Origin of the sequence: Streptomyces sp. NPDC002870 (assembly GCF_042888505.1) — a bacterium.
Lineage (GTDB): Bacteria > Actinomycetota > Actinomycetes > Streptomycetales > Streptomycetaceae > Streptomyces.
Genome location: NZ_JBIAPW010000007.1, coordinates 202,495 through 258,497 on the forward strand (window position 1 = coordinate 202,495; position 56,003 = coordinate 258,497).

The 56,003-nt window shown below is 71.0% G+C and carries 55 protein-coding genes and 1 pseudogene (2 of these 56 only partly in view); 26 read left to right on the top strand and 30 right to left on the bottom strand.

Annotated elements, in window-relative coordinates:
* A protein-coding gene (locus ACFYWY_RS11910) for an aromatic amino acid ammonia-lyase (protein ID WP_389183791.1) crosses the window boundary here: on the top strand, positions 1-1,126 show its 3' portion. The gene continues 389 nt to the left of window position 1, outside the view; the window shows 1,126 of its 1,515 coding nt (coding positions 390-1,515); the start codon falls outside the window, past its left edge; the stop codon is at positions 1,124-1,126.
* The gene (locus tag ACFYWY_RS11915) at positions 1,123-1,959 is read left to right on the top strand and encodes a MurR/RpiR family transcriptional regulator (RefSeq protein ID WP_389183564.1); all 837 of its coding nucleotides are present in this window, start codon (positions 1,123-1,125) and stop codon (positions 1,957-1,959) included. The genes ACFYWY_RS11910 and ACFYWY_RS11915 overlap by 4 nt, the downstream gene beginning before the upstream one ends.
* Positions 1,960-2,008: 49 nt before the next feature.
* On the opposite strand, the gene ACFYWY_RS11920 is transcribed toward ACFYWY_RS11915, so the two are convergent.
* From ACFYWY_RS11920 to ACFYWY_RS11945, 6 genes are all read right to left on the bottom strand, one after another.
* Entirely contained in the window at positions 2,009-2,383 is a 375-nt protein-coding gene (locus tag ACFYWY_RS11920) for a hypothetical protein (RefSeq protein WP_389183567.1), read from the bottom strand.
* A 57-nt stretch (positions 2,384-2,440) separates the two neighbouring features.
* Positions 2,441-2,869, bottom strand: coding sequence for a roadblock/LC7 domain-containing protein (locus ACFYWY_RS11925; RefSeq protein ID WP_389183570.1), 429 nt, complete (start codon positions 2,867-2,869; stop codon positions 2,441-2,443).
* A gap of 37 nt (positions 2,870-2,906) precedes the next feature.
* Positions 2,907-3,695: a transcriptional regulator gene (locus tag ACFYWY_RS11930; RefSeq protein ID WP_389183573.1), complete on the bottom strand. Its 789-nt coding sequence runs from the start codon at positions 3,693-3,695 to the stop codon at positions 2,907-2,909.
* Positions 3,696-3,712: 17 nt separating this feature from the next.
* A complete protein-coding gene (locus ACFYWY_RS11935) occupies positions 3,713-4,099 on the bottom strand; it encodes a hypothetical protein (protein WP_389183576.1) in 387 nt (128 codons plus the stop codon).
* A 308-nt stretch (positions 4,100-4,407) separates the two neighbouring features.
* The gene (locus ACFYWY_RS11940) at positions 4,408-5,763 is read right to left on the bottom strand and encodes an APC family permease (protein ID WP_389183579.1); all 1,356 of its coding nucleotides are present in this window, start codon (positions 5,761-5,763) and stop codon (positions 4,408-4,410) included.
* Between the two features lie 64 nt (positions 5,764-5,827).
* Positions 5,828-7,150, bottom strand: a complete 1,323-nt coding sequence (locus tag ACFYWY_RS11945; RefSeq protein WP_389183582.1) for a diaminopimelate decarboxylase — start codon at positions 7,148-7,150, stop codon at positions 5,828-5,830.
* Between the two features lie 118 nt (positions 7,151-7,268).
* Here ACFYWY_RS11945 and hutU point away from each other — a divergent pair, with 118 nt between their 5' ends.
* From hutU to hutI, 4 genes are all read left to right on the top strand, one after another.
* On the top strand, positions 7,269-8,933 hold the full coding sequence (gene hutU, locus ACFYWY_RS11950; protein WP_389183585.1) for a urocanate hydratase: 1,665 nt from the start codon (positions 7,269-7,271) through the stop codon (positions 8,931-8,933).
* A gap of 281 nt (positions 8,934-9,214) precedes the next feature.
* Positions 9,215-10,405, top strand: coding sequence for an allantoate amidohydrolase (locus tag ACFYWY_RS11955; protein ID WP_389183794.1), 1,191 nt, complete (start codon positions 9,215-9,217; stop codon positions 10,403-10,405).
* Positions 10,396-11,796, top strand: a complete 1,401-nt coding sequence (locus tag ACFYWY_RS11960) for a formimidoylglutamate deiminase (RefSeq protein ID WP_389183588.1) — start codon at positions 10,396-10,398, stop codon at positions 11,794-11,796. The genes ACFYWY_RS11955 and ACFYWY_RS11960 overlap by 10 nt, the downstream gene beginning before the upstream one ends.
* Before the next feature lie 10 nt (positions 11,797-11,806).
* Complete coding sequence (hutI, locus tag ACFYWY_RS11965) at positions 11,807-12,979, top strand: imidazolonepropionase (protein WP_389183591.1); 1,173 nt, start codon at positions 11,807-11,809, stop codon at positions 12,977-12,979.
* On the opposite strand, the gene ACFYWY_RS11970 is transcribed toward hutI, so the two are convergent.
* From ACFYWY_RS11970 to ACFYWY_RS12000, 7 genes are all read right to left on the bottom strand, one after another.
* Positions 12,958-13,824 carry an NAD(P)H-binding protein gene (locus ACFYWY_RS11970; RefSeq protein WP_389183594.1) on the bottom strand — a complete coding sequence of 289 codons (867 nt, stop codon included), beginning with the start codon at positions 13,822-13,824 and terminating at the stop codon, positions 12,958-12,960. The genes hutI and ACFYWY_RS11970 overlap by 22 nt on opposite strands.
* Before the next feature lie 34 nt (positions 13,825-13,858).
* On the bottom strand, positions 13,859-14,035 hold the full coding sequence (locus ACFYWY_RS11975) for a hypothetical protein (protein ID WP_389183597.1): 177 nt from the start codon (positions 14,033-14,035) through the stop codon (positions 13,859-13,861).
* A gap of 49 nt (positions 14,036-14,084) precedes the next feature.
* Entirely contained in the window at positions 14,085-14,264 is a 180-nt protein-coding gene (locus ACFYWY_RS11980; RefSeq protein WP_389183600.1) for a hypothetical protein, read from the bottom strand.
* 137 nt (positions 14,265-14,401) lie between these two features.
* Positions 14,402-15,199: a helix-turn-helix domain-containing protein gene (locus ACFYWY_RS11985; RefSeq protein WP_389183603.1), complete on the bottom strand. Its 798-nt coding sequence runs from the start codon at positions 15,197-15,199 to the stop codon at positions 14,402-14,404.
* A 249-nt stretch (positions 15,200-15,448) separates the two neighbouring features.
* Positions 15,449-15,892: a DUF6196 family protein gene (locus ACFYWY_RS11990; RefSeq protein WP_389183606.1), complete on the bottom strand. Its 444-nt coding sequence runs from the start codon at positions 15,890-15,892 to the stop codon at positions 15,449-15,451.
* 91 nt (positions 15,893-15,983) lie between these two features.
* Positions 15,984-16,445, bottom strand: a complete 462-nt coding sequence (locus tag ACFYWY_RS11995; protein ID WP_389183607.1) for a GNAT family N-acetyltransferase — start codon at positions 16,443-16,445, stop codon at positions 15,984-15,986.
* Between the two features lie 145 nt (positions 16,446-16,590).
* Positions 16,591-17,301: a hypothetical protein gene (locus tag ACFYWY_RS12000; protein WP_389183610.1), complete on the bottom strand. Its 711-nt coding sequence runs from the start codon at positions 17,299-17,301 to the stop codon at positions 16,591-16,593.
* A gap of 106 nt (positions 17,302-17,407) precedes the next feature.
* Here ACFYWY_RS12000 and ACFYWY_RS12005 point away from each other — a divergent pair, with 106 nt between their 5' ends.
* Positions 17,408-18,097, top strand: a complete 690-nt coding sequence (locus ACFYWY_RS12005; protein WP_389183612.1) for an aspartate/glutamate racemase family protein — start codon at positions 17,408-17,410, stop codon at positions 18,095-18,097.
* Positions 18,098-18,284: 187 nt separating this feature from the next.
* On the opposite strand, the gene ACFYWY_RS12010 is transcribed toward ACFYWY_RS12005, so the two are convergent.
* Genes ACFYWY_RS12010 through ACFYWY_RS12035 form a run of 6 tightly spaced genes read right to left on the bottom strand, consistent with a single transcriptional unit; the run spans position 18,285 to position 23,707 of the window.
* On the bottom strand, positions 18,285-19,490 hold the full coding sequence (locus ACFYWY_RS12010; protein WP_389183796.1) for a cytochrome P450: 1,206 nt from the start codon (positions 19,488-19,490) through the stop codon (positions 18,285-18,287).
* A gap of 26 nt (positions 19,491-19,516) precedes the next feature.
* On the bottom strand, positions 19,517-20,830 hold the full coding sequence (locus ACFYWY_RS12015; protein WP_389183615.1) for a cytochrome P450: 1,314 nt from the start codon (positions 20,828-20,830) through the stop codon (positions 19,517-19,519).
* On the bottom strand, positions 20,827-21,438 hold the full coding sequence (locus ACFYWY_RS12020; protein WP_389183618.1) for an ATP/GTP-binding protein: 612 nt from the start codon (positions 21,436-21,438) through the stop codon (positions 20,827-20,829). Before ACFYWY_RS12020 ends, ACFYWY_RS12015 begins: the two co-directional genes overlap by 4 nt.
* On the bottom strand, positions 21,416-21,775 hold the full coding sequence (locus ACFYWY_RS12025; protein WP_389183621.1) for a DUF742 domain-containing protein: 360 nt from the start codon (positions 21,773-21,775) through the stop codon (positions 21,416-21,418). Before ACFYWY_RS12025 ends, ACFYWY_RS12020 begins: the two co-directional genes overlap by 23 nt.
* A gap of 10 nt (positions 21,776-21,785) precedes the next feature.
* Entirely contained in the window at positions 21,786-22,232 is a 447-nt protein-coding gene (locus ACFYWY_RS12030) for a roadblock/LC7 domain-containing protein (RefSeq protein WP_389183624.1), read from the bottom strand.
* A complete protein-coding gene (locus ACFYWY_RS12035) occupies positions 22,229-23,707 on the bottom strand; it encodes an ATP-binding protein (RefSeq protein ID WP_389183627.1) in 1,479 nt (492 codons plus the stop codon). Before ACFYWY_RS12035 ends, ACFYWY_RS12030 begins: the two co-directional genes overlap by 4 nt.
* Before the next feature lie 304 nt (positions 23,708-24,011).
* Here ACFYWY_RS12035 and ACFYWY_RS12040 point away from each other — a divergent pair, with 304 nt between their 5' ends.
* The 4 genes from ACFYWY_RS12040 to ACFYWY_RS12055 all read left to right on the top strand — a co-directional run bounded on the left by ACFYWY_RS12040 (position 24,012) and on the right by ACFYWY_RS12055 (position 27,920).
* Positions 24,012-25,097, top strand: coding sequence for a GNAT family N-acetyltransferase (locus ACFYWY_RS12040; RefSeq protein WP_389183630.1), 1,086 nt, complete (start codon positions 24,012-24,014; stop codon positions 25,095-25,097).
* Between the two features lie 211 nt (positions 25,098-25,308).
* Positions 25,309-26,565: a glycosyltransferase gene (locus ACFYWY_RS12045; RefSeq protein ID WP_389183799.1), complete on the top strand. Its 1,257-nt coding sequence runs from the start codon at positions 25,309-25,311 to the stop codon at positions 26,563-26,565.
* 107 nt (positions 26,566-26,672) lie between these two features.
* A complete protein-coding gene (locus ACFYWY_RS12050; RefSeq protein WP_389183633.1) occupies positions 26,673-27,464 on the top strand; it encodes a polysaccharide deacetylase family protein in 792 nt (263 codons plus the stop codon).
* An 81-nt stretch (positions 27,465-27,545) separates the two neighbouring features.
* Positions 27,546-27,920 (top strand): DUF6479 family protein, encoded by a 375-nt coding sequence (locus ACFYWY_RS12055; protein WP_389183636.1) that lies wholly within the window; start codon positions 27,546-27,548, stop codon positions 27,918-27,920.
* Positions 27,921-27,972: 52 nt separating this feature from the next.
* Here ACFYWY_RS12055 and ACFYWY_RS12060 read toward each other — a convergent pair whose 3' ends face one another.
* From ACFYWY_RS12060 to ACFYWY_RS12085, 6 genes are all read right to left on the bottom strand, one after another.
* Positions 27,973-28,980, bottom strand: a complete 1,008-nt coding sequence (locus ACFYWY_RS12060; RefSeq protein WP_389183639.1) for a glycoside hydrolase family 26 protein — start codon at positions 28,978-28,980, stop codon at positions 27,973-27,975.
* A 74-nt stretch (positions 28,981-29,054) separates the two neighbouring features.
* On the bottom strand, positions 29,055-29,498 hold the full coding sequence (locus tag ACFYWY_RS12065) for a hypothetical protein (protein WP_389183642.1): 444 nt from the start codon (positions 29,496-29,498) through the stop codon (positions 29,055-29,057).
* A complete protein-coding gene (locus ACFYWY_RS12070) occupies positions 29,495-31,366 on the bottom strand; it encodes a glycosyltransferase (protein ID WP_389183645.1) in 1,872 nt (623 codons plus the stop codon). Before ACFYWY_RS12070 ends, ACFYWY_RS12065 begins: the two co-directional genes overlap by 4 nt.
* Before the next feature lie 18 nt (positions 31,367-31,384).
* Complete coding sequence (locus ACFYWY_RS12075) at positions 31,385-33,622, bottom strand: lipopolysaccharide biosynthesis protein (RefSeq protein WP_389183647.1); 2,238 nt, start codon at positions 33,620-33,622, stop codon at positions 31,385-31,387.
* Positions 33,615-34,892, bottom strand: coding sequence for a DegT/DnrJ/EryC1/StrS family aminotransferase (locus ACFYWY_RS12080; RefSeq protein ID WP_389183802.1), 1,278 nt, complete (start codon positions 34,890-34,892; stop codon positions 33,615-33,617). Before ACFYWY_RS12080 ends, ACFYWY_RS12075 begins: the two co-directional genes overlap by 8 nt.
* A 183-nt stretch (positions 34,893-35,075) precedes the next feature.
* On the bottom strand, positions 35,076-35,981 hold the full coding sequence (locus tag ACFYWY_RS12085) for an RNA polymerase sigma factor SigF (RefSeq protein WP_389183650.1): 906 nt from the start codon (positions 35,979-35,981) through the stop codon (positions 35,076-35,078).
* Between the two features lie 317 nt (positions 35,982-36,298).
* Here ACFYWY_RS12085 and ACFYWY_RS12090 point away from each other — a divergent pair, with 317 nt between their 5' ends.
* The 6 genes from ACFYWY_RS12090 to ACFYWY_RS12115 all read left to right on the top strand — a co-directional run bounded on the left by ACFYWY_RS12090 (position 36,299) and on the right by ACFYWY_RS12115 (position 41,579).
* Complete coding sequence (locus tag ACFYWY_RS12090; RefSeq protein ID WP_389183653.1) at positions 36,299-36,667, top strand: STAS domain-containing protein; 369 nt, start codon at positions 36,299-36,301, stop codon at positions 36,665-36,667.
* A 156-nt stretch (positions 36,668-36,823) separates the two neighbouring features.
* A complete protein-coding gene (locus ACFYWY_RS12095) occupies positions 36,824-37,318 on the top strand; it encodes an ATP-binding protein (RefSeq protein ID WP_389183656.1) in 495 nt (164 codons plus the stop codon).
* Positions 37,319-37,501: 183 nt separating this feature from the next.
* Positions 37,502-38,173, top strand: coding sequence for a peptidase (locus ACFYWY_RS12100; protein ID WP_389183659.1), 672 nt, complete (start codon positions 37,502-37,504; stop codon positions 38,171-38,173).
* 9 nt (positions 38,174-38,182) lie between these two features.
* The gene (locus tag ACFYWY_RS12105; protein ID WP_389183662.1) at positions 38,183-39,172 is read left to right on the top strand and encodes a hypothetical protein; all 990 of its coding nucleotides are present in this window, start codon (positions 38,183-38,185) and stop codon (positions 39,170-39,172) included.
* Entirely contained in the window at positions 39,169-40,209 is a 1,041-nt protein-coding gene (locus tag ACFYWY_RS12110) for a neocarzinostatin apoprotein domain-containing protein (protein ID WP_389183665.1), read from the top strand. The genes ACFYWY_RS12105 and ACFYWY_RS12110 overlap by 4 nt, the downstream gene beginning before the upstream one ends.
* A gap of 14 nt (positions 40,210-40,223) precedes the next feature.
* Positions 40,224-41,579, top strand: a complete 1,356-nt coding sequence (locus tag ACFYWY_RS12115) for a hypothetical protein (RefSeq protein ID WP_389183805.1) — start codon at positions 40,224-40,226, stop codon at positions 41,577-41,579.
* A 98-nt stretch (positions 41,580-41,677) separates the two neighbouring features.
* On the opposite strand, the gene ACFYWY_RS12120 is transcribed toward ACFYWY_RS12115, so the two are convergent.
* Positions 41,678-43,198: a peptide MFS transporter gene (locus ACFYWY_RS12120; RefSeq protein WP_389183668.1), complete on the bottom strand. Its 1,521-nt coding sequence runs from the start codon at positions 43,196-43,198 to the stop codon at positions 41,678-41,680.
* Positions 43,199-43,665: 467 nt separating this feature from the next.
* Between ACFYWY_RS12120 and ACFYWY_RS12125 the strand changes: the two genes are divergently transcribed.
* Together ACFYWY_RS12125 and ACFYWY_RS12130 are read left to right on the top strand one after the other, a co-directional pair.
* Positions 43,666-44,343, top strand: coding sequence for a response regulator transcription factor (locus ACFYWY_RS12125; RefSeq protein ID WP_307663030.1), 678 nt, complete (start codon positions 43,666-43,668; stop codon positions 44,341-44,343).
* A gap of 58 nt (positions 44,344-44,401) precedes the next feature.
* Positions 44,402-45,655, top strand: a pseudogene (locus ACFYWY_RS12130) (ATP-binding protein); the annotation flags it as partial.
* A 111-nt stretch (positions 45,656-45,766) separates the two neighbouring features.
* Here the strand turns inward: ACFYWY_RS12130 and ACFYWY_RS12135 are convergent.
* On the bottom strand, positions 45,767-46,273 hold the full coding sequence (locus tag ACFYWY_RS12135; protein WP_389183672.1) for a GtrA family protein: 507 nt from the start codon (positions 46,271-46,273) through the stop codon (positions 45,767-45,769).
* Positions 46,274-46,471: 198 nt separating this feature from the next.
* On the opposite strand from ACFYWY_RS12135, the gene ACFYWY_RS12140 reads away from it, so the two are divergent.
* From ACFYWY_RS12140 to ACFYWY_RS12155, 4 genes are all read left to right on the top strand, one after another.
* Positions 46,472-47,590, top strand: coding sequence for a 5-(carboxyamino)imidazole ribonucleotide synthase (locus ACFYWY_RS12140; protein WP_389183808.1), 1,119 nt, complete (start codon positions 46,472-46,474; stop codon positions 47,588-47,590).
* 19 nt (positions 47,591-47,609) lie between these two features.
* Positions 47,610-48,107: a 5-(carboxyamino)imidazole ribonucleotide mutase gene (purE, locus tag ACFYWY_RS12145; RefSeq protein WP_389183811.1), complete on the top strand. Its 498-nt coding sequence runs from the start codon at positions 47,610-47,612 to the stop codon at positions 48,105-48,107.
* A 7-nt stretch (positions 48,108-48,114) separates the two neighbouring features.
* Positions 48,115-49,299, top strand: coding sequence for a dipeptidase (locus tag ACFYWY_RS12150; RefSeq protein ID WP_389183674.1), 1,185 nt, complete (start codon positions 48,115-48,117; stop codon positions 49,297-49,299).
* Positions 49,300-49,467: 168 nt separating this feature from the next.
* Positions 49,468-50,604: a membrane dipeptidase gene (locus ACFYWY_RS12155; RefSeq protein WP_389183677.1), complete on the top strand. Its 1,137-nt coding sequence runs from the start codon at positions 49,468-49,470 to the stop codon at positions 50,602-50,604.
* Between the two features lie 67 nt (positions 50,605-50,671).
* On the opposite strand, the gene ACFYWY_RS12160 is transcribed toward ACFYWY_RS12155, so the two are convergent.
* Positions 50,672-51,034, bottom strand: a complete 363-nt coding sequence (locus ACFYWY_RS12160; RefSeq protein WP_389183679.1) for a VOC family protein — start codon at positions 51,032-51,034, stop codon at positions 50,672-50,674.
* Positions 51,035-51,122: 88 nt separating this feature from the next.
* Between ACFYWY_RS12160 and ACFYWY_RS12165 the strand changes: the two genes are divergently transcribed.
* Positions 51,123-51,641 carry a CGNR zinc finger domain-containing protein gene (locus ACFYWY_RS12165; protein ID WP_389183681.1) on the top strand — a complete coding sequence of 173 codons (519 nt, stop codon included), beginning with the start codon at positions 51,123-51,125 and terminating at the stop codon, positions 51,639-51,641.
* 228 nt (positions 51,642-51,869) lie between these two features.
* Here the strand turns inward: ACFYWY_RS12165 and ACFYWY_RS12170 are convergent, their stop codons facing one another.
* Positions 51,870-53,207, bottom strand: coding sequence for a UDP-glucose dehydrogenase family protein (locus ACFYWY_RS12170; RefSeq protein WP_389183684.1), 1,338 nt, complete (start codon positions 53,205-53,207; stop codon positions 51,870-51,872).
* Between the two features lie 177 nt (positions 53,208-53,384).
* On the opposite strand from ACFYWY_RS12170, the gene ACFYWY_RS12175 reads away from it, so the two are divergent.
* Entirely contained in the window at positions 53,385-54,551 is a 1,167-nt protein-coding gene (locus tag ACFYWY_RS12175; protein WP_389183687.1) for an acyl-CoA dehydrogenase family protein, read from the top strand.
* A gap of 63 nt (positions 54,552-54,614) precedes the next feature.
* Here the strand turns inward: ACFYWY_RS12175 and ACFYWY_RS12180 are convergent, their stop codons facing one another.
* Entirely contained in the window at positions 54,615-55,883 is a 1,269-nt protein-coding gene (locus tag ACFYWY_RS12180) for an LCP family protein (protein WP_389183690.1), read from the bottom strand.
* Between the two features lie 119 nt (positions 55,884-56,002).
* On the opposite strand from ACFYWY_RS12180, the gene ACFYWY_RS12185 reads away from it, so the two are divergent.
* Position 56,003: a 1-nt sliver of an acyl-CoA thioesterase gene (locus ACFYWY_RS12185; RefSeq protein ID WP_389183693.1), read on the top strand. Its footprint extends 548 nt past the window's final position; only 1 of the gene's 549 nt is visible here; its start codon straddles the right edge of the window (only 1 of its three bases is visible, at position 56,003); its stop codon lies off the right edge, out of view.

Genomic DNA, 56,003 nt, shown 5'->3' on the forward strand with positions numbered 1-56,003 from the left:
GCTCTGCGAGGCGCTGGAGAGCGGCGCGTACCCGGTCGTCAACGAGTTCGGCTCGGTCGGCACCGGCGACATCGCGGCCCTCGCGCAGATGGGGCTCGCACTCGCCGGCGAACAGCCCTGGAATCTCGAGGCGGGAGGCCCGGCCCCGGAGGCGCAGGCCCTCGACAACAACGACGCCCTCGCCCTGATCAGCTCCAACGCCCTCACCCTCGGCCAGGCCGCGCTCGCCCTCGACGAGCTGAGCGCGCTCGTCTCGGCCACCGAACTGGTCGCCGCCCTCTCGCTGCTCGCGGTCGACGGCTCCTACGAGGCCTACGCAGAACCCGTGCACGCGGCCCGCCCGCACCCCGGCACGTACGCCGTCGCCGCACGGATGCGCCGGCTGCTCGGCGCGCCCGAGCGGCCGACCCCGCCGCTGGGCCGGATCCAGGACCCGTACGGATTCCGCTGTCTGCCGCAGATCCACGGGCCCGCGCAGGACGCGGCGGACGCGCTGGAGCGGACCCTCGCCGTCGAGATCAACGCGGCCGCCGAGAACCCCCTGATCCGGGCCACGGACATGGCCGCATACCACCACGGCGGCTTCTACATGGCACAACTCGCCCTGGATCTGGACCACTTCAGACTCGCCGTCACCCAGACCGCGCGGCTGTCCACCTCCCGGCTCTCCGCCCTGAACGAGCCCGCCTTCACCCGGCTGCGGCCCTTCCTCGCGGACGCGGAGGCCGCGAGCTCAGGCGTGATGATCCTCGAATACGCGGCCGGCGCGGCCCTCGGCGATCTGCGGGCCTTCTCCGCGCCCGCGTCGCTCGGCCACGCGGTACTGTCCCGGGGCGTCGAGGAGCAGGCCAGCTTCGCCTCGCTGGCCGCGCGTCAGACGCTGCGGGCGCAGGGCGCGTACCGGCTCGTCGTCGGGTGTGAACTCGTCGCGGCGGTACGGGCGTTGCGCCAGCGCGGACTGCGGCCCGACCCGGAACTCCCGGTGGGCCGCGCCTTCGAGCTCGCCGAGTCGGTCCTCGACGAGGACGTCGCCGACCGGCCGCTCACCGACGATGTGACGCGGGCGGCCGGGCTGCTCGACCGCTTCATGGACCTGATGAGGGACACGACGAGGGGGATGGCATGAACGACAGCCCTGCCGCGCGACTGCAGCAGCTTTTCGAGAGCCACCGGCTCACCCCGACGCAACGGCGGATCGCGCACAGCATGGTGCGGCGGGCGGCCGATGTGCCGTTCCTGTCCAGCGTCGAGCTCGCCGAACTGGCCGGTGTCAGCCAGCCGTCCGTCACCCGCTTCGCGGTCGCGCTCGGCTTCGACGGCTACCCGGCACTGCGCCGGCATCTGCGGGAGGTCGCGCCCGCTTCGAGCGAGGCGGGCCCGGACGCGTACAACGAGTACCAGCAGGCGGTGCACGCCGAGATCGAGAACCTGCGCCACCTGGCCGAACTGCTCGCCGATCCGTCCCCGGTGGAACGCGCGGGCCGGCTCCTCGCCGCGTCCCGCCCGCTCCTGGTACTCGGCCTGCGCGCCGCGTCCTCACAGGCCAGGGGCTTCGCGTACTTCGCGGCCAAGGTCCACCCCGACGTACGCCTGCTCGACGAGGGCGGCACGATGCTCGCCGACCGCATCGACGCGGCCCGCCGCGCGGGCGCGAGCGCCCTGTTGTGCTTCGCGCTGCCGCGGCACCCCAAGGAGGTAGTGGAGACACTGGCGTACGCACGCTCCGCGGGCCTGACGGTGGTGACCGTCGCGGATTCGGCCTTCGCCCCGGTGGCCGGCCACAGCGATCTGCTGATCCCGGCGGCGGTCGGCACGGGCCTGGCCTTCGACACGGCGTGCGCGCCGATGCTGCTGGGCCGGGTGCTGCTGGAGGCGATGTGCGACGACCTGCCGGACGCGCAGGCGCGCCTGGAGGAATTCGACGCGCAGGCGGCGGCGCGGGGCCTGTTCGTGGAGTAGCACCGGAGGGGCTCCGACGGAGCCCCTCCGGTGATCCGGCCGTGGGCAGTCAGATCTCCAGCTCGGCCTCGATCTTCTTCAGCTGATGCCGGGCCATGGCGAGGTTCGCCCGGTCCCTGTCGAGCGCCAGGTAGAGGAACAGGCCGTTGGCTCCCCGGCCCTTGAGCAGCCGGATCAGGTGGTACTGCGTGCCGAGGGTGATCAGGATGTCCTCGATGCCCTCCTTGAGCCCGAGCTGCTCCATGGTGCGCACCTTGGCGCGCACCACATCGGTGTTGCCCGCAGCGGCGACCGTCAGGTCCAGGTCCTTTCCGCCTCCGACAGTGCCGAGGGCCATTCCGCTGCTGTAGTCGACGAGGGCGGCGCCGATGGCGCCCTCGATGACGGTGGTGGCTTCCTTGAGGGCGCGTTCGGTGTTGGCCATGAGATGCGCACTTCCTTTCCGTCTGCTGGGTGTGCGTGATGGTGTGTCGGTCATGGGTCAGGTGTTCTCCGGTCGTTCGAGGGCGCCGTCGACCAGTTCGCCGATGCGGGTGCCGGAGCGGCGTGCCTCGAGGTGGAGCCGTCCCACGTTGATGTGTGGCTCGGCCAGGAGGGTGAGGACGGCAGAGGCGCCCGCCGCGTAGGCCGCGACATAGCCCCGCTCGCCCCGGACCAGCAGCTCGCGGAAGCCCCCCTGCCCGGTGGCCTCGGCAAGCCGCACCGCGACGCCGAGGGCGGCGGCGGTCAGCGCCGCGACGCCCTCCGCTTCCCCGGTGTCCGCGGCCAGCACGAGACCGTCCGTGCTGGCGGCGAGTGCTCCGGTCAGCTGTGGCACTCGTACGCGCAGTCGTTTCAGTTCGGCGAGCACATCGGCCTCGGCCGTCATGAGCTGTCTCCTCTCGGCGCGCAGCCGCAGTGCGCGCCTCATGAAGGCGGGCACAGGACCTGGTGGATGGGGACGTGGGTCACAGGTTTGCCTCCAGTGCGTCGCGGAGCCGGCGGAGCAGGGCGGAGTCCAGGACGGAGGGGGGTTCGCCGGTCCCGGCGTTCTCGGAAGCGGCGCCGGGCCCTGAGGGCCCTGAGGGCGCGGCGGACCCGGCGGACCTGGGGGACCCGCCGGACCCGGCGGGTGTCTCGATGAGCCCCTCCGCGGCCAGCCTGCGCACCTCGATCAGGGTGTTGAAGGCCGGACGCCCCAGCTTCCGGGCGATGGCGGCCGGGGTGCGTACGCCGTCGGCGAGATCCAGCAGCGCCTGCCGCCGGGGCCCGACCGCCCGTCCCGCGGGCTGCGGGCAGGGCCTCACCGGAGTCGTGTCGACCATCGGATCGGGCCATACGGAGTCCAGCAGCACGCTGCGCCGCCGGGCCTCGCGTTCGACGACCTCGGTGGGCACCGGCCGCACCCTTCCGAGCCAGTGGGCGACCCCGTAGCGGAAGCGAGTGGGACCGCTGGCGGGCGCGAGTGCGAAGAAGGCGGCGTCGAACAGCGCTCCGAGATGGCAGATCTCCAGCTCGCCGCCGCCCACCTGGCCGCTGTCGACGAGGAAGCGGGCCACCTCGCCGCGCGAGCCCGCCTGTGCGACCGCTTCGGCCCAGCTGTCGGGCCGCAGCCGGCCGCTCGCGGTCAGCAGGACGTCGAGTCCGGGAGCCGCGGGGCTCTCGGCGTGCACGACCTGGCCGTCAGCCAGATACAGGGCGCCGTGGTCGCGCACGAGCACGCCCGTGGCACGCTCTTGCGCGAGTCTGACGAGCATCGGGGAAACGGCGGCTCTCATCCGAGCACCAGCCCTTCGGCGAGATCGCGCAGACACAGCCGGGCCAGTGCGAGATTGCCGAGGTCCCGGTCGAGCCACAGATGCAGGAACACGCTGCCGTCGAAGGCGGTGTCCACGAAACGCACCACGTGATAGCCGGTACGGGTGGTGACGATGAAGTCCTCGACGGGTGCGGGCTCCTCGGGCGCGTCCGTCGCGAAGGTCGCGTACTCCGTGGCCACCCTGGCCAGTTCGGCCGTCTCAGCGGCGCTGGCCTCGTGGTCGCCGCGCGCCGACTCACCGACTGTGCCGAGCGCGAGCCCGCTGATCCAGTCCACGACGGCTGCTCCACGCGCGCCAGGCACCAGCATGACTTGGAGCAGACACTCGTCGATTCCGGGCAACGCGGACTCCCCTCCCCACCTCGGCGTGCCGCGCACTGAAGTGCGGCAGTGACGGGGAAGTTACGCAACGTTGCTGCGGCCGGGGGGAGTTGGGGCATTTTCCATCGGAACATGCCCCCGTCCAGGTAGGGTCCGCAGACCACCGCCTGGTCCTGAGGCGTCGCGACCGGGCGGTCCGGCATGCCCGCATTCGGGCGGCCGACAAGCCCGCATTCGGGCGGCCGGCATGCCCGCATTCAGGCGGCCGGCAAGCCCGCATTCAGGCGGCCGGCAAAATCAGCCCACCCGCTCCGGCATGGACAGTGACCTCACTCCTCGCCGTGCACCTTCAGCACCACCTTGTTGATCCCCCACAGCAGGAGTCCGATCGCCAGCAGCACCCCGGCCCGGATGTAGACGTCCGCACCGCGCTCCGAGAGCGGGCTGGCGAGGATGATTGCGGTGATCGCGCCGAGCACGGGCAGCGGCGTCCAGGTACGGAAGTGCGCGTGCTCCACGTGGTCCTTGCGCAGCACCAGTACGGCGATGTTGACCACCGCGAAGACACACAGCAGCAGGAACGCCGTGGTGTCGCCGAGCCCCTCGATCTCGCCGGTGGACACCAGCCCGATGGCGAGCAGCGTGACGAAGATGATCCCGTTGACGGGGGTGCGGCGATTGCGCAGCACACGGCCCATGCCGCGCGGCAGCACCTTCTCGTTGGCGAGGCCGTAGCAGAGCCGCGAGGCCATCATGATGTTGATCAGCGCGGAATTGGTGACGGCGAAGAGCGCGATCAGGGCGAAGAGTCTGGGCGGGAAGTCGACCCCGCCGGCCTTGACGACTTCCAGCAGCGGGCCACTGGACTTCGCCAGCACGGTGTACTCGACCAGCAGCGAGGACACCAGCGCGACCAGCACATAGATCGTGCCGGTGACGCCCACGCCGATGAAGATCGCCTTGGGAAAGGAGCGGACCGGGTCCTTGGTCTCCTCGGCCATGTTGACCGAGTCCTCGAAGCCCACGAAGGCGAAGAAGCCGAGCGCGGTGGCCCCCAGCACGCTGGTGAGCAGTGCGTACCCGGTTCCTTCTGCCTGGAACTCGCCCAGCCGGGACGGTTCGCCGTCGCCCGTCAGCACGGCGTACAGGCCGATCCCGAGGATCACCACCAGGCCCGTCAGCTCGACCAGTGTCAGCACCACGTTGGTCTTCACCGACTCGGACACGCCGCGCAGCGCCAGGCTCGCGAGGGCCAGGATGAAGATGATCGCGATCAGCGTCGGCGGGACGGCGTCGGTGAACTCCTGGAAGTAGTCACCGCTGAAGGCACGGGCGGCGGCGCTCGCGGACGAGAGTCCGGAGCACATCACCATGAAGGCGACGATGAAGGTCAGGAAGGGGACCTTGAACGCCTTCTGTGTGTAGAGCGCGGCGCCCGCCGCCTTCGGATATTTGCCGACCAGCTCGACGTACGACGCCGCCGTGAGAATGGCGACGACGAAGCCGATGGCGAACGGCAGCCACAGCGCCCCGCCGACCTTCCCCGCGACCTTGCCGGTCGTGGCGTAGATGCCGGTGCCCAGGATGTCACCGATCACGAACAGGATCAGCAGCTTCGCGCTGATGGCCCGTTTGAGCGGCGGCTCGTTGAGCGGCGTCGTCTCCGGTGTGCCGGTCGTGGACATGGCGGGCGCCTCCGGTCGGTGGGATGACAGAGGAACATTTGCCCCACGCGCGGTCCGGAATACCTCAGGCGCCGCCGGTCAGCGCATCCGGGTGAGTGCCGCCCGATTCGTTGACGATTTCCGCCACGCTCTGCGGAGCCCGTACGGTCGCGAACCGTACCGACCCGTCCGCATCGGCGACGAAGCCGTGGACGCCCGGCCGCGGAAGGCTGTTGTAGCCGTAGTGGTTCGAGAAGTAGTACGCGCCGGTGTCCAGCGCCGCGATCACATCGCCCTGGTCCAGCAGCGGCAGCGGACGTGCCTCGGCGAGCAGGTCGCCCGCGAAGCAGGCCGGTCCCGCGATGTCCTGCGGGACGTCCGCACCGGCCTTCGCCACGCCCTTGGAGTCGTACGCGGCGATGCGCAGCGGCCAGGAGATCGGGTCGTAGACGGTACGGGTGGCGACCTGGACGCCGGCGTGGGTGACCGCGATCGGGCGGGAGCCTGCCGTCTTCGCGTACTCGACCCGGGCGAGGACCGTGCCGTGCTTGGCGAGCAGGGACCGGCCGAACTCGGTGACCAGGCCGTAGCGCCCGTCGAACAGCCCGGGGACCTGCTCCCGCAGCAGCCCGGCGTACTCGGCGAAGGTCGGGGTCTCCTCGTCGGAGGCGAAGTTGACCGGGAGGCCGCCGCCGATGTCGATGGTGTCGATCTGCTGCCGCCCGGCCGCGGCGTTGATCTCCTCGCCGAGCTCGTACACCGCCTGGATGCCCTGCGCCATGAGGGTCAGCGGCATGCCCTGCGAGCCGGAGTGCGTATGCAGCCGGGTCAGCCAGGGGCGGTCGAGATACGCGCGTACGACCCAGTCGCGAGCGCCGTCGTCGCGCAGCGCGACCCCGAATTTCGAGGTGGGGGTGGCTGTGGACAGTGCCCCGATGGCACCCCGGCCGACCTGGGGATTGACGCGCAGGCCGAGCGGGGAGCGGTTGCCGACGGATGACACCAGGGCGTCGATGCGCGCGAGCTCCTGCGGATTGTCGGCGTTGACGGCGATCCCGAGGGCGAGCGCTTCGCGCAGCTCGGAGGGGGTTTTGGCGGGGGAGTCGAGGACCGTGCTCTCGGCGCCCACGCCGGCGGCACGGGCCAGCGCCAGCTCGCCCGGGCTCGCGACCTCCACGCCGATGCCCTCCTCGCGCAGCAGCGCGAGTACGGGAACGAGGGGTGAGGCCTTCACGGCGAAGGCGTGCAGCACGGGCGCGTCGGTGACGGCGGCGAATGCCGCCCGCAGCGAGGCGGCGGAGGCGCGGATGCCGGCCACGTCGAGGAGGGCGGCCACCGGCTGCGCCTCGCTGAGAAGACCCTGCTCCACTGCCGCTCGTACTGCTTGATCCCGACGGTCTGAAGCCATGTGCGTCAGCCAATCATCCGGCGGGCCGGGGCGCAGCTGTTGACTAAGACTATTCAGGCAGCCAGGATGTGAATAGATGAGCCAACACTCATGGTCGCAGTCGCGAGGAGGCATTGCCATGTCAGGACCCCGCCCCGTACGGGCAGCGCGCGGTACGGAACTGAGCGCCCTGGGATGGCAGCAGGAGGCCGCCCTCCGCATGCTCCAGAACAACCTCGACCCCGAGGTCGCCGAGCACCCCGACAAGCTCGTCGTCTACGGCGGCACCGGCAAGGCCGCCCGCGACTGGCGCTCCTTCGACGCGATGGTGCGCACGCTGCGGACGCTGAAGCAGGACGAGACGATGCTCGTCCAGTCCGGCCGCCCGGTCGGCGTGATGCAGACCCACGAGTGGGCGCCGCGCGTGCTCATCGCCAACTCCAACCTGGTCGGCGACTGGGCGAACTGGGAGGAGTTCCGGCGGCTCGAGGCCCTCGGCCTCACCATGTACGGCCAGATGACCGCCGGTTCGTGGATCTACATCGGCACGCAGGGCATTCTGCAGGGCACGTACGAGACGTTCGCCGCGGTCGCCGCCAAGAAGTTCGGCGGCACGCTGGCCGGCACGATCACTCTGACCGCCGGTCTGGGCGGGATGGGCGGCGCACAGCCGCTCGCCGTGACCATGAACGACGGCGTCGCGATCTGTATCGACGTCGACCCGCGCGCGATCGAGCGCCGTATCGAGCACCGCTACCTGGATCTGCGCGCGAACTCGCTGGAGCACGCGCTCCAGCTGGCCGTCGAGGCACGGGACGCCCGCCGCCCGCTCTCCATCGGCCTGCTCGGCAACGCGGCGGAGCTGCTGCCGCGGATGCTCGCAGAGGGCGCGCCGATCGACATCGTGACCGACCAGACGAGCGCCCACGACCCGCTGGCGTACCTGCCGGTCGGGGTCGACTTCGACGACATGCAGTCGTACGCGGCGGAGAAGCCGGCCGACTTCACCCAGCGCGCGCGTGAGTCCATGGCCAGGCATGTGGAGGCCATGGTCGGCTTCATGGACGCGGGTGCCGAGGTCTTCGACTACGGCAACTCGATCCGTGGCGAGGCCCAACTGGCCGGATACGACCGGGCATTCGCCTTCCCCGGCTTCGTCCCGGCATACATCCGGCCGCTGTTCTGCGAGGGCAAGGGCCCGTTCCGCTGGGCCGCCCTGTCGGGTGAGGCGTCGGACATCCACAAGACCGACAAGGCGATGCTCGAGCTCTTCCCGGAGAACGAGTCCCTGCACCGCTGGATCAAGCTGGCCGGCGAGCGCGTCCACTTCCAGGGCCTCCCCGCCCGTATCTGCTGGCTGGGCTACGGCGAGCGGGACCGTGCGGGCGAGCGCTTCAACGACATGGTGGCGTCCGGCGAACTGGCCGCCCCGCTGGCGATCGGCCGCGACCACCTCGACTGCGGCTCGGTGGCCTCCCCGTACCGCGAGACGGAGGCCATGCTCGACGGCTCCGACGCGATCGCCGACTGGCCGCTGCTGAACGCGATGGTCAACGTCGCGTCCGGCGCGAGCTGGGTCTCCATCCACCACGGCGGCGGCGTCGGCATGGGCCGCTCCATCCACGCGGGCCAGGTCTCGGTGGCGGACGGTACGAAGCTGGCGGGCGAGAAGATCCGCCGGGTGCTGACGAACGACCCGGGGATGGGCGTCATCCGGCATGTGGACGCGGGCTACGACATCGCGGAGTCGGTCGCGGACGAGCGGGGCGTGCGGGTCCCGATGCGGGAAGGGGACCAGGCGTGACGTTGGACGCCGATCCGGCGGGCCCGGCGCCCGAGGACCGGACCCCGGGCGAGGGTGCGTCCACGGGCGTCGGCGCCCACGGCGGCCGGACCCCGGACGAGGGTGCGCCCACGGGTGTCGGCGCCCACGGCGGCCGGACCCCGGACGGCCCGGTCCCGGCTGCGCAGGGCGGCGACGCCCCGGTGGGGGCGGATGCTCCGTCGCCGGGTGACGAAACAGCCCCTCCGGCGTGTGAGGAGCCGGGTCCGGCGAGGGGCGGGGCCGGGGACTCCTTCCACCAGATGTGGCAGGACCTCGCACCCATCGGGCGGGACGCCGGGACGCGCGGGTACAGGAGGTACGCGTGGACCGGGGCCGACCAGGACTGCCGTGCCTGGTTCAAGGCGCAGGCCGAAACCCGCGGCCTCACCTACGAGGTCGACCGCAACGGCAACCAGTGGGCCTGGCTCGGCGACCCGTGCGCCGGTGACGCCGTCGTCACCGGCTCGCACCTCGACTCCGTCCCCGACGGCGGCGCGTTCGACGGCCCCCTCGGCGTCGTCTCCTCCTTCGCCGCGCTCGATGAACTGAGCCACAGAGGAGCGGAGTTCACCCGGCCCCTCGCCATCACCAACTTCGGTGACGAGGAGGGCGCCCGCTTCGGCCTCGCCTGCGTCGGCTCGCGGCTCGCGGCCGGACAGCTGACCGTCGAGGCGGCCCACCGGCTGCGCGACGCCGACGGGATCACCCTCCCCCAGGCCATGGAGGCCGCCGGGTACGACCCGGACGCCATCGGCCCGGACCCCGAACGGCTCGCCCGTATCGGCGCGTTCGTAGAGCTCCACGTCGAGCAGGGCCGCGCCCTCGACCTGTCCGGCGACCGGGTCGGAATCGCGTCCGCGATCTGGCCGCACGGCCGCTGGCGGTTCGACTTCCACGGCGAGGCCAACCACGCAGGCACGACCCGGCTGGCCGACCGCCGCGACCCGATGCTGACGTACGCGGAGACGGTCCTCGCCGCGCGCCGCGAGGCGGAACTCGCGGGCGCGGTCGCCACGTTCGGCAAGATCTCCGTCGAGCCGAACGGCGTCAACGCGATTCCCTCGCTGGTGCGCGGCTGGCTGGACTCCCGCGCCCCCGACCAGGCCACGCTCGACACGGTGACGGCCGGGATCGAGAGCGCCGCGCGCGAGTACGCCGACCGGCACGGCGTGGACCTGACGGTCGTACGCGAGTCCTTCACCCCCGTGATCGAGTTCGAGCACGCGCTGCGCGACGAGCTGAACAAGATCCTGGGCGGAGCGGTCCCGGTGCTCGGTACGGGCGCTGGCCACGACGCAGGTATTTTGTCCGGGTCCATCCCGACGGCCATGCTGTTCGTACGGAACCCCACGGGTGTCTCGCACTCCCCGGCGGAGTTCGCCGCAGAGGACGACTGCGTGGCCGGGGTGCTCGCACTCGCCGATGTACTGGAGGGCCTCGCGTGCAGCTGACCTACTGGGCGGAATACGCCTGGCTCGACACCTATGTGGAGCCGGGCGTGGCCCTGGATGTGCGCGACGGGAGGATCGCGGTCGTACGGACCGGAGTGGAGGCCCCGGAGCCGGGTGCGACGGTGCTGCGCGGGCTGACGATCCCGGGCCTCGCGAACGCCCACTCGCACGCCTTCCACCGGGCACTGCGCGGCACTGTCCAGGTGGGCTCGGGGACCGGAACATCCCCGCAGGGGCGGGGAGCATACGGCGAGCGGGCGCCCGATTCATTCTGGACATGGCGTGATGTCATGTACGGGATTGCACAGAAGCTCACCCCTGAGAGCTACTTTGCGCTGGCGCGTGCGACCTACGCCGAGATGGTGCTGGCGGGGATCACGGCGGTGGGCGAGTTCCACTATCTGCACCACGCGCCGGGGGGCACGGCGTACTCGGACCCGAACGCGATGGGCGAGGCGCTGATCGCCGCGGCGGCGGATGCGGGGATCCGGATCACGCTGCTGGACACGGCGTATCTGTCGTCAGGCTTCGGGGTCAAGCACCGTGGCGAGGCCCCGAACAAGCACCAACTGCGCTTCTCGGACGGCACGGCAGAGGCGTGGGCGGAGCGGGTCTCCGCGCTGAAGGACAGCGATCACGCGCTGATCGGCGCGGCGATCCATTCGGTACGGGCCGTCCCGGCCGGGCAGCTGAGCACGGTCGCGCAGTGGGCCGCGGCCCGGCAGGCCCCGCTGCACGTCCACCTCTCCGAGCAGACGGCGGAGAACGACGCGTGCCTCGCCGCGCACGGGTGCACCCCGACGCGGCTGCTCGCCGACCACGGCGTGCTCGGCCCGCGTACGACGGGCGTCCACAACACGCATCTGACGGACGAGGACATCGCCCTGCTGGGCGGCACCACGACGGGCACGTGCATGTGCCCGACGACGGAACGCGACCTGGCGGACGGCATCGGTCCGGCGGCGGCGCTGCAGCGTGCGGGCTCCCCGCTGTCGCTCGGCAGCGACAGCCATGCGGTGATCGACCTGCTCGAGGAGGCGCGCGCGATGGAGCTGAACGAACGCCTGCGCACCCGCACCCGGGGCCACTGGACCGCGGCCGCGCTGCTGCGCGCGGCGGCGGCGGACGGCCACGCGGCCCTCGGCCGGCCGGACGCGGGCCGCCTCGAGCCGGGCGCGCTCGCGGACTTCACGACGGTGGCGCTGGACTCGGTCCGCACGGCGGGCCCGCTGCCGCGCCTCGCGGCCGAGACGGCGGTCTTCGCGGCGACGGCGGCGGACGTACGCCACACGATCGTGGCGGGCCGCCACGTGGTCCGGGACGGCGCGCACACGCTGATCCCCGACGTCCCGGCGGCCCTGGCCTCGTCCATCGCGGCGCTGCGCGGCTAGAGAGGAACCCATGACCACCACCGTCATCACCAACATCGGCAGCCTCGTCACCAACGACCCCGCCCTCGGCGACGGAACCCCCATCGGGCTCCTCCAGAACGCCGCCGTCGTCATCGACGGCGACCGCATCGCCTGGGTCGGCCCCACCTCGGCCGCCCCCGCCGCCGACGACACCGTCGACGCGGGCGGTCGCGCCGCCATCCCCGGATTCGTCGACTCCCACTCCCACCTCCTCTTCGCGGGCGACCGCACCCAGGAGTTCAACGCCCGGATGTCCGGCCGTGCCTACTCCGCCGGAGGCATCCGCACCACCGTCGCCGCGACCCGCGCCGCCACGGACGAAGAACTGAGCGCGAACGTCGCGAAGTACATGGCCGAGGCCCTCCGCCAGGGCACCACCACCTTCGAGACCAAGTCCGGCTACGGGCTCACCGTCGAGGACGAGGCCCGCGCGCTGCGGATCGCCGCGCTCCACACCGACGAGGTCACCTACCTCGGCGCGCACATCGTCCCGCCCGACTACGCCGACGACCCCGCCGCCTACGTCGCCCTGGTCACCGGCGAGATGCTCGACGCCTGTGCTCCGTACGCCCGTTGGGTCGACGTCTTCTGCGAGAACGGCGCATTCGACGGCGACCAGGCCCGCGCGATCCTCACCGCCGGCAAGGCGAAGGGCCTGCACCCCCGCGTGCACGCCAACCAGCTGAGCTACGGCCCCGGCGTGCAGCTCGCCGTCGAGCTCGACGCCGCGTCCGCGGACCACTGCACGCACCTCACCGACGCGGACGTCGACGCCCTCGCGGCCAGCGCGACCGTCGCCACGCTGCTGCCCGGCGCGGAGTTCTCCACCCGCGCCGAATGGCCGGACGCCCGCCGCCTGCTCGACGCGGGCGTGACCGTCGCGCTGTCCACGGACTGCAACCCGGGCTCGTCGTTCACGTCCTCCGTCCCGTTCTGCATCGCCCTCGCCGTACGGGACATGAAGATGACCCCGGACGAGGCGATCTGGTCGGCGACGGCGGGCGGCGCGGCGGCCCTTCGCCGCGACGACGTCGGCCGCATCACCCCCGGCGCCCGCGCCGACCTCGCCCTGCTCGACGCCCCGAGCCATGTCCACCTCGCCTACCGGCCGGGCGTCCCGCTCGTCTCGGACGTATGGCGTCAGGGCAAGAGGTGCCGGTAGCTGTCCGGGTTGTCCTCCAGGAACTCGGCGAGGCTCTTCGCCGGGTGTCCGGTCAACCGCGGTACGGCATCGGAGACGGTGGCCATCTCCCCGGCGGCGATGGCCTCGTACGAGGACACCCAGCCGGTGACCTCCCAGTCCTCGACGCCGTAGTGAGCCCGTGAGGCGTACGCCTCCTCGCGCGTCTCGGCCACATAGCTGACCGTGCGCCCGGTGACCCGGCTCAGCTCGGCGGCGGCCTCGGCGAGGGAGAGCGCGACGGGCCCGGTGACGTCGTACGTCGCCCCGTCGTGCCCATCGCCCAGCAGCACGGCAGCGGCCACGTCCGCGATGTCCTCGTGCGCGACGGCGGCCACCCGCCCGTCGCCCGCGGGCCCGCGGATCACCCCGTCGGCCCCGGCCATCGCGGGCAGCTCGGCCAGATAGAAGCTGTCCCGCAGGAAGGTGTACGCCAGCCCCGTGCCGCGGATGTACTGCTCGGTGTGCCAGTGGTCGCGGGCGTACGTGAACGTCGCGTCGGCCGCGGCGCCCAGGAAGGACACGTACACGATGCGCTCGACGCCCGCCGCCACGGCCGCGTCCACGGCGCTGGTGTGCACCCGCACACGGTCGCGCGCCTCGTGCGCGGAGACGAGAAACAGCGTCCGCGCCCCGTCGAGGGCCCGCCGCATCGCTTCCCCGTCCCCGTAATCGGCGGCCGGCCCGACGTCGGCTCCCGCGAGCGCGGGCAGCTGCGAGGGATCCCGCCCGAGCAGCCGGACCACGCCCCCGCCCCCGACGAGCCGACGGGCAACCCTCCCCCCGACGCGGCCACTTGCTCCGGTGACGGCGATGACTGGGGGCATGGACTGTCCTCTCGTCGTGCTGCTTGATCCGAGGCTACGGCCGGGCTTCGCCGATTCCGCTGAGCAGCGCCTCGAACGCGAAGGGGCAGCGCTCCGCGTCGTCCACTCCGGCTCCGGCCGCATCGGCAACCAGCACGTGCTGCTGGATGAGGTGACGGATAACGTCGGCCTCGGCAGCGTAGTCGCGGTGGGTTGAGAGCACCTTGCTCACCCCTGGGACGTGTCCATCGGAGGACGGGGCGGCGGGGCGGTGCCGTCGGTCAACCGCCGTACTTTGCGCCGACGAACATCAACGCCACAAAGATCAGCAGCACGAACCCGAGGATGCAGCCGCACCCTGAGCTATCAAGTGACTGAACCGAGGTTTTGTTTGATTCACGCAGGAACAACCATGCGACGATCCCAAGCACCACAAGTATCGGAACAACTGCATCAACCATGGCGTCCCCCACCGCTCGCTGTTGGGCTACCGCCCAACATGCCTATCACTGGGCGCCGGAGAGCTTACTGATTCCGCTGGGCTCCTCCTAGCGCAGCCGTATCGGGCAATACCTCTCCGTACTCCGCACCCGAATTGTCAGGCGGCGCGCGGCGCTGGCGGGCAGTCCCGGCAGTGGCCCGGCTCCGGGGCGCGGAAGGCTCGCTCGCAGCCGTCGCATGTTTGGAACGGCTCGGGCTTGGCGGCCGACGACGGAGCCGCAGGCAGCACAGGCGGCAGCCACTCCGTGAGCCGGTGCCGCAGCAGACCCGCCGGGTGGCGGATGATCCCGACAGGGAGGTCCCCGGTGAGTGTGCGGGCGACCTGAACGGGGGAGACGCCGCGGTCCAGCCAGGTCCGGACGGCAGGGGCGAGGCGGCGTACGTCCCGCTCGGAGAGCAGCACACGGGGGTCCTGGCGGCGGAGCCCGGCGAGGAGCTCGGCGGAGATGGAGTCGGCGGGCTCCGGTTCTGGCTGCGATGTCTGTACGGGTTCGGATGCGGGCTCGGGCTGGGCCGGGGCATCCGCAGCGACGGGCTGGGCGCCCGGCCGCTCGTACCACGTCGTACGGGTCACGACCTGCCCGCTCGCGATCCGCCCGAGCCGCCGTTCCAGGTACCCCGCGGCCTCCAGCTCTCGCAATGCGCGGGCGATGCGGACCTCACCCTCCGGGAAGCGCTCGACGAGCTTGCCGATGCTGACGCGAGCGCCGTCCGGGAGGGACTGGCTGTGGACGCCGATGCCGATCGCGACAGCGGACAGCTCACGGTGCTGGGCGAGGTGGTTGCCGACGACGGTGAACTCGGAGTCGTGGCGGTGCCGTACGTGCATCACTCCGGCATGCGGGTCGGTCTCGGCGCGCACGGACACGGGCGCGCTAAACTGCGTCGCAGTCATCGGGAAGCCTTTTCTTCCTGGATGAACAGGCCCTCGTCCGGGATGCCAGTCCCGGCGGGGGCCGTCGTCATATGCGGTTGGTATGGCGCGACCGTACCGCCCATCCCTGAACATCTGCCACTTCGTCACCTGAACGAGTGAGAAGTCCGGTTGGGTGAGGGAAGTTCCCAGGTTCTTTAAAGGGGCATCCAGCAAGCCCAGTTGGTGGCCCACCGGTGCCCGGATTCCACACCCCCGGCGCAAGGAGCCTCAGGCCGCCCGCAGTTCGGCGATTACCTTGATCGCCTCGGCGGTCAGATCGGCGGGGCAGCCCCAGTAGTCGTAGATGCCGCCACGGCCGCGGTTGCTGCCGCAGACGACGAAGACTCCCGTGCCCAGCCGCGCCTTGAGGTGCGTGGCCAGCCAGCCGACGAATCCGCTGTTGTCCGCCCCGTCGGGGAAGTGGAAGGAAAAGATCCCGAACCGTTCGGCGTCGTTGGCATCGCCGCCGCTTCCCGCGGCGGGAACCAGGCGGCTCCACGTGTCCTCGTCCCGGACCACGGCCAGCGTGTCCGAGGTGAGAGTCGGCGGTCGGTCGGCCGGGAACTCCTCAAAGAGCCACAGGCCCTCATGGATCACGAAGTCGGCTCCGGCGATCACGCGTTGGAGGCGCTCTTCGGTCTGCTGGGCGGTCTCGACACTGACACTGACCATGAGCGTGCTCCTCGATGCCTGAGACATACCTGAGATCTCGATGGGCGGACGTCCCTGGCGGCGGCCGCGTGACCAGTCTTTTCGGCCAGTCCTACACCTGAGGCTGCCAGACGTAGCGGACGTCCGGCTCATGTTCCTCATTGCGCAGCCCGTCGGTGCGCTCAACCGCGGTGAAGCCGTGCCGCTCGTAGAACCGTTGTGCCGATCCGTTGACCTGGAACGTCCACAAACCCAGTCCCTCGGGCCGCTGCCGCTTGGCCAAGTCCACGAACCGGTCGCCCACACCCCGGCCGCGCCACGACGGATCGAGGTAGAGCTGTTCCAGCTCCCCGCCGTCGAGTACCAGGAGCCCGGCCACGGAGCCCTCGGCGACGGCTATCCAGGTCTCGTACTGGGGCACGACCACGTAGGTGAACCAGTCCCGCACCTCGTCGTCGCCGTGCGCGCGGCGCACCGTCGGCAGCGCGGCGGTGAAGGAGCGCAGCCACACGTTGGCTATGTCGACGGCGTCAGCGTCATCCGCACGCCGAAAGACAAGATCAGCACTGTTCACAGCGTGCGACTATCGCAGATGAGCGATCCTGACGCAGCCGGATTTAAGGTCGCTGGACCGTAGGGCGTTTGCGCGTGAATCGGCACATAGATTTCGAGCGCCTGCACAACTTCCGGGACTTGGACGGCTATCGCACCGCGGATTATCAGGTCGCCCGCCCCTCACCTCCCCGCTCCTCACCTTCCCGCACGCGCGCGTTCAGGATCAGCAGCACCCCCGCCCCCAGCATCCACAGCGCCAGCAGCAGCGGCGTGAGCCACGCGCTGAGCGGACCCGCCAGCGACAGCACGGCCACCACGAAGCCCGCCCAGCCGAGCCAGGCCGGTACCGCGCGGGTCTCCTGGGCCGCGCGCCAGATCGCGAAGAGCATCACCGCCGCGCCCGCCATCGCCGCGATCAACGCGCCGTACGCCATGTGCAGCAGCAGCATCGCGGCGAGCGAGGTCGCCGGAACGACGGGGAAGACGTCGGAGTGGTTCACCGTGATCGCGAAGATGTTCCCGGCGAGCGCCGCGACCATGAGGAACACGGTGAACACCGTGCCGCCCGCCAGCACCAGGTGCGAGCGGTTGCCGGCCAGCCGGGAGAGTGCGACCAGGAAGAACAGGAACAGCAGGCCCGCCGCAAGCAGGATCAGTGTCGCCGCGTCCGACAGGTCCCGGTTGCTGTCCTGGGAGTAGAAGCGCACGACCCTCCTGATCGCGCCCCTCCCCTCGATGTCGGGTGTGCGCATCCACAGCACATGCCCGGTGATCAGCAGTGCCGCGGCGGCCAGACCGGCGATGCCGGGCCAAAGGTCTCTGTGCGGGGCGGGTTCCGCGTGCGGTGCGGGTTCCGTGCTCTGCGACGCCGTCATCGTGGCCTCCCACGCGAGCATCCCCGAGAAGGGTTCTTTATGGGTCTTTGTTCTATTTTGACACTTGCTCGCGGGGGCCGTACGGCGGGCGTGGCACAGTAGGCCGATGAAGACCATCGGGCTGATCGGCGGCATGAGCTGGGAATCCAGCGCGGAGTACTACCGGCTCATCAACGAGCTCGTACGTCGGCGTCTCGGCGGGCTGCACTCCGCCAAGTGCCTTCTCCACTCCCTCGACTTCGCCGAGATCGAGGAGCTCCAGGTCGCGGGCGAGTGGCAGAGTGCCGGCGAGATTCTCGCCGAGGCGGCCAGGGGGCTCCAGGCCGCGGGCGCCGACCTGCTGCTGATCTGCACCAACACCATGCACAAGGTCGCGGGCCAGGTGGAGGCAGCCGTCTCGGTGCCGTTGCTGCATCTCGCGGATGCCACCGCCGATGCCCTACGGGCCGCGGGTATCGGCCGCGTCGGACTGCTCGGGACCGCCTTCACCATGGAGCAGGCCTTCTACCGGGACCGGCTGGCCGGGCATGGGCTCGACGTGCTCACGCCCGACGGTGAAGGGCGTGCGCTGGTGCACCGGGTGATCTACGAGGAGCTGTGCCTCGGTGTCGTACGCGAGGAGTCCCGCGCCGCCTATCAGGACGTCATCGGCAAGCTCGTCGCCGCCGGGGCGGAAGGCGTCGTACTGGGATGCACCGAGATCGAGTTGCTGATCCGGGACGAGGACAGTCCCGTGCCCGTCTTTCCGACGACCCGGCTGCACGCCGAGGCCGCGGTGGACGCGGCGCTGCGGTAGAGGCTCGCCCACGGGCCGGGGCGGGCGGCCAGGGGGCGAGTCCTCCGCGTGCTGCGGCGGCGGACCACCCCCGCGGATGCGGGGCCCGGGCCGCCGGCGAGCCAAAGGCATCGGGGATGCCGGCGAGCCAATGCCTCAGGACGGCGGGCCGGCCGTAGCCCTCGCAGGCGCGGGCCAGTCACAGCCCTCAGGGCCGCAGGCGCACCGGCAGTTTCTGCACGCTGTTGCCCACGAAGCTTGCGTGCCGCTGCAGTTCCGCCTCCGGGATCGCCGGCTCCAGCTCCGGGAAGCGCGCGAACAGCTGCTCCAGCGCGATCGTCGCCTCCATCCGCGCCAGCGGCGAGCCCAGGCAGTAGTGCGGGCCGTGCCCCAGCGAGAGATGCCGGGCGCCGCCGCTCCTGGTGATGTCGAAGCGGTCCGCGTCCGGGCCGTGCGCGGCCTTGTCGCGGCCCGCGGCCGAGTAACCGGCAAGCACCGGCGTGCCCTTGGGGATCACCGTCCCGTCGAGCGTGAGATCACGGGTCGGATAGCGGAACGGGAAGAAGCTGACCGGACTGTCCCAGCGCAGCGTCTCCTCGACCACGTCCGGCCAGGACGCCTTGCCGGACTGTACGAGCTCCAGCTGGTCCCGGTGCGCGCACAGCGCGCGGACGGCGTTGGTGATCAGGTTCAGCGTCGTCTCGTGCCCGGCGATGATCATCAGCAGCAGGGTGCCGATCAGCTCGTGCTCGCTGAGCCGGTCGCCGTCCTCCTCGCGGGCGGCGATCAGCGCGCTGGTCAGGTCGTCGCCCGGGTTCTCCATACGGGCCGCGGCGACCGACGCGAGGACCGCCACCATCTCCCGGTTCGCCGCCATCGCCTCCTCGGGGCCGATGGAGGTGCTGACCACCTGGTTCGACAGATGGTGCAGCCGGTCCTGGTGCTCCGCGTCCACGCCGAGGAGTTCGCAGATCACGCCCATCGGCAGCGGCAGCGCGAAGTGGGTACGCAGATCGGCGACGCCGTCGCCCGCCACGGCCGCCTCGCCCAGGCCGTCCAGCAGCTGTGCCGTCACCGTCTCGATCCGCGGCCGCAGCTCCTCCACCCGCCGTGCCGTGAACGCCTTGCTCACCAGCGAGCGCAGCCGCCGGTGGTCCGCGTCGTCGGCGGTGGTCATGCCCTGCACGGTGGCGAAGGTCTTCAGCGGCCAGCCGTCGGGTATCTCCCCGTCGCGCAGCGCGGTGAAGTGCCCGGCGCCTTTGGCGACATCGGGGTGGGCGAGGAACTCCTTGAGTGCGTCATGGCCGAGCACCGCCATGCCCGCCACATCGCCGGGGAGCACGACCGTGGCGACGGCGCCCTCGGCGAGCAGCCGGGCGTTGTCCGCGTGCGGGCATCCGCCGGCCGGGTCCATCCGGTGCGGGGTGTCACGTGGGGTGGTCAACTGGGCTCTCCTGACTGGAAGTTGGTGTGCGAGGCGTACTGTCGTACCGGCCGCTGCGGTACGGACGGCAGCTGTGGGTCGGTGAAACGCACCGGGAGCGCCGCGAGCCCCTTGCTCCACGGCGACTTGATCCACGCCAGCTCGCTCTCCGGCACGGCCAGCTCCAGATCCGGCAGCCGGTGCCTGATCGTGTCCACCGCTGTACGGGTGATCAGCCGGGCCGGGTCCTGCGCCGGGCAGGTGTGCGGGCCCGCGCCGAACGCCAGATGCGAGCGGTTGCCGGTGACCGGGACGCCGTCGGCGGGCAGGATGCTCGGGTCCTGGTTGGCCCCGGCCAGCCCGAGGACCAGCATGTCCCCGGCGCGGATGTCCTGGCCGCCGAAGTGCAGATCGCGGGTGGCGTAGCGGGCCGGGAAGTTCTGCGTCGGCGGGAAGCGCCACAGCACCAGGTCGAGCGCGTCGTCGACGGAGAGATGCCCGCCGGTCAGCGAGGACCGGAAGGCCGGGTCGCAGAGCAGGATGCGCAGGGTGGTGGCGATCCAGTTCACGGTGGTCTGGTTCCCCGCCACGAACATCACCACCAGGTTGTGCAGCACCTCCTCGTCGGTGAGCCGTGCCGGATGGTGCAGCAGCGCCGAGGTGATGTCATTGCCCGGCTTGTGCCGCTTCTCGTCGATCAGCGCGAGCAGGATGGCGCCCATCCGCTTGCTGGCGTTGACCGAGTCCGCGTTGGCGACGGCGGTGCCCGCGATGGCCTGCACCAGCTGCTGCCCGGTCCGCTCTTCGACGCCGAGCAGACCCGTGATGACCTGCATCGGCAGCTTGCGGGCGTAGTGCGGTACGAGGTCGGCCTCGCGGCGGTCGGCGAACGAGGCGATCAGCTGCTCGGCCGCGGCCCGTACGCTGCGGCGCAGCTCGTGCCCGTTGATCCCGGCCAGCGCGTCGGACACGGCGGCTCGCATCCGGCGGTGCTGCTGCCCGTCGCTGAACAGCAGCGCCGGCCGCCAGCCCACCAGCGGCAGAATCGGCGAGTCCGCGGGCACCCGGCCCTCGCGCAGCAGCCTCCAGCGCCGCGGGTCGTGCGAGAAGTCCTGCTCCTCGCGGGTCAGCCGGAGCAGTTCACGGTGGCCCAGCACCAGCCACGCCTGGATGCCGGGTGCGACGGTCACGGGGGCCACCGGACCGTGTTCGCGGCGCAGTTCCTCGTACAGCGCGGGCAGTCCGTCGCCGTCGAGGTCGGGCCCGTACAGCGGGGTGGCGACCGGGCAGCGGCCGCCGATGCCGGGGGTGGAGTGTGCGGGGTGCGTCATGAGGACTCCGTGGCGGCGTGGATGAGATGGCGTACGAGGGCGATCAGCGCCTGGACCGAGGACCTGGGGTCGCGGGCGTCGCAGGCCACCAGCGGGGTGTCGGGGAGCAGATCGAGGGCGGCGCGCAGCTCCTCGTCGGGGTGGTGCGGGCTGCCGGGGAAGACGTTGACCGCTACGGCGAAGGGCAGCCCGAGCTCCTCCAGATTGCCGAGCGCGTCGAACGACGCGGTCAGATCGCGGGTGTCCACCAGGGCCATTGCCCCGAGCGAGCCTTTGGCCAGATCCCGCCAGGCGGGCAGAAACCGCTGCTGGCCGGGGGTGCCGAACAGATAGAGGACCAGGTCGCCGTCGATCGTCATCCGGCCGAAGTCGAGGGCGACGGTGGTGGTGGTCTTCGTACGCTCCACGCTGGTGTCGACGCGGGCGCCGGCCTGCGTCATCACCGCTTCGGTGGACAGCGGTTTGATCTCGGAGACCGTGCCGATCAGCGTGGTCTTGCCGACTCCGAGCGGACCGACGACGAGGATCTTGGCCGCGCCCGCGACGCCGGACGAGAGGTACTTGCCCGCAGCCGGACCCGCGGCGTCAGAGGCGGCTTTCGAGGCCATGGAGGACCTTTCTGAGCATGGTCATATCGGCGCGTTCGGCCGGCGGTATGGGCGGGCGGGTCACGATCAGGCCCCACTCGACGAGGTCGGACAGCAACACCTGCACCACCGAGGGCGGCTGGCCGAGGTGGGCCGCCACCTCGGCGACCGACAGCAGACCCTGACAGTGCGACAGGATCGTGTGGTGCTCCGGCTGGAAGGACGCGGGAAAGGCGGCGTCCGTGGCCATCACCAGCGTCTCCCAGGACAGCGGCTCGCGGCCGGTGTCCGCGCGTCCGCCGGTGATCACATACGGGCGCACCGCCGAGGTGGTCCGTTCCTCCGGGCGGTCCGTCATGAGCGGTCCGTCATGACGAATCGGTCACCGGATCTCGTGGCTGACTGCTCAGGTGCGCGCCGATCTTCGCGACCAGCAGCTGCATCTGCTGCGCGACCAGGCCGACATCGGCTTCTGTGTCGGTCGCCACGCCCAGATGCGCGCCCACTCCGGCGTGCGTGAAGAGCACGAATCCGTGCTCCGACTCCAGCATCAGCTGGCGCACGCGGGCACCGCCGCCGAACAGCAGGGCCGCGGTGGACCGTCCGGTCATGGTCATCGCGGCGCAGGCGGCGGAGAGCGACTCGGCCTCGCCCACGCTCAAAGAGGCCACCGGACCGGAGAGATTCTCGGCGGAGGCGTGCCCGAGCCGCAGACCGTCCTCGGAGACGACCACGGCATGCCGGACGCCCGGGATCTCGGTGAGTGGCCGCAGCATCCAGCCCAGGTCGGGGAGTCTGGTTATGGTCCCGGTCACGGTCGGCCTCCATCGTGCTCGTCGGGTACGTCGGTGTCGTCCACGGCCGCGCGACCACGCCGCGATCCGGACACCACGCTGGCGATCGACGCGCGCGCGGCCTCCGGGGTCCAGGGTGAGGAGGGCTCGGGATCGGCCGGGGCGGGCTGCGGCGTCTGGAGGACCTGCTGGGCCGCCGCCTCCACGGCGGCGCCGCGGCGGCTGCGGCGCCGGGGGAGCGCGCCGGGAGCGGCGGACGGCTGCGGCTGCGCGGCTTCCGGTACGGCCACCGGCGCGTGGGTCGGCTGCGGCTGCGCGGCTTCCGGTACGGGCACCGGCGCGTGGGTCGGCTGCGGCTGCGCGGCTTCCGGTACGGGCACCGGCGCGTGGGTCGGCTGCGGCTGCCCGGCTTCCCGTACGGCCACCGGCTCACGGGCGGGTTCCGGCGTCTGCCGCGGGCTGCTGAAGTGCGACAGCGGTTCGGTCAGCAGCCGGTACGGCACGAACGTCACCGCGCGCGTGCCCCCGTACGCAGAAGCGCCCGTCAGCTCCACGTTGAAGCCCAGCTCCCGGCTCCACCGCCCGACACAGGCGAGCCCGAGCCGCGGCACCGCGCCCAGCCTGGCCAGGTCCAGATCGTCCCGGAGCTGACCGGTCGCCTGCTCCAGTACGTCCGGGGGCATGCCGAGCCCCGCGTCGTCGATCTCCACCACCGCGCCGGCGCCCACCTCCCGCACGGTGACGACGACCTGGGTGCGGGACGGCGAGAACACCGTGGCGTTCTCCAGCAGTTCCGCGATGGCGTGCATCAGGCCCTCCACCGCGGGCGGCACCACATAGAGGGTCTGCCCGCCGTGCACCTCGATCCGGCCGAACTCCACGATCCGGGACTGTGCGCCCCGTACGCAGTCGTAGAGCGAGACCGGCTGTGTCTCCCGTCGGGCCGGCCAGATGCCGCACATCACCAGCAGGGTCTGCGCCTTGCGGGTCATCTGGGCGGCCGCGTGGTCGGCCTTCATCACGTCGGCCATCAGCCGGGAGTCGTCGATGGACCGCTCGACCCGGTCGAGCACCTGCTGCTGCACCGTGGCCATCGCGTGCATATTGCGGGCCACCGACTCGAAGGCCGCCTGCACCGAGTCCCGCAGCGCCCGCTCCCGGCGTACCGCCTCGTCCGAACCCAGCGCCACGACCACCGATGCCAGCGCCGCGGCGAACTCCGCGCCGGTCTCGGCCTCCGGGGCGAGGGGGCCGGGGACGCCGCTCAGCCGCTGTCCCGTACGGAGGCGCTCAGCGATGGCGGGCACCCGCACCGCCGCCAGATGCGCCACCTCCGCGCCCCGGGCTGCCGCGAGAGCCCGCTCACGGGCCCGTTCCGCCGCCAGCCGGCGCAGCAGCAGGAGCGCCCAGGCGAGCAGCAGCCCGGCCGCTGCGACGCAGCTGCCCGCGACGATCTTGTAGACCTCGACCACGAAGACTGGGCCCTTCCAGGACACGCCGATTCCCCTGGGTGATCGGGGGCATCCGAATCCTACGAGCAACAGGGCACGTGCGAACGCCAGTTGGACAACTCCCGGCACACTGCCCACGTCAGTCGGACAACTTCTGGCAGATTGCCAATGTGTCGGCCCCTGTCTCCCCTCCCGTCTCCCTCCCGTCACTCGGACATCATGGGTATCCACCCTTTCCGGCTTCTTCACGGATCCGTCACAAGAAGGGCGTCGCTCCCTACCCTGTCGGGATATCGACCGGTACCGTCCTGTCCCGGGGAAGCTCAAGGGGGAGGACCGGGGGGTCGAGTTGAGCGGTGTACGCATTCGTGTGCTGAAACCGGACGAGCTGGGCGAGGAGCAGACCGAGGCCTGGCGGGAGCTGCGGGCCAAGAGCGGGTCGCCCGCCAATCCGTTCATGGAGCCGGAGTTCACCCTCGCCGTCGGCCGGGTGCGGCCCGCGGCCAGGGTGGCGGTGCTGTGGGAGGACGGGGAGCCGGCCGGCTTCTTCCCGTACGAACGAGGGCCGCTCGGTCACGGCCGCGCGATCGGCCTGGGGGTCTGTGACTGCCAGGGCGCGATCCTGCGCCCCGGGCTGACGGTCGCGCCCCGAGAGCTGCTGCGGGCCTGCGCGCTGTCGGCCTGGGAGTTCGACAATCTCGAAGCGGGTCAAGGCCTGTTCCAGCCGGATGCCGCAGAGGAGTTCGCCTCTCCCGTCATCGACGTCGGCGCGGGCTATGCGGCGTACGAAGAGGTGCTGCGCGCCCAGTCGCCCAAGTTCCTCAGGACGACGCTGGCCAAGGAGCGCAAGCTGGGCCGGCAGGCGGGCGACGTGCGGTTCGTCTTCGACGAGCGCGACCCGGCCGCGCTGCGCACCCTCATGGAGTGGAAGTCCGCGCAGTACCGCAGGACCGGCCGCCGGGACCGCTTCGCCAGGGAGTGGATCAGCAACCTGGTGCGGCTGCTGCACGAGACGCGCACACCCGGCTGCTCCGGGGTGCTCTCCGTGCTGTACGCCGCGGACCGGCCCGTCGCCGCGCACTTCGGGTTGCGCTCGCCCACCGTGCTGTCCTGCTGGTTTCCGGCGTACGAACCCGAGTTCGCCAAGTACTCACCGGGTCTGATCCTGCATCTGCGGATGGCCGAGTCGGCCGCCGCGGCAGGCATCGGGATGCTCGATCTGGGGCGCGGGGCGGCCGAGTACAAGGACGCGCTGAAGACCGGCGAGCTGCGGGTGTACGAGGGCTCGTCCGTGCGGCCCGGGGCGCGGGCCGCCCTGTACTGGCTGAGCCGCGAGCCCTCACGCCGCGCGCACAGCTTCGTACGCGGCAGGCCGCGGCTCGCCGGATACGCGCAGAAGACGCTGAACCAGATCGGCAGGCTGCGGGGCAACTGACCGCCGGAGCATCCGCGGCAGCCGTCGTGCAAACAGCCGCGCAAGCATCCGCGGCAGCCGTCGTGCAAACATCCGCGCAAGCGGGGGGAGTCTCGTGAACAGCACACCGCACAGCCGCAACACACCGGGCCCGCCGCCCGGGCAGGTCCCGGCGGCCGGACCCGACGCGGCGCGCGGACGAGGCACGTCGCGCGCGCCCCGGCTCGCCGAGATCCAGGTCACCGAGCTGGACCTGGACGGTCCCGACGGAGCCGTCCTCAGCTTCGGCCCCGCGACGGCCGGCGGCCCGGCCGTCCGGGCCGGCGACGTCTACGCCCTGGTGCGCCTCCGCGGCCGCCCCGTCGCCACCGTCGTCTGCCGTGTCCCGCCCGGCAAGGCGCCCGCCGACGCTGTAGCGGCGGCCGCCCACGCTGCCCTCGTGGGCCGCGAGATGCCCGCACCGGCTCCGTCCGGGGATCCGGGGCGTGCAAGCGTCGTCGTCGCCACCCGCGAGCGAGCCGACCAGCTGGCCCGCGCGCTCGACTCGCTGCTGGACCAGGACCACCCGGACTTCGAGATCGTCGTCGTCGACAACGCGCCCGTCACCAGCGCCACCCGGGACCTCGTCGAGCACAAGTACGGCGAACGCGTCCGGTACGTCCGCGAGCCCGTGCCCGGCCTCGCGATCGCCCACAACCGCGGGATCGCCGTGGCCGACGGCGCGGTCATCGCCTTCACGGACGACGACGTGGTGGCCGACCCGCACTGGCTCACCGCGCTCACCGCGCCCTTCGCCGCCGACCCGGGCCTGGGCTGCGCGACCGGGCTGATCCTGCCCGCCCGGCTGCGCACGCCCGCGCAGATCCTCCTGGAGAGCCACGGCGGCTTCGCCAAGGGGTTCGAGGCGCGGCTCTACGACCCGGCGCGCCCGCCCGCGGACGAACCGCTCTTCCCGTTCACCGCGGGCAGTTTCGGCTCCGGCGCCAATATGGCCTTCCGCGCCACGGCGCTGCGGGACATCGGCGGCTTCGACCCCGCCACCGGCACCGGCACCCCCGCCAGGGGCGGCGACGACCTGTACGCGTTTGTGAGCGTCCTCGCCGCCGGGCACCGGTTGCGCTACACACCCGACGCGCTCGTCTGGCACCACCACCGGGAGACCTGGCAGGACCTGAGAAACCAGGCGTACGGATACGGAGCCGGCCTCACCGCGTATCTCACCGCCCTTCTGGTGCGCCGCCCCGCCCTGCTGCCCGCGCTGCTGCGGAAGGTGCCGCGCGGCCTCGCGCACGCCCGCACCATCACCGCCCACCGCGAGGCCGCGGGGGCGGCCGTGCCGGGTGAGCACGGGGCGCAGGACTATCCCTGGCCGCGCCAGCTGTCCCGGCTCGAGCGCCGCGGCATGCTGGCCGGGCCGTTCGGGTACGCGAAGGCACGCCGACGGGTCCGGGGCGTACCGCTCCCCTGGGACCGGCGGGGGGAGAAGTGAGAGGCACGGGGGAAGTGAGAAGCACGGGACAAGTGCGAGGTGGGGGACAAGTGAGAGGCGGCGGACAGGTGAGAGCCGTGGGAGAGCCGAGAGGCGATGGTGCGACGATGCCCCGGATTCCCGTACTGCTCTACCACACCGTGATGGATGATCCGCCCGACTGGATCGCCGAATTCACCGTCACACCAAGGGACTTCGGGGCACAGCTGGACGCGATCGTGGCCAGCGGCCGCACGCCGGTCCCGATCAGCACCCTCGTGAGCCACCTCGCCGACCGCTCGCCGCTGCCGGACCGGCCCGTCGTCCTCACCTTCGACGACGGCTTCGCCGATCTTCCGGGCCCCACCGCCGAGGCGCTCGCCTCGCGCGCGCTGCCCGCCACCGCCTATCTCACCACCGGGGCCATCACCCCCGGACGGCGCAGCCTGCTGCCACCCGCGCCGATGATGACGCTCTCCCAGACGCCGCTTCTCGAGCAGTACGGCATGGAGGTCGGCGCCCACACCGTCACGCACCCCCAGCTGGACACCCTTCCGCCCAGCGCGCTCCGCCGGGAGCTGCGCGAACCCAAGACGGTGCTGGAGGACGTACTCGGCCATGAGGTGGCGCATCTCGCCTATCCGCACGGCTACAACAGCCGCGCCGTGCGCAAGGCGGCTCTCGGCGCCGGCTACGCCTCCGCGGTCGCCGTCCGGCACGCGCTGAGCTCCGAGACCGACGAGGCCTATCGCATCGCCCGCCTCATCGTGCGCCACAGTCACACCGTCGCGGACATCGAGGCGTGGATGGACGGGCGGGGCGCTCCCGTCGCGCCGTTCCCCGACTCGCTGCCGACGGTCGGCTGGCGGCTCTACCGGCGGGCCCGCGCGGCCGTCAGGGGCCCCGTCTTCGCGGGCTAGGCCCGGGGCCGGGCCGCTGAGCCAGGGCGACTTCCACGATGCGGAATGTGAGAGATGTGGCATTCCGGGTAACTGCACAGTATGAATGCATTCATGTACGCACAGGCCGACCAGCTCGCGGATCCTCTCGCCCGGGGGCTGGGGGCCTCCGTCGCGCCGGTCGCCGCCGTCGTGGTCATCGGCGTGGTGATCTTCGTTGCGGCGATGTGGGCGAACCGCAGACGCCCCTACCAGCCACCGAGCCCCGAGGAGCAGCCGCGGCCCCCGGAACACCCCACCCACCTCGGGGAGACCCGGGAACCCGACGACGACTTCGGCGCCGAAGGCGGGCGCCGCATCCTGCCGCACGAGATGAAGGGCTACGGGAACTTCGGCTCCCACACATCACACGGCGAACGGCCCGCCGACGACGAGAGCAGCGGTGGAGCTTCCGCCGGCGGCCGGCCCGGCGGCTGACCGACGGCGTGACCGCGCGCGACCGGGCGCGACCGCGCGCGAGGGTGAACCGTCATGGCCGCGGCTGGTTGAAGTACGGGTCGGAGACCGCCTTGCTCAGGCTCTTCCAGGACTCGTCCCTGGCCAGTGAGAGGTCGCAGCCCGGACCCGGGTCCCGGTAGTTCCACTGGAGCGCGGCCCGTACCCCCTCCAACTCCTTGATCACACGCGGTACTTGTTCGTACCACTCGGCCTGGGCGGACGGCTTCGCGGGATCGTCCGCTGTGCCGAACTCCGAGAGCATCAGCGGCTTGTCCGCGGAGAGGTTCTCGCGGATCCATTCGTGGGACGCCGTCTGCGTCTGCTCGAAGCTCTGCCATTTCGCCTTGTGGCAGCTGAAGTAGTTGTACTGGTTGTAGCCGATCCAGTCGACGTACGCGTCGCCCGGATAGAGGGCGCGGAACAGGTCGCTGTGGCCGGTGTAGCCGGTGATGATCCACGTCCAGACCACATTGGTCACACCCAGCTCACGGAACCGGTCATGGATGTGCCGGTAGGCGGCGACGTACTCGGCGGGTGTGCCATTGGCGGGAGTGCGGGTGTCCATCTCCAGGTCGAAGGAGAGGAACAGCGGCTTGCCGTACTCCTTGATCCGCTTCGCCTGGGCGTCGATCACGCTCGCGTCGAGCGCGCCGGAGGTGATCTGCTTCCAGCTGGGCTGCTGCGCCGGGGTGCCGTTCCACCACTTGCTCTCCCACGACAGGAGCAGCATCCGGTCCTTGCCGACGCGCCGCTCCTGCTCGGTCAGCAGCTGTCCCTCCAGGCCGTCCAGGGACATGTCGTGGTACGTGTAGACGATGTCCAGCTTGCGGCCGATGCGCTTCTCGTAGGCGAGGACGTTCTCTTCGAGGTCGGGCTTGGCGTGCCGCACATACGCGCCGAACCAGGCGCCGCAGCGCGGCACCAGCAGTTCGGTCGGCCGGCATTCGGCGCTGTGCGCCGAGGGGTCGGAGTCGTCGGAACCTGAGGACTTGAGGGCGAGTACGCCCACGAGCAGCACGGCGACGAGGGCTGTGGACACGGCCCACGCTCCTCGTCGGTCGTGCGGCCTGCGATGGATGCCTGGCGCCCCGCGAACGGGGCGTCGGGGTAACGTCACAGGGGTGAGCCTTTCTGTGGCGGCGAGGACGCGCGCGCCGTCCGTGTCCGGCCGGGCAGCTGCGGACAGCAGGCGGCGAGCATGGTCAGCACAGTCAGCAGCACCAGAACCCGAAGGCCGCTGAACGCGTGCGCGGCCATCAGCGCCGTGGCGCAGACGAGCGTCGCGCTCACACTCAGGAAGGCCGCGAGGACGAGCTGCTCCAGATGGTCGGAGTCCCGTTCGAAACCGCGGTCCCAGCTCTCCACCGGACCGACCGCCTGATGACGTCTCAGGGCGGGGCCGCAGATACGCATGACGGCGGCGCCGGGACCGGCGAGCAGGAATACGACGACGGGGACGACCCGCAGCGGTGATCCGGCGGACAGTGTGGTGGCGGCGACTGCGCACCAGCCGGCGAAGGGCGGCAGCAGCCGGATCGCGAGCGACTGAGGTCTCATGGGGTCCTCCCCGGCGAGCTGTCGGTGCGCTTCAGTTCGTAGACGACGCCTGCGCTGTTGCTGCCGACCCGCTCGAACAGCGGTGAGGCGGCGACGGACTTCTCGATGCTCCGCAGCTGGTCGCCGGTGAGCATGCCGTTCATCTCGGAGTTGGCGATCTGGCCCTGGGTGAGCAGGAAGTACGCCCTGGCGGGCGGTTCCACCGCGGCCATGTCCCGGGCGAGCGTTCCGGCCGGGTCCTTCAGGATCTCTGCGACATGGCTTCTCTCGTCGTCGAGGAACCAGTAATGCTGCACATTCCAGTACGAAGCGTACGCGAGCGGGTAGTTGCGATGGGCGGCAACGACAAGAGAACCCTGGGGCGCCCGGTCGAAGACCTGCTGGACCAGCGCGACCTCCTGCGGCGGGAAGTAGCTGAGCCGGTCCTTGCCCGAGTAGCTGGGCACGAACGCCGCCGTCAGCGCCAGCAGCACGACCCCGGGCAGCACCGCGAACCGCAGGCCCACCGCGGGCAGCGGTACCCCGTGCCCGCCGGGCTCCGCGGCCAGCGGCCGCACCGCGGGCAGCAGTGCGGCAGCTGCGAAGAAGCACGCGCCCGGAAGCATGAACAGCAGCACCCGGAAGATCATTTCGCTGCCGTAGTCATTGGCCACCAGCATCAGCAGCGGGACCGCGGCGATCAGCAGCAGCGGCCGGGCGCGGTGCCGCAGCACACGCTGGCTCAGCACGCCGATCCCGGCGAGCAGCAGTACGGAGGCCGAGAGGATCCGGGACACCCAGGAGACGATCACCGGTCCGGTGCCGGTCGGCGTCGACCCGTACCCCGTCTCGAGATTCCCGCTCACATCGCCGAAGGAGCTCACCATCTCGGGCACCGCCTCCCGCAGGAACGGCAGCGAAGCGGTGAGATTCCACGCCAGGAACACCAGCAGCAGCGTGACCAGCAGTGTCCAGTCGCGGTAGCGCCGGGTCAGGCACAGCGCGCCGAGACTCGCCACCAGCATCACCGGGGTGAGCTGGTGGGAGATGACGATGGCGGTGATCAGCGGGACGAGCAGGGCGGTCCACAGCACCTGCCGCGATCTGCGGCCCCGCGCGGGGCGCTCGCCGCGTCGCAGCACGACCGCGATCACACCGAGATACAGGGCGAGGGCCACCGACTGCGGCGAGAAGTAGTCCTGCCCCACCCAGTTGGCGACGTAGAAGAGCCAGACAGCGGTCCAGATCAGGCGGCGGTCCTGGGTGAAGGTGCGGTAGATCAGCAGCAGCGGCGCGAGCAGCAGGAGGCTGGAGACCAGTGGCCACCAGGCCATGTACATCGCCGCGTTCTCCACCCCTGTCAGCCGCACCAGCGCGGCCTGCGCGGCGAAGAAGCCGGGCCACTGGTCGTAGACCGCCATGTCGCCCAGCTGGTCGCCGCGCTGGAGGCCGCCCGCGGTGAGCAGATGCTCTGTCACCGCGTCGTGTTTCCACGCCCAGGAGTACAGCGGGGTGGGGTAGACGAGCGCCTGGGTGGCGCGCTCCAGCACGATCAGGCCCACGGTGTACGCCAGCGACCAGCCGTTGCCGCGCAGCGGATCCCGTACGCAGAACCAGAAGCCCGCGGTCAGCAGCGCAAGCGAGATCCAGAAGGCGACCGGCAGCGCTCCGACGAGCCCGAAGTCGCCGAGCCTGGAGGTGTCGGTGCGCACCATGGCGTACGCCCACAGGGCGAGCGCGCCGGCCAGCGGGGCGGCCGGCCGAAGCCGCACCGTCCGGCGCGAGTGGTCGGCGGCGGGCAGGTCGGCGAGGTCCATCGTGGGATCGCTCCCCTCCCGCTGGTCGGGGGCGGCCACGGGTCTCCCGGTCTCGGTGGCTGGCTGTTGCACGCTTGTCCCCCTGGTGGTTCAGTTCCGTGCCGGCGTCGAACGCGCCGCGCGTATCCAGATCAGTGCCAACGCCGCGCAGGTGAGGAGTGCTTGGAGCGGGAGCGCGACGGGCGCGAGAGGTCTCTGCAGCGCCCAGCCGCACACCGCGAGCAGCCACAGTGCCCCCCACTGTGCCGCGACGGGCAGCTTGATCGCCCGGAGAATCGCCAACACGGCGACAAGGCAGAGGAGTTGGCAGACCACAGGCAGCCAGCGGAGCAGCGGCTCGGGGCTGTCGAGTCCCGCGGCCGCCGCGAGGAAGCCGGCCAGCGTGTCGTACCACCTGCCCTGGACGGGTTCCGGTTCCAGGCCGAGCGCCGCGGGTGCGGTGTGCAGCGCGGCGAAGGTGACCAGCAGTCCCGCTCCGAGCAGCGCCGGACGCGGACGCAGCAGCGAGCAGGCGGCGCTGTGGACGACGATCAGCAGGACGCCCGCGGTGAGGGTGATCGGCGGCAGCGACCTCAGCAGCTGCGTGCCGGAGAGGTGGTCCACGGTGATGTCCGGGGCGTGGAGCAGGGGCGCCCAGAACAGCACGGCCGCGAGCCCGAGCAGCAGCCAGAGCGCGAGAGCGAGCCGCGCCTCGCCCGGGTCGGGCACCGGGTGCCGAGCGGTCGCGGCCTGCGCGCGCCCGTCGGCGTCCCCGTCGCCCGCCCGCCGAGCGGGATCCCGTACGTAGACGGGTATGCCGAAAGCAGGCGTCGCCGTGTCGTCGTGCACCCCCCGCAGATACGCCGTCTGCCGCGCCCAGTCCTTCCCGTACTCCTGCGCGTACTCCGCCGCCGCCTCCTCGCGCCGCTCGGCGGCCCGGCGCGCCCAGGTCGTGCCGTACCCCTCCTCCTCGACGGTGCTGCGCCGCATCAGCCGGGTGAACAGGCTCGGCCGGGGCTCGCGGGCCGAGAGCACCGCGCGCAGCCCAGGGGCGGAAACCGCCGCCATGACCGTCATCGACAGCAGCAGCGCCAGGCCCGCGCCGGAGATCCCGACGGGTCCGAGCAGCAGCGCCGCGCTGCCCAGCACCAGCGCGCACATCGTGCCCTGGAGGGCGGCGAGCGCGCCCGTACGTCCCTGGACGCGCAGCACCCCGATGTACAGCTCGACGACGACCCGCGGCAGGGCGGCTGCGGCCAGCAGCCGCAGCACCGTGGTGCCGTGCGCGGCGTAGTCCTCGCCGAACGGGGCGAGGATCTGCGGGGCGAAGACGACCAGGAACACCACGACCGGCACCAGCAGCACGGCCATCCGGCGCAGCGCGCCGCGGACCCCGCCGGCCAGGCTCTCCGGGCTGTGCGAGGCGTGCGCGGTCAGCGAGGAGGCCATGTTGATGGCCATGAACTCCATCGTCCCGCCGACGGTGTACGCGATGTAGAAGAAGCCGTTGTGCGCGGCGTCGAAGCGGACCGCGACCATCACCGGCAGCAGATTGATCATCGCGAGCGAGAACAGCGACCCGACCGAGTCGCCGGCGAGGAAGCGCCCTATGTCGCGCATCCGCAGCAGCTCGCGGTGGTGGTCGGCCGCGGCCTGGCGGGGGATGAGCCGGCGGAAGATCAGCCAGCCGAGCGGCAGCACGGACAGGGCGATGGCCGCCGCCCAGGAGACGAAGATGCCCAGCACGGGCAGGGCGGTGGCGAAGACGGCGAGCAGCAGCAGCTTGCCTATGGAGAAGACCGCGTTGCCGACCGGCACCCACACGGCCTTGCGCAGCCCGGTCAGCACGCCGTCCTGCAGGGTCAGCAGCGCCCAGCCGACACAGGACGCGGTGAAGATCAGGCCCGCACCCACGCCGCCGAGCGGTGCGTACGAGGGGCCCCACAGGTCGAGCGTGAACAGGAACGCGACGGAGGCGAGGCACACCACCAGCGAGCTGACGGCGTACGCGCGCCACACCAGCGGCCCGGTGGCGCGTCCGGCCCGCGGCACGTACCGCACCACCGCGCCGATCATGGTGGTCGCGGTGATGGAGGCCAGTAGCCGCATGGCGGCGATGGCGGCGGAGCCCTCGCCGACCGCCTCCTCGGTGTAGTAGCGGGCGGCGACCAGCCAGAAGCCGAGGCCCAGTGCGGCGGAGACGCCGGTGGAGAGCATCAGCGCGTAGGCGTTGCGGAACATCGAGTCGCCGCTGGGACGCTCGGCACTCACGGCGCCGCCGTCCGGCTCGGTGCCGGGCAGCGCGGCGCCGGGCCCGTCCGGCCGGTGAAGCCGGGTCGTATCAGCCACTGTCCCCGCCCCGCGGGCCGGTGGCCCGGTCTGTGTCGCTGTGGGCCCTGGCGGGCCGGGCGTTGGCTGCGACGCCGCCCGCACCGTCGCCCGCCGGGCCGCCCGCTCCCGGACCGCCGGTCCCGGTCGCGAACGCCGCCGGTACCTCCGCGGGCCTGGCGCCCAGTCGCGTGAGGACGGATATCGCCACCTTTGCGCGAAGCGGGTCGACGGGCAGCGCGTGCCGGGCGAACCAGGCGGCCGGTCCCGGCGCGGGAGACGGGTCGGTGAAGAGTTCGCCCGCGTACGCGTCGAGCGGCGGGTCGTAGAGGTAGCCGACGGTGATCCGGCGCCGGGCGAGCGCGGCGATGGCGGCGTCACGGTCCTCGACCAGCAGTGGCACCCGGAACAGCGGCTGCGCGGGCCCCGGCCGAGGCAGTGCCCACCGGGTGGCCGACAGCACCTGGACGCCGGCCCGGTGGTGGGCCAGCCGGTTTTCGAGGCGGGCCAATAGCCGCTCGGTGCGCCGCAGCCGCAGCCCGCCCGGTCTGCGGCGGTAGTCGTGCATGTCCACCCGTATCCAGGAGTGGAAGTCCGCGAGCGCGGGCGCCGCGGACTGCGCCCTTTTCAGCTCGCCGGGCCGCAGCTCCATCCGGATGTCCTCGCGCTCCTGAAGACCGAGCAGCCGCAGGGTCGCGCGGGCCGCGCCGACGAGCCGCAGTCCGCGCACACCGGCTTCGGCGTACGGCCGCAGGCCGTAGGCGAGCTCCGCCGACAGCCTTGCGGGTTCGAGGAGTTCGTCCCGGGCCCGCTCAAGTCCCGCCCGCAGCGCCGGATCGGCGACGGTGAGGAATCCGCCGGTCTTGGCCCCGGTGTGCTTGGAGAGGCTGAAGACGGACGCGTCGCCGAAGGTCCCCACCGGCTGCCCGGCCACCGTGCTGCCGATGGCGTGCGCGGCGTCCTCGAGCAGCGGGATCCCCAACTGGTCGCAGCGTGCACGCAGTTCGGGAGCCGGGTCGGGATTGCCGTACAGATTGGTGGTGAGCACGGCGGAAAGACCGGGCCATACGGAGTCGGGGACGGCCGCCAGGTCGATGGAGCCGTCCTCCGCCCTCAGCGGCGCCTGTACGGGGCGCAGTCCCGCGGCGAGCACCACGAAGAAGATGACGTCGTCGTTGACCGGCGACATCAGCACCCGCCCGCCGGGCCGGCACCAGTGGCGCAGGGCCACGTAGAGCCCCAGACGGCATGACGGCACATACAGACATTCCCTGCCCAGGCGTCGGCGCATCAGTTCTTCCAGTGGTGCGTACGCCGCCGGGCAGCCCTCCCCAAGAGCCATGTTCGTCCCCCCACTAACCCCGTGCTCAATGTGGACCAATCCGGACTGCCCCGTCAATAACGGGGAAGGGCCCATTCCTTGACGGAATGGGCCCTTCGTGCGGTCGGTGGGGCGCTCCCCGCCGCGTCCTCGCTACTCCTCGAGCGTCAGGCCCTTCCTGAGCCTGACCAGGGTGCGGGACAGCAGCCGGGACACATGCATCTGCGAAATCCCGAGCTCCTCGCCGATCTCCGACTGCGTCATGCAGGCGACGAAGCGAAGGGAGAGAATTTGACGGTCCCGTGGCGGAAGGCCCGCGATCAGCGGCTTGAGCGACTCGACGTACTCGATGCCTTCGAGCCCGTGGTCCTCGTAGCCGATGCGGTCCGCGAGGGCGCCCTCGGTCTCGTCCTCCTCGGGCTGGGCGTCCAGCGAGCTCGCGGTGTACGCGTTGCTCGCCGCCATGCCCTCGACGACCTCGTCGTTGCTGATGCCGAGCTTCTGGGCCAGTTCGCCGATGGTGGGTGCGCGGTCGAACTGCTGGGAGAGTTCGTCGCCCGCCTTCGCAAGGTCGAGGCGCAGCTCCTGGAGCCGGCGCGGCACCCGCACGGACCACGAGGTGTCGCGGAAGAAGCGCTTGATCTCACCGACGATGGTCGGCATCGCGAAGGTCGGGAACTCGACGCCCCTGCTGAGCTCGAAGCGGTCGATCGCCTTGATCAGGCCGATGGTGCCGACCTGGATGATGTCCTCCATCGGCTCGCTGCGGGAGCGGAAGCGGGAGGCGGCGAACTTGACCAGCGCCAGGTTGAGTTCGACGAGCGTGTTGCGCACGTAGGCGTACTCGTGCGTGCCCTCTTCGAGGTTCTCGAGCCGGGCGAAGAGCGTCTTCGACAGGGATCGGGCGTCCAGCGGCCCCACCTCGTCGAAAGGCGGGATCTCCGGGAGGCCTTCGAGGCCTTCCAGCTGCTCGGTCGGGACGCCGGCGGGGGTGGGCAGTGCCGACGGCGCGGTGGGGGTACGCGATTCGTCGAGCCGGGGTGACATGGTCTCCTCCATCGTTCTCGGCATATGGCCGCCGATGCCAATACATGCTGCTGCGGTGAGCGGCGCCTCCAAAGCCGGCCGTGGTTGGTTGTGTCTTTACTAGGCCTACCCGCTTCATGTGGCCAGTTGCAAGTGTCAAATGTCCCGAATGTCGGGTTTGATGGGGAGTTCGGGTGGCCCGACGGCGTACCGAAGGCGTAATGTTCGACGGGCGTCAGCCGCCGTCCGTCGACGGCGTCCGGCGCGAAAAGCGACACGGCGGACGATGCGGCGAAATCGGCGAGTACGCAGTGAATGCGCAGCGAACGACACGGCGAAGAGGGACGGGCATGGACCGCGGGACGGTCGGCAGCGCGAATCGGGGCCGACTTCAGGTCGAGGTTCGGACCGAGGGCCACAGTGAGGTTGTGAAACCGGCGGGTGAGTTGGATCACCACACCGCCGAACTCCTCCGTGTGCCCTTGGACGACGCACTCGAGCAAGGCCGTGCACGCTTGGTCATCGACTGCTCACAGCTTGAGTTCTGCGACTCCACCGGACTCAATGTGCTGCTCGGGGCCAGGCTGAAGGCGGAGGCCGCCGGAGGAGGGGTCCATTTGGCCGGGATGCTGCCCGTGGTGGCGAGAGTCTTCGAGATCACCGGGGCGGAGGCGGTCTTCTCCGTGCACGACTCGCTCGAAGATGCCCTCTCCGACTGACCGGCCCCCTTGTAGTCCACGTCACGCCCACCGCGTCGACGTAGTGGGTGTTGTCACGATTCGGCAGGGCAGGAGAACCCCCGCGGAACGTTGACCATCCAGCACCCTGAGTATTGAAGTCATGGCGAATCGGTGAATCGGTGAGGTGAAGCGCTGATGAGCACCACCCGGCAGCAGCAGCCGGGCGACCTCGGCCCCGAGCCGAACGGCGCCGGCGCCGCCGGCCCCTCCGGGGTGCCCGGCGGGGCGGTGCGCAGCCTTGCCCTCGGCAGCGCCAGCGGCATCGTTCCGCTCGCCCGCGACTTCACCCGCCAGGCGCTGTACGACTGGGGCTGGCTGCCTGCCGCCACGGCCGACCGCCGGGCGGCGGCCGAGGACGTGCTGCTGGTCGTCTCCGAGCTGGTCACCAACGCCTGCCTGCACGCCGAGGGGCCGGAGGCGCTGCGCGTCGGCTGCGACGGCAAAGTGCTCCGCCTGGAAGTCACGGACCGCGGCACCGGGCAGCCCGCGCCGCGCACCCCGCACCGGGCCGGGCGGCCCGGCGGGCACGGCATGTTCATCGTCCAACGCCTCTGCATGGACTGGGGAGTTGTGCGGATTCCCGGCGCGCCGGGCAAGACGGTGTGGGCGGAGCTCGCCGCCCCGGCGTAGCGACGCCGCACTGCCTTCGTGCTGGTGTACGCAGGTTTTGAATCTCTTGTAGAGCACGTCAATACGGCGTGCTCTTTGTCTTCCCTCCCCACGGTCCCAGGCGTACCTTGAGCGCCCGATCTGATGTGTCGTCAGTAACTTCGGCGACTCACGGCAGTAACTCCGGCGTGAGGGGAACTCGAGGTGTCGTACCAGAAGCGGACAGCTCTCGCGCTGGCAGCAGCGGTGGCGGGCTCGGTGGTGCTGATGGCCGCCCCCGCCGCCCATGCCAGTGTTGTAGACGTCGACTACCAGTGTCAGACGCCGATCGGGCCCAAGGGCGCGGTCTCGCCGATCGACATCAAGGCCGTCAGGAGCGGCAGCGGCTACCGGCTGACCATGTCCTTCCAGAAGGGCGTCTCCTCCAGCCCGGTGGAGCTCGGCAAGGGCGCGATGAATCCGAGCGCGCTGATCAAGCTCGGCGGGGTGGGAGCGGGCACGGTGGCGGTGTCCGGGCCGGCGAACGCCGCGGCGATCCCGGCCAACACCCCTATCAAGATCAGTGACTTGACGGGTACGTACACCCCCAAGAAGAGCGGCAAGGTCACTTTCACCGCCGGGGTGCTGACCATCAAGGCGCTCGGTACGACCACGACCTGCACGCCCAGGAACAACCCGAAGCCGTCGCTGGAACTGGATGTCACCGCGGCGTCCGGCGCCGGCCCCCAGACCGCGCCCTCCGGCGGTGACGAACTGCCCAGGACCGGCTCGCTGGACTCGGCCATGGCGCTCGGCACCCTCGGTGGCACCGTGCTGCTGGCCGGGGCGGCCGGGGTGCTGTGGCTGACCAGGCGCGGTCAGCGGACCGCGAGCTGACCCGTGCGGATGCGCTCGCTCCTCGCCGTGGTCGCCGCCGTCGCCGCGCTGGCGTGCGCGCTGGGCGCACCGGCGCGGGCGGTGGACGCGGCCTGGGCGGTGGAGCCGGCCTGGACGGCGGATGCGGCCTGGCCGGCGGATGCGGCCTGGCCGGCGGATGCGGCCTGGGCGGTGGAGCCGGGCGGCGGCAGTAGGCCGTACGTCTACCTCGAGGGTGCGCCCGGCGCCGTGCTGGAGGACAAGCTGTCCGTGACGAACCCGGGCGCGAAGCCGCTCACCGTGAGCCTGCGCCCGGCCGACGCGTACAACACCCCCTCCGGCTCGCTCGCGGTGCGCGGCGCCCGCCAGTCCAAGGGCGCGGGCACCTGGATCACCCTCGCCTCCGACCGCGTGACGGTCCCACCGCGCACCCGCGCGGAGATCCCCTTCTCGGTCACGGTCCCGCCGGGCGCGCTTCCCGGCGACCATCCGGGCGCGGTCATGGCGGCGGTCGGCGAGCGGGAGGCGAGCGTACGGATCCATCTGCGCGTCAGCGGCCCCACGTTGGCGGCGCTCACGGTCGAGGACGTACGAGTCCTCGGCGGCGTCATCCACTTCACCCTGGTGAACCGCGGCAACTCGGCCCTGACCCCGCGGCTCACGGTCCGCGCGGACGGCCTCTTCGGCCAGGTGCTGCGCCGAGCGCCCCGCACACTCCCGGAACTGCTGCCGGCCCAGCGCGTCACTCTCACCGAGAAGTGGCCGGATCATCCGGCCCTGGACTCGGTGAAGGTCCATGTCGGGGCGACGGCCGCGGGCGACGCGCGGGCCGAGGCGTCGGCGTCGGCGACGTTCGTGCCGTGGGGGACGGTGGCCGGCGCGGCAGCCGCACTCCTGGCGGTTTCCGGCGGCACGGCGCTGTGGTGCGTACGGCTCAGGAGATCAAGGGGCCGGACGGCGGACGGTCCGCCTGCGGAACAGGCGGACGGGAAGCGCGAGTTGACGGGAGCGGCCAGGTGAGTACGAGGGGTCTGAAGGCGACGGCGGCTGTGCTCGTGGCGCTGGCGTTCGTACTGCTGCCCGTACTGCCTGTGCTTTCTGTGCTGACTGCGCACAGTGCCGCCGCGGCCGACCAGAAGCCCGAGGTCAGGCTCTCCCAGACGCAGGCCGGCAAGGGCGGGGACATCACGGTGAGCGGCACCGGATGGCGGCCCGACACGCTCCTGATGATGCTCATGTGCGGGGAGGCCGTGCCCGACAGAGGCGTGATCGGCGGCACCAACGCCTGCGCCAACGCCGACGGCCGCGCCGTCACCACCGACGCCAAGGGCGCCTTCAGCAAGAAGATGCCGGTTGCCGAGCCGCCGAAGCCCTGCCCCTGTGTCGTCCATGTGGCGACCGTCACCGGTGAACAGGCCACCGTGGACGCCCCGTTCACCGTCGCGGGCCACCCCACCGCGCCGCTGCCGCAGCCCACCGGCGGCAAGCTCGCCGTGCTCGCGGCCACCCGGCTCGAAGGTGACTCCGGCATCCTCGTCTTCTTCGGGGCCCCGGCATCGCGGACGCTCGAGTTCACCGTCGGCAACCTCGGCTCCGCGCCGGTGCGCGACCCCGTCTTCCAGGTCGGCAGGGCGCACGGCGTCTTCGCCCCGCAGTGGGAGGAGCAGCAGTGGCGCGGCACGATCGCGCCCGGCCAGAAGGCGCTGGTCAAGCTGCCGGTCCAGCTCTCCGCGGGCGCGCACGGCGACTACCAGATCTCCGTGAAGTACGGCACCAAGGTGCTGGCTGAACAGCCGTGGGGCGTCGGCCGCCCCTGGGGCGTCACGATCTTCTGGATCCTGCTCGCCGTCGTCGTGCCGGCGGCGGTGTTCCGCATCGGGATGGTGATCGTCGACCGCGTCCGCCCGCGGGTCCGGCCCCGCGGCACCGGCCGCCACCGCACCGTACAGCTGGAACGCCGGCCGGCCGGCACCCCGACCACCACGGCGGCTCTGCCGTGGTTCACACCTGACTCCGCACCGTCAGAGAACCGATCCACGACGAAGGGACATTCGTGAGCACGCAACGGAGGATGAGCGCGGCCGGAGTCGCGCTGATGCTCGGCGGCGCGGGGATCCTGCTGGCCGCCGGCCCCGCCCAGGCAGCTGAGGTCGCATACAAGACGGAGTGCATTCCTCCGCCCATCTCGGGTCTGCCACCCGTGCAGGGCACCACCAAGGTGCTGATCACCGCGCCCGCAGAGGCCAAGGTCGGCGACGAGGTCGAGGTGGTGTGGAAGTTCGTCGAGGCGGCTTCCAAGAACCCCGACATCCTCGACCTGGACAAGGACACGGTGAAGCCGACCGGCACGCTCAAGGCGGCCGGCGCGCAGACCGCGGACATCGCCATGGAGGGACCGCGGACGAACCCGCCGATCCCCAAGAACAGCCCGATGGTGCTGTCCGACATGAAGGCCAGGATCAAGCTGACCAAGGCGGGCGAGGTCACCCTGACGCCCGGCGCGTACAACATCAACGTCTCCAAGCCGATGTCCACCGACACCAAGTGCTCGCCGAAAGAGACGGTAAAGGTCGCGGCGACGATCAAGGTGTCGGACGGCGGCGGCACTTCGGGGGGTACGACGTCGGGCGGTACGACGTCGGGCGGGACCACGTCGGGCGGTACGACGGCCGGCGGGACCACGTCCTCCGGAGGCACCACCGCCGGGGGCACGACCAGCGGTGGCACCACATCCGGCGGCACCACATCCGGTGGAGGCGGCGGCCAGAGTGACTTCCCCGGCAAGGAGGTCGGCGTCACCTTCGAGTGCAAGTCGCCCGGACCGGCGACCATCAACTCCAAGGTGACCATCAACGCCAAGAAGAACGGCGGGAGTTACGACCTCGTCGTCAAGACCGCCAAGGGCGTCATGAACAGCCCGGCCGCGCTCCCGGCGGGCGCCCTCAAGCCGTCCATGGCGGTCCTTCTCGGCGGCGCCGACAAGGGCACCGTCCCCGTCACGGGCCCGGCCAACAAGGATCCGCTGGAGCAGGGGAAGCCGGTGGACCTGCCCGACATGGCCGGTACGTACAAGCCGGGTGCCAGCGGCAAGTCGACGCTCAGCCCCGGGACCCTGACGATCGACGTCACCCTGGGCGGCCAGAAGATCAGCATCCCGTGCACGGTCAAGGGCAAGGCGGAGGCTTCCCTCGAACTCGACACCGCGGCCCAGCCGGGCGGCGCGTCCGGCGGCGGCAGCGCGGGCGGCAGTTCCAGCGGCGGCGCGTCCGGCGGCGGTTCGAGCACCAGCGGCGGCCTGGCCCAGACGGGAGCCGAGGACAACGGCGCCCTGCGCGCCCTGGCCCTGGTCGCCGGCACGGTGATCCTGCTGGGTGGCGCGGTATTCACCTTCACCCCATGGCGCCGACTGCGCGGCGGCACCCGTTAGACAGCCGTAGAGCAACGGCTGGAAAGCGGTGGAGCAACGACGAAGGGCCGCCGCACCGAATTCGGTGCGGCGGCCCGTGCGTACACATGCGAGCTACGTCAGTGGACGTCGCCCATCAGCGTCTCGACCTTCTTGCGGTACATGTAGATCGCGAAGCCGGCCGCGGAGGCGAGCAACGCCTGCATGGCGATGATCGAGGTTCCGTTCAGGTCGACACCCGCGAGCGAGAGCAGACCCGTGGTGCAGTCACCGGCGGTGACGGCGAGGAACCAGACGCCCATCATCTGGCTGGCGTACTTCTGCGGCGCCATCTTGGTGGTGACCGAGAGGCCGACCGGGGAGAGGCACAGCTCGGCGATCGTCTGGATCATGTAGATCGAGACCAGCCACATCGGGCTGACCTGCGTGCCGTCACCGGCCATGCCCATCGGCACGATGAAGACGAAGAACGAACCGCCGATGAGGACCAGAGCCATCGCGAACTTCACGATGGTGCTGGGCTCCTGGTTCCTGCGGGCCAGCCACAGCCACATCCAGGCGAAGACCGGGGCGAGCGCCATGACGAACAGCGGGTTCAGCGACTGGAACCAGGTGGCAGGGAAGGCGAAGCCGAACAGGCTGTCGCCGGTCTTGTCGTCCGCGAACAGGGACAGCGTCGAGCCGCCCTGGTCGTAGATCATCCAGAAGAGGGCGGCGGCCACGAAGAACCAGATGTAGCCGCTCATCTTCGACTGCTCGGCGGTGCTCAGGCTCTTGTCGAGCTTGATGCGGACCAGTACCGCGACCGGAATGATCAGACCGGCCAGGGTGAGCGGGACCAGCGCCCAGTTCAGGGTGTACTTGCCCGCCATGACCACTGCGCCGTAGAAGCCGGCGACCACGACGACGGAGACGGCGACCTTGAGCAGGATGCTCTTGCGCTCCGCGGCGTCGAGCGGGTTCGGGACGATGCTGCTCTTCTCGCTCAGGTTCCGGGTGCCGATCAGGAACTGGGCCAGACCCAGGGCCATGCCGACCGCGGCGAGCGCGAAGCCGAGGTGCCAGTTGTACTTCTCGCCGACGGTGCCGATCACCAGCGGCGCCGCGAACGCGCCGAGGTTGATGCCCATGTAGAAGATCGTGAAGCCACCGTCACGGCGCGGGTCGTCCGGGCCGTCGTAGAGGTGACCGACCATCGTGGAGATGTTGGCCTTGAGCAGACCGGAGCCGACCGCGACGAGGATCAGGCCGACGAAGAACATCGCCTGGCCCGGGACGGCGAGCGAGAGGTGACCGGCCATGATCACGAAGCCGGCGATGGTGACCGTCTTGCGAGCGCCCCAGACACGGTCACCGAACCAGCCGCCGGGCATGGCCATGAGGTAGACCATCGAGACATAGACGGCGTAGATCGCCGATGCCGTCGCCGCGGTCATCGCGAGACCGCCGCCCTGGCTGCCGGTTGCCGCGTCGGCACCACCGGAGACCAGGTAGAGCACGAGAAGGGCGCGCATGCCGTAGTAGCTGAAGCGCTCCCACATCTCCGTCATGAAGAGAGTGGCCAGGCCGCGGGGGTGGCCGATGAAGGTCTTCTCGGAGCCAGGGGTGCTGGCCGAGTCCTTCGTCAGGCTGGACGCCATGGTCGATCCTTGCTTGATCGGGACGCGGCGCCTTGTGAGCGGTACGCGCCCGGTGGGGGGTTGGCCGGCACCGGCAGGGGACCCGTCCCGCCCCACGCCTCAGGGGTTCGCTCCGGTACGTCGGAGACGGGGGGACTGTCCGCACCGGGATCCACGCCCCGCACGCGACATCGCGCTCGGGGTCCGGCCCACAGGTCATTCGCTGTCTTCGAGGCCGGCAAGCCAACCTCGCGCAGCAAAGAGACCCTTGGCGTGTGTCGCGTGCCAAAGGTCCCGTGTGGTGCTACAGGCGTCACGCCACCATACGTCACGACAGTGCGGCATATAGAAGGACTTGAGATATGGATCACAGGCGTTGCTGGAACTGTCTGCCCTGAATCGAAGGTCGTAGTCATGATCGCATCCCACACCCACAGGGCTTGACGATCACGCACCGACGCGTACGTCATGCGGACTACCATCACCCCATGACCCGTGTACTGCTCGCCGAGGACGACGCTTCCATCTCGGAGCCGCTGGCCCGCGCCCTGCGCCGGGAGGGTTACGAGGTCGAGGTCCGGGAGGACGGTCCGACCGCGCTCGACGCCGGACTTGCCGGTGGCGTCGACCTGGTGGTGCTCGACCTCGGGCTGCCCGGCATGGACGGCCTGGAGGTCGCCCGGCGGCTGCGTGCCGAAGGCCACACGATCCCGATCCTGGTGCTGACCGCCCGCGCGGACGAGGTCGACACCGTGGTTGGCCTGGACGCCGGCGCGGACGACTACGTCACCAAGCCGTTCCGCCTCGCCGAACTCCTCGCCCGGGTACGGGCCCTGCTCCGGCGGGGCGCCACCGAGCCGGTCCCGGCGCCCTCCACCCATGGCGTACGGATCGACGTCGAGTCGCACCGCGCCTGGATGGGCGACGAGGAGCTGCAGCTCACGGCGAAGGAGTTCGACCTGCTGCGGGTGCTGGTCCGGGACGCCGGCCGGGTCGTCACCCGCGACCAGCTGATGCGCGAGGTGTGGGACACGACCTGGTGGTCGTCGACCAAGACGCTGGACATGCACATCTCGTGGCTGCGCAAGAAACTGGGCGACGACGCGGCCAACCCGCGGTACATCGCGACGGTACGGGGCGTCGGCTTCCGCTTCGAGAAGAGCTAGCAGGGCTACGGGCCGGGGCCCGCCGCCCTCGTACATCGCGTCCCGCCCGGAGGGCACATTGCGCCGCCGTCTGATCAACTCCACGCTCGCCGTCGTGCTGGTCGTCATCGCCGTCTTCGGCGTCTCGCTCGTCCTCGTCGAGACCCGCACCATCAGCAGCAGCGCCCAGGAGAGCGTGGACTCCGAGGCCCTGCGCCTCGTCAGCATCGTCGACAGCCGGCTCATCGGCCGCGAGCCCGTCAACCCCGACATCCTCGCCGAGCAGAGCGGCGCCAAGCGGTACGCCCTGATCGAGATCCCCGGCCGCGCCCCCATCGAGATCGGCGAGCGCCCCACCGGCAGCGTCATCCGCGGCACCGCGGAGGGCGAGCGCAACGAGACCGTCACCGTCGAGGAGCCCCGCTCCACCGTGACCCGCGAGGTCGGCCGGAGCCTCCTGATCATCGGCGGGGTCGCGCTGCTTGCGGTCATCGCCGCCGTACTGCTCGCCGTACGCCAGGCGAACCGCCTCGGCTCCCCGCTCACCGATCTGGCCGAGACCGCCGAACGCCTCGGCTCCGGCGACCCGCGGCCCCGCCACAAGCGCTACGGCGTCCCCGAGCTCGACCGGGTCGCCGACGTCCTCGACGCCAGCGCCGAGCGCATCGCCCGGATGCTCACCGCCGAGCGCCGGCTCGCCGCGGACGCCTCGCACCAGCTCCGTACGCCGCTGACCGCACTGTCCATGCGGCTGGAGGAGATCACCCTCACCGACGACCCGGAGACGGTGAAGGAGGAGGCGAGCATCGCGCTGGCCCAGGTGGAGCGGCTCACCGACGTGGTGGAGCGGCTGCTCACCAACTCCCGGGACCCGAGCACCGGTTCGGCCGTCACCTTCGATCTGGACGAGGTCGTCAAGCAGCAGCTGGAGGAGTGGCGGCCGGCCTACCGCAGCGTGGGCCGGGCCATCGTCTGCTCGGGACGGCAGGGCATGCGGGCCGTCGGCACCCCGGGCGCGGTCGCCCAGGTGCTCGCCGCGCTGATCGAGAACTCCCTCATGCACGGCGGCGGCACGGTGGCCGTGCGTACCCGCGCCACCGGCAATCAGGCCGTGGTCGAGGTGACCGACGAGGGACCCGGCGTACCGGCCGACCTCGGCGCGCGGATTTTCGAGCGGACCATCAGCGGCCGCAATTCCACCGGCATCGGACTGGCCGTGGCCCGCGATCTGGCGGAGGCGGACGGCGGCCGTCTTGAGCTGCTCCAGCAGCATCCGCCGGTCTTCGCGCTGTTCCTGAGCCGGGTGGCGCGCAGCCGCAAGGACGACCGGCGCAAGGACGACCGGAAAGAGGACCTGCACAAGGGCGACCTGCGCAAGGACGACCGCAAAGAGGACCTGGGCAAGGACGACCAGCGCAAGGACGACCCGCCCACCGTCAGGTAGTCAGCCGCGGACCTTGTCGGGCTGCGGCCGTCGCTGCCCCAGGAACGACTCCGCCGTCTGCACGGCCTCGCGCGCCGGCAGCGCCCGGAACACCCAGGTGCGGTACGACCAGAAGCGGAACAGCGTCGCGATGCCGATGCCCAGGAACTTGAAGATGTTGCTCTGCAACGGACTGTCCCAGCCGAAGCCGTACGTCGCGGCGTACAGCACCCCGCTCTGGATCACCAGACCGACCAGGCTGAACAGGAAGAAGAGGCTCAGCTCCTTGGTCCTGCGGCTCTTGTCGCGGTCCCGGTAGGTGAAGTAGCGGAAGCCCAGATAGTTGAAGCCGATCGCGACAACCGTGGCGACGATGCTCGCCCGGACGACGGGAATGTCCGTGAGCTGGCGTAGGAGATTGAAGACCCCCAGGTCCACCAGGAGTCCCACGCCGCCCACTGCTCCGAACTTCGCGAACTCGCGAGCGAGCTGTTCGAGCCGCACGCGCAGTGCGCTTCGTTCACTCATGGTGATCGCTAGCCCCGTTCGGGTCGGTGTCTCGACGCACCATGCTAACCAGCGCCACCCCACTCCCGCCTTCGGGCCGCCGCGATGGTGTGGCGAGGCTGTGACGAGGCAGTCGGCGTCCGGGGCCGGTGACAGCCGACGGCAGGGGCGTCCCGGGGCGGCGGATACCCTAGGAGGGTGACGTTCCCGGTAGTCGGCATGGTCGGCGGCGGTCAGCTCGCCCGTATGACCCACGAGGCGGGCATCCCCCTCGGCATCAGATTCAAGCTCCTCAGTGACACCCCGCAGGATTCCGCGGCCCAGGTGGTCAGTGATGTCGTCATCGGCGACTATCGCGACCTGGACACGCTGCGTGACTTCGCGCGGGGCTGCGATGTGATCACTTTCGATCATGAGCACGTCCCGATCGAACACCTGCGGGCCCTGGAGGCGGACGGCATTCCCGTCCGGCCGGGGCCCGACGCGCTGGTGCACGCGCAGGACAAGGGCGTGATGCGCGCCAAGCTCGACGAGCTCGGCGCACCCTGCCCGCGCCACCGCATCGTGGCGGACCCCGCCGACGTGTCGGCGTTCGCCGACGAGGTCGGAGGCTTCCCGGTCATTCTCAAGACGGTGCGCGGCGGCTACGACGGCAAGGGCGTCTGGTTCGTCCGTACGCAAGAGGACGCCGAGGCCCCCTTCAAGGCCGGCGTCCCCGTCCTCGCTGAGGAGAAGGTCGACTTCACCCGCGAGCTGGCGGCGAACATCGTCCGCTCCCCGCACGGCCAGGCCGTCGCCTACCCCGTCGTCGAGTCCCGGCAGGTCGACGGCGTCTGCGACACGGTGATCGCGCCCGCGCCCGGTCTGGACGAGGAGCTGGCCGGCCAGGCCCAGGAGCTCGCTCTGCGGATCGCTAAGGAGCTGGGCGTCGTCGGCCATCTCGCGGTCGAGCTCTTCGAGACGACCGACGGCCGCATCCTGGTCAACGAGCTCGCCATGCGCCCGCACAACTCCGGCCACTGGACCCAGGACGGCGCGATCACCTCGCAGTTCGCCAACCACGTCCGTGCGGTTCTCGACCTCCCGCTCGGCGACCCGCGCCCGCGCGGCACATGGACGGTCATGGCGAACGTCCTCGGCGGGGACTATCCCGACATGTATCAGGCGTATCTGCACTGCATGGCCCGTGACCCCCAGCTCAAGATCCACATGTACGGCAAGGACGTGAAGCCCGGCCGCAAGGTCGGCCATGTCAACACTTACGGCGACGACCTGGAGGACGTGCTGGAGCGCGCCCGTCACGCCGCCGGCTATCTGCGAGGGACGATCGTTGAGTAACCCACTGGTCGGCATCGTCATGGGCTCGGACTCCGACTGGCCCGTCATGGAGGCCGCGGCGCAGGCCCTCGACGAGTTCGAGATCCGGTACGAGGTCGATGTCGTCTCCGCGCACCGGATGCCGCGCGAAATGATCGCGTACGGAGAGGAGGCCGCGGACCGCGGCCTCAAGGCGATCATCGCGGGCGCCGGGGGAGCGGCCCATCTGCCGGGCATGCTCGCCTCCGTCACCCCGCTTCCGGTGATCGGCGTCCCGGTGCCGCTGAAGTACCTCGACGGGATGGACTCGCTGCTGTCCATCGTGCAGATGCCGGCGGGCGTGCCGGTCGCCACCGTCTCGGTCGCCGGGGCCCGTAACGCGGGCCTTCTCGCGGCCCGCATCCTGGCCACGCAGGACGCTGAACTCCTCGCCCGTATGCGGGAGTTCCAGCAGGAGCTGAACGACCAGGCGACGGAGAAGGGCAAGCGGCTGCGTACCAAGGTGGAAGGTGCGGCGGCCTTCGGTGTCGGGAAGTAACACCGCTATGGACCTTCTCAGCCGGGCACGGGAACTTCTCGCCGAGCATCCCGTCGTCGACGGGCACAACGACCTGCCGTGGGCGCTGCGCCAGCACGTCCGCTACGACCTGAACCGTATGGACATCGCCGTCGACCAGACGGGCCGGCTGCACACGGACATCCCGCGGCTGCGCGCCGGAGGGGTCGGCGCGCAGTTCTGGTCCGTGTACGTACGCAGCGACATGGCCGGGGACGACGCGGTCAGCGCGACCCTGGAGCAGATCGACGGGGTGCGGCAGCTGCTGGAGCGCTATCCGGCCGACCTGGCCGCGGCGCTGACGGCGGACGACATGGACAAGGCGCGCGGCGAGGGCCGGATCGCCTCGCTCATGGGTGCCGAGGGCGGGCACTCCATCAACAATTCGCTCGCCACCCTGCGGGCGCTGTACGCGCTGGGCGTGCGCTATATGACGCTCACCCACAACGACAACGTCCCGTGGGCGGACTCGGCGACCGACGCTCCCGGGGTCGGCGGCCTCTCGGACTTCGGTCACGAGGTCGTACGGGAGATGAACCGCACCGGCATGCTGGTCGACCTCTCCCACGTGGCCGCGACCACGATGCGCGACGCGCTCGCCACGTCGGCCGCCCCGGTCGTCTTCTCGCACTCCTCGTCCCGGGCGATCTGCGACCACGTGCGCAACATCCCGGACGATGTGCTGGCGCTGCTGCCCGCGAACGGGGGCGTCGCGATGGTCACGTTCGTGCCGAAGTTCATCCTTCCTCAGGCCGTCGCCTGGACCCAGGCGGCCGACGAGAACATGCAGACGCACGGCTTGCACCACCTGGACACGACCCCGGACGCGATGCGGATCCACGCGGCCTTCGAGGAGGCGAACCCCCGCCCGGTGGCCACCGTCGCGACGGTCGCGGACCACCTCGACCACATGCGCGAGGTCGCCGGCGTCGACCACATCGGCATCGGCGGCGACTTCGACGGCACCGCCTTCACCCCGGCCGGCCTGGACGACGTCGCGGGCTATCCCAACCTGATCGCGGAGCTCCTGCGGCGCGGCTGGTCGGAGTCCGACCTGGCGAAGCTCACCTGGCAGAACGCGGTGCGCACGCTGCGCGCGGCGGAGGACGTGGCCCGCGATCTGCAGACGCGGCGCGGCCCGTCGAACGCGACGATCGGGCAGCTCGACGGCTGAGTGCGGTCCGCTCGACGGCTGAGTGCCGTCCGCTCGGCGGCCGGGCGCGGTCCGGGAGGTACGGGGTCGGGCCTCGTACCCCCGAACGCACCACCCACCGTGAACCCTCGGCGCTCCCGTGCCACGGTGGCTCTACGGCACGGTCGTTCGAAGCTCGGAGCACCCGCCATGGCAGATCTGCAGGACGAACCCCAAACCGCCACCCCCGCGGTCGGCCACTTGGGCGACCTCGGCGATCTCAGCGATCTCAGCGACCTCGACGAGCTCGACGCACTGGCGCCGCCCCGCAGGGAGGCGGCGGCCGAGCCGGTCGAGCCCGTCGAGCCGGCCGCGGGGAGCCTGGGTCGGGCGCGGGAACTGCTTGCCGCACACCCGATTGCCGACGGGCTCAGCGGTCTGGCCCAGGCGCTCAGGGGCACCCCGTCGCACGACATCGAACACGGCGAGCTGACGCTGGAGACGGACGTACCCCGGCTGCGTGACGGTGGCGTCGGCGCGCAGTTCTGGTCCCTGCACGCGCCGCCCGAGATCACCGGTGACCGCGTGCTGACCGCGACGATGGAACAGCTCGATCTGGTCCGCTCGCTGGTGAAGGGCTATCCCGAAAGCCTGCGCCTGGCGCTGAACGCGGACGACCTCGCGGACGCGCGCAACTGCGGCCGCATAGCCGTACTGCTCGGCCCGGTGGCGGGCCCGGCCCTGGGCGACTCGCTCAGCACGCTGCGCGCGTACCACGCACTGGGCGTCCGCAGCCTGACTCTCGCGGGCACCCGCTGGACCCAGCGAACCGGCCTGACCTCCTTCGGCCATGAGGTCGTCCGCGAGATGAACCGGCTGGGCGTCGTCGTCGACCTCTCCGGCTGCACGCCCGAGACGATGCGCCGGGCGCTGATGGTGGCCCAGGCGCCGGTCGTCATCTCGCACCACCCGGAACCGGTGCCGGACGACGTGATGCGCCGGCTCCGCGCCAACTGCGGCGTCTGCATGGTCCCTTGCACGGCCGCCTCCCTCCGCGAAACGGTGGACCTCCTGGACCACGTCCGCGACGCGGCGGGCCCGGAGTCGGTAGCCCTCACCGGCGCCTACGACACGGGCGCCCCGCACGCCCCCGGACTGGCGGACGTGTCCTGCTTCCCCCGCCTGATCGCCGAACTCCTGGACCGCTCCTGGCCCGAACCGGACATCGAGGCGCTGACCTGGGGGAACGTGTACCGGGTTGTGAGGGACACGGATTTCGTGGCCAGGGCGATGCAGTCCCGCAGGTCGGCGTCGCAGGCACGGGTGACGACGCTGGACGAGGCGTAAGGGCCTGGGGCTCAGCCCCGCTCGGTCCGCGCAGAGCGCCCCCGCTCAGCCGCGCAGAGCGCCCCCGCTAGCACGCGCAGAGGCAGAACGGATGCCCCGCCGGGTCCGCGTACACCCGCCAGGACCGGCCCCTGTCGTCCGCGTCCAGCGGCTTCGCGCCCAGTGCCAGCGCCCCCTTCTCCGCCTCGTCCAGGTCGTCCACCGTCAGGTCCAGGTGGAACTGCTGCGACGCGTCGGGCGCCGGCCACTTCGGCGGTACGAAGCCCGGCGCCTCCTGGAACGCCAGCGGGGCGCCAGGAGCTCCCCTCAGGGAGACCCAGCCGTCGCTGTCGGCCTCGATGTCACCGCCCAGCAGCCCGGCGTAGAAGCGTCCGAGCGCGACAGGGTCGGGACAGTCCAGCACCACAGTCCCCAGCGTGGCGATGGCCATGGTCCGCTCCTCTGTCCGGGTTACCGGTGCAACGGTGCAACCGGTAACGGTTACCTCATACTCCCCCACCAGAGGTAACGTCGCAACCATGAATGACAGGGCACCCGCACCCGGCGGCCTCGCGCTGGTCGAGGCTCTGGTGAACACGCTGGACATCGAGACAGGCGCCGACCTGCTCGACACCGCCGACGGACGCGCCGCCTTCGGCCTCGCCGAGCGCGACGTGCCGGACGCCCGTGAGCTCCGCGAGGCCCTGCGCGGCGCCTGCCTCGCGCACGCCGGGCACCGATCACCGGGCCGCTCGCCCGCCGCGCTCGACCGGCTCCTGGCCGGGGCACCGCTGTACGTCACTGTCGCCGAGGACGGCGCGGCGGCACTGCGCCCCGCGACCGCGGACGGCCCGCTCGGCTCGCGTATCGCAGAGGCCATCGCGGCCGCGGCCGCCGACGGGACATGGGAGCGCCTCAAGGCGTGCGAGGCCGAGGACTGCCACTGGGCGTACTACGACCGCAGCCCGGCCGGCCGCAGCCGTTGGTGCTCGATGGCGGTATGCGGCGCCCGCGCCAAGATGCGTACGTACCGCGCCCGCCGCACGTCGACAGGCTGACGAGCCTCAGCAACCCGCCACCGCGCCGGCTCAGGCTCATGCCGCCCGCCGCGCCGTGAACGGCGAAAGCCCACGCCGACCCGCCGCGCCGTGAACGGCGGAAGCCCACGTCGACCCGCCGCGCCGTGAAGGCTCATGCCGCCCGCCGCGCCTCGAACGGCTCTGGCCGACCGCCGCGCCGCGAACGGCGAACGCCATCGCCAACGCCGCGCCGCGAACCGCGAAGCCTCAGGCCCGCGGCCGCCCCATCGCCCGGTATGTCCAGCCCGCCTCGCGCCACTTCACGCCGTCCAGCGCGTTCCTGCCGTCCAGCACTATCCGGCTCGTCACGACCTCGCCCAGCGCCGCCGGGTCCAGCTCGCGGAACTCGCGCCACTCCGTCAGGTGCAGCACCACATCCGCGCCCCGCACCGCCTCCAGCGCCGACGCCGCGTACCCCAGCGTCGGGAACAGCCGTCGCGCGTTCTCCATGCCCTTGGGGTCGTACACCGTGACCTGGCCGCCCTGCAGATGGATCTGGCCCGCCACATTCAGCGCCGGCGAATCGCGTACGTCGTCCGAGTCCGGCTTGAACGTCGCGCCCAGCACGGCCACCCGCTTCCCCAGGAAGGAGTCGCCGCCCACCGCGTCCCGCGCCAGCTCCACCATGTGCCCGCGCCGCCGCATATTGATCGAGTCGACCTCGCGCAGGAACGTCAGCGCCTGGTCCACGCCCAGCTCACCGGCCCTCGCCATGAACGCCCGGATGTCCTTCGGCAGGCAGCCGCCCCCGAAGCCGACGCCCGCCCGCAGGAACTTCTTCCCGATGCGCTCGTCGTGCCCGATCGCCTCCGCCAGCTTCACCACGTCGCCGTCCGCGGCCTCGCAGATCTCGGCCATGGCGTTGATGAACGAGATCTTGGTCGCCAGGAAGGAATTCGCCGCGGTCTTCACCAGCTCCGCCGTCGGGTAGTCCGTCACCACGAACGGAGACCCCTCCTCGACCGGCGTCGCGTACACCTCGCGCAGCAGCTTCTCGGCCCGCTCGCTGGTGACTCCCACCACGAGCCGGTCCGGGTGCAGCGTGTCCTGCACGGCGTAGCCCTCCCGCAGGAACTCCGGGTTCCAGGCCAGTTCCACGTCCCCGGGGGCCTTCTCTGCGAGCAGTTCGGCCAGCCGCTGCGCCGAGCCGACCGGGACGGTCGACTTGCCGACGACGAGCGCGGTCCGCGTCAGTACCGGAGCCAGCGACTCGAAGGCGGAGTCGACGTACGACATGTCGCAGGCGTACTCCCCGTGCTTCTGGGGGGTGTTCACGCATACGAAGTGAACGTCGCCGAACTCCCCGATCTCCTCCCAGGAGGTCGTGAAGCGCAGTCGCCCGCTCGATCCCTCGATCCCTGCCACATGCTTGGCGAGCAGCTCCTCCAGCCCCGGCTCGTACATCGGGACCTTGCCTGCCGAGAGCATCTCGATCTTCTCGGGCACGACGTCGAGGCCGAGCACCTCGAAGCCCAGCTCCGCCATGGCCGCGGCGTGCGTGGCGCCGAGATATCCGGTGCCGATCACGGTGATCTTGAGGGCCATGCGGTGCTCCAGGGAAGTGCGGGCTCGGAATGCGAGCCCGAGCATAGCCGTGCCCCCACGGGGCACGTTTCCCCCTGTCGCGGCCCCTGTCGCCAAGGTCACGTATGCCTGGCTGCGGGCGCCCTCTAAAATTGGGTTACTTAACGGTAGTTAGCGTTCCTTGGGGAGTGAGTGACATTGGCCGGATCGACCGGTAACTCGGCATTTGACCTGTACCGCCCGTCCGAAGAGCACGACATGCTCCGCGACGCCATCCGCTCGCTCGCCGAGGCAAAGATCGCTCCGTTCGCCGCCGAGGTCGACGAGGAGGCCCGCTTCCCGCAGGAGGCCCTCGACGCCCTGGTCTCCGCCGACCTGCACGCGGTCCACGTCCCGGAGGAGTACGGCGGCGCCGGTGCCGACGCCCTTGCGACCGTGATCGTCATCGAAGAGGTCGCGCGCGTCTGCGCCTCCTCCTCCTTGATCCCGGCCGTGAACAAGCTCGGCTCGCTCCCAGTGATCCTCTCCGGCTCCGAGGACCTCAAGAAGAGGTACCTGGGCCCGCTTGCAGGCGGCGACGGGATGTTCTCGTACTGCCTGTCCGAGCCGGACGCCGGCTCCGACGCGGCGGGTATGAAGACCAAGGCCGTGCGCGACGGCGACCACTACATACTCAACGGCGTGAAGCGCTGGATCACCAACGCCGGCGTCTCCGAGTACTACACGGTGATGGCCGTCACCGACCCGACCAAGCGGTCCAAGGGCATCAGCGCCTTCGTCGTCGAGAAGTCCGACGAGGGCGTCTCCTTCGGCGCCCCGGAGAGGAAGCTCGGCATCAAGGGCTCCCCGACCCGCGAGGTCTACCTCGACAACGTCCGCATCCCCGCCGACCGCATGATCGGCGAGGAGGGCACCGGCTTCGCCACCGCCATGAAGACCCTGGACCACACCCGCATCACGATCGCGGCCCAGGCTCTCGGCATCGCCCAGGGCGCTCTCGACTACGCCAAGGGCTACGTCCAGGAGCGCAAGCAGTTCGGCAAGCCGATCGCCGACTTCCAGGGCGTGCAGTTCATGCTCGCCGACATGGCGATGAAGCTGGAGGCCGCCCGCCAGCTCACCTACGCCGCGGCCGCCAAGTCCGAGCGGGTCGACAGCGACCTCACCTTCTTCGGCGCGGCCGCCAAGTGCTACGCCTCGGATGCCGCCATGGAGATCACCACGGACGCGGTCCAGCTGCTCGGCGGCTACGGCTACACCCGTGACTACCCGGTCGAGCGCATGATGCGCGACGCCAAGATCACGCAGATTTATGAGGGCACGAATCAGGTCCAGCGGATCGTCATGGCCCGCAACCTGCCGTAAGCAGGCATGCGAAGGGGGCCCGCACCGGAGACGTCCGGTGCGGGCCCCCTTCGCTGCGTCGGGTCAGCGGTCCGAGGTGACCGTGACCGTCTCGTCGTTCTTCAGCTGCTGCACCAGCTGCTTCACCTTGGTCTTGTCCCAGACCAGGTTCCCGGCCCGGCTGCCCGAGATCGGCATGTTCATGGACTTGCCGTCGCCGCCCGTGACGCCCTTCATCGCGAAGAACATCTTGCCCAGCGACCACAGGGACATGTCCTTGTCGACGATCAGGGTGTCCAGGCCCGCGCCCATCGTCGGGTAGAGCTTGAACGGGTTGAGGATCGTGCCCGGCGTCGCCGTCTGGCTCGCCAGGGCCGCGAGGAACTTCTGCTGGTTCTTCGTACGGTCCAGGTCGCTGCCCGCGAAGGCGTACCGCGTCCGCACGAACGCCAGCGACTGCTCGCCGTCCAGCGTCTGCTTGCCTGCCTGGAAGTCCGCGCCGGACTTCTTGTCCTTGAAGGCCTTCGGGATGTCGATCTCCACGCCGCCGATCGCGTCGACGATGTTCGCGAAGCCCGCGAAGCCGATCTCGACGTAATGGTCGATGCGCAGGCCCGTGTTGTGCTCGACGGTGCGGACCAGCAGCTCCGGGCCGTCCTCCGCGTACGCCGCGTTCAGCTTCACCCGCCGGCCCTCGGCCGGGAAGAGCTTGCCGGACTGCGAGCCCTTGAAGGACGGTATCTCCACGTCCGAGTCGCGCGGCAGCGAGATCAGCGTCGGGCCGTTCGAGCCTTCGTGCAGGATCATCATCGAGTCGGTCCGCTTGCCCTCGGCCGAGCCCGTGTGGAGCTTCTTCTTGTCGTCGGCCGTCATGCCCTCGCGGCTGTCGGAGCCCACGATCAGATAGTTCGTGCCCTCGCCCTCGCCGGGACGCTCGATGACCTTGGAGAGGTCGACCTCGCGCTTGAGCTTGGAGTCGGCCCAGAAGTACGTGCCGATGGAGACGGCGAGCAGTAGGACGACCAGGGTCAGCGAACCGACCTTGAGGCGGCGCCGCCAGTTGGGGACGGGCCGGCCGGCGTAGGGCTGGCCGCCGTGCGGCGGGCCGCCATTGCCGCCACCGGGGCCGCCGTAGACCTGGCCCGTGTTGTAGCCGCTGTCGTACCCCTGCTGGTCATAGCCTTCGTCGTACCCTCGCGACTGGGGAGGGACCCCGCCGCGCGGGGGTGCCGGGCGCCGCACCTGGCGCATCACCCGCGCGCCCTCGGGCTGAGCGCCGCCGCTGCCACGGCCGTACCCGGCTGCGTTGCCATTGCCGCGGTCGTCGGACCATCCATTGGGCCAGTCATTCATGCGGACCAGTGTGCAGGGCGGGCCCCCGCCCCAAACAGGGCGGGTGGGGAATAGGGGCTGGGCTGTTGCGAAGCTGATGCAATGCGAGGGGCCCAGAGCACCCGCATATGGTGGACGCCA

Excerpts from the sequence above, each read along its gene's own strand:
- ACFYWY_RS12115 (WP_389183805.1), top strand. The coding sequence starts at position 40,224 with ATGAGCGCGGCCGGAGTCGCGCTGATGCTCGGCGGCGCGGGGATCCTG.
- ACFYWY_RS12150 (WP_389183674.1), top strand. The coding sequence starts at position 48,115 with ATGGACCTTCTCAGCCGGGCACGGGAACTTCTCGCCGAGCATCCCGTC.
- ACFYWY_RS12005 (WP_389183612.1), top strand. The coding sequence starts at position 17,408 with ATGAAGACCATCGGGCTGATCGGCGGCATGAGCTGGGAATCCAGCGCG.
- ACFYWY_RS12010 (WP_389183796.1), bottom strand. The coding sequence starts at position 19,490 with ATGGACCCGGCCGGCGGATGCCCGCACGCGGACAACGCCCGGCTGCTC.
- ACFYWY_RS11920 (WP_389183567.1), bottom strand. The coding sequence starts at position 2,383 with ATGGCCAACACCGAACGCGCCCTCAAGGAAGCCACCACCGTCATCGAG.
- ACFYWY_RS12155 (WP_389183677.1), top strand. The coding sequence starts at position 49,468 with ATGGCAGATCTGCAGGACGAACCCCAAACCGCCACCCCCGCGGTCGGC.
- ACFYWY_RS12125 (WP_307663030.1), top strand. The coding sequence starts at position 43,666 with ATGACCCGTGTACTGCTCGCCGAGGACGACGCTTCCATCTCGGAGCCG.
- ACFYWY_RS12120 (WP_389183668.1), bottom strand. The coding sequence starts at position 43,198 with ATGGCGTCCAGCCTGACGAAGGACTCGGCCAGCACCCCTGGCTCCGAG.
- ACFYWY_RS11915 (WP_389183564.1), top strand. The coding sequence starts at position 1,123 with ATGAACGACAGCCCTGCCGCGCGACTGCAGCAGCTTTTCGAGAGCCAC.
- ACFYWY_RS12050 (WP_389183633.1), top strand. The coding sequence starts at position 26,673 with ATGCCCCGGATTCCCGTACTGCTCTACCACACCGTGATGGATGATCCG.
- ACFYWY_RS12090 (WP_389183653.1), top strand. The coding sequence starts at position 36,299 with ATGGACCGCGGGACGGTCGGCAGCGCGAATCGGGGCCGACTTCAGGTC.
- ACFYWY_RS12095 (WP_389183656.1), top strand. The coding sequence starts at position 36,824 with ATGAGCACCACCCGGCAGCAGCAGCCGGGCGACCTCGGCCCCGAGCCG.
- ACFYWY_RS11985 (WP_389183603.1), bottom strand. The coding sequence starts at position 15,199 with ATGACTGCGACGCAGTTTAGCGCGCCCGTGTCCGTGCGCGCCGAGACC.
- ACFYWY_RS11940 (WP_389183579.1), bottom strand. The coding sequence starts at position 5,763 with ATGTCCACGACCGGCACACCGGAGACGACGCCGCTCAACGAGCCGCCG.
- ACFYWY_RS12180 (WP_389183690.1), bottom strand. The coding sequence starts at position 55,883 with ATGAATGACTGGCCCAATGGATGGTCCGACGACCGCGGCAATGGCAAC.
- ACFYWY_RS12065 (WP_389183642.1), bottom strand. The coding sequence starts at position 29,498 with ATGAGACCTCAGTCGCTCGCGATCCGGCTGCTGCCGCCCTTCGCCGGC.
- ACFYWY_RS12000 (WP_389183610.1), bottom strand. The coding sequence starts at position 17,301 with ATGACGGCGTCGCAGAGCACGGAACCCGCACCGCACGCGGAACCCGCC.
- ACFYWY_RS12055 (WP_389183636.1), top strand. The coding sequence starts at position 27,546 with ATGAATGCATTCATGTACGCACAGGCCGACCAGCTCGCGGATCCTCTC.
- ACFYWY_RS12025 (WP_389183621.1), bottom strand. The coding sequence starts at position 21,775 with ATGACGGACCGCCCGGAGGAACGGACCACCTCGGCGGTGCGCCCGTAT.
- ACFYWY_RS11945 (WP_389183582.1), bottom strand. The coding sequence starts at position 7,150 with ATGGCTTCAGACCGTCGGGATCAAGCAGTACGAGCGGCAGTGGAGCAG.
- ACFYWY_RS12015 (WP_389183615.1), bottom strand. The coding sequence starts at position 20,830 with ATGACGCACCCCGCACACTCCACCCCCGGCATCGGCGGCCGCTGCCCG.
- ACFYWY_RS12080 (WP_389183802.1), bottom strand. The coding sequence starts at position 34,892 with ATGCGCCGACGCCTGGGCAGGGAATGTCTGTATGTGCCGTCATGCCGT.
- ACFYWY_RS12135 (WP_389183672.1), bottom strand. The coding sequence starts at position 46,273 with ATGAGTGAACGAAGCGCACTGCGCGTGCGGCTCGAACAGCTCGCTCGC.
- purE (WP_389183811.1), top strand. The coding sequence starts at position 47,610 with ATGGGCTCGGACTCCGACTGGCCCGTCATGGAGGCCGCGGCGCAGGCC.
- ACFYWY_RS12170 (WP_389183684.1), bottom strand. The coding sequence starts at position 53,207 with ATGGCCCTCAAGATCACCGTGATCGGCACCGGATATCTCGGCGCCACG.
- ACFYWY_RS12160 (WP_389183679.1), bottom strand. The coding sequence starts at position 51,034 with ATGGCCATCGCCACGCTGGGGACTGTGGTGCTGGACTGTCCCGACCCT.
- ACFYWY_RS11925 (WP_389183570.1), bottom strand. The coding sequence starts at position 2,869 with ATGAGGCGCGCACTGCGGCTGCGCGCCGAGAGGAGACAGCTCATGACG.
- ACFYWY_RS11930 (WP_389183573.1), bottom strand. The coding sequence starts at position 3,695 with ATGCTCGTCAGACTCGCGCAAGAGCGTGCCACGGGCGTGCTCGTGCGC.
- ACFYWY_RS11980 (WP_389183600.1), bottom strand. The coding sequence starts at position 14,264 with ATGGTTGATGCAGTTGTTCCGATACTTGTGGTGCTTGGGATCGTCGCA.
- hutI (WP_389183591.1), top strand. The coding sequence starts at position 11,807 with ATGACCACCACCGTCATCACCAACATCGGCAGCCTCGTCACCAACGAC.
- ACFYWY_RS12020 (WP_389183618.1), bottom strand. The coding sequence starts at position 21,438 with ATGGCCTCGAAAGCCGCCTCTGACGCCGCGGGTCCGGCTGCGGGCAAG.
- ACFYWY_RS11955 (WP_389183794.1), top strand. The coding sequence starts at position 9,215 with ATGTGGCAGGACCTCGCACCCATCGGGCGGGACGCCGGGACGCGCGGG.
- ACFYWY_RS11990 (WP_389183606.1), bottom strand. The coding sequence starts at position 15,892 with ATGGTCAGTGTCAGTGTCGAGACCGCCCAGCAGACCGAAGAGCGCCTC.
- hutU (WP_389183585.1), top strand. The coding sequence starts at position 7,269 with ATGTCAGGACCCCGCCCCGTACGGGCAGCGCGCGGTACGGAACTGAGC.
- ACFYWY_RS11970 (WP_389183594.1), bottom strand. The coding sequence starts at position 13,824 with ATGCCCCCAGTCATCGCCGTCACCGGAGCAAGTGGCCGCGTCGGGGGG.
- ACFYWY_RS12105 (WP_389183662.1), top strand. The coding sequence starts at position 38,183 with ATGCGCTCGCTCCTCGCCGTGGTCGCCGCCGTCGCCGCGCTGGCGTGC.
- ACFYWY_RS12085 (WP_389183650.1), bottom strand. The coding sequence starts at position 35,981 with ATGGAGGAGACCATGTCACCCCGGCTCGACGAATCGCGTACCCCCACC.
- ACFYWY_RS12165 (WP_389183681.1), top strand. The coding sequence starts at position 51,123 with ATGAATGACAGGGCACCCGCACCCGGCGGCCTCGCGCTGGTCGAGGCT.
- ACFYWY_RS12140 (WP_389183808.1), top strand. The coding sequence starts at position 46,472 with ATGGTCGGCGGCGGTCAGCTCGCCCGTATGACCCACGAGGCGGGCATC.